Source organism: Candidatus Kuenenbacteria bacterium (assembly GCA_012797775.1).
Taxonomy (GTDB): Bacteria; Patescibacteriota; Patescibacteriia; order UBA2196; family GWA2-42-15; genus JAAZMX01.
In genome coordinates, this window is record JAAZOM010000022.1 from 1 (window position 1) to 57,671 (window position 57,671).

General features: G+C 39.9%; 58 protein-coding genes, 1 tRNA gene and 3 pseudogenes (1 of these 62 running past the window's edge). 47 read left to right on the forward strand and 15 right to left on the reverse strand.

The genetic code is table 11. From position 1 onward, the window contains the following. The 3 genes and pseudogenes from GYA54_02810 to GYA54_02820 form a co-directional block, all read left to right on the forward strand. The coding region (locus tag GYA54_02810; GenBank protein ID NMC51633.1) for a hypothetical protein at positions 1 to 294 on the forward strand (294 nt) is incomplete at its 5' end. Further along, positions 231 to 743, forward strand: a pseudogene (locus tag GYA54_02815) (recombinase family protein). The gene GYA54_02810 and the pseudogene GYA54_02815, both read left to right, overlap by 64 nt. A 411-nt stretch (positions 744 to 1,154) precedes the next feature. Next, positions 1,155 to 1,292 (forward strand): annotated as a pseudogene (locus GYA54_02820) (hypothetical protein). A 515-nt stretch (positions 1,293 to 1,807) separates the two neighbouring features. Here GYA54_02820 and GYA54_02825 read toward each other — a convergent pair. Beyond that, positions 1,808 to 1,897: transfer RNA gene (locus GYA54_02825), tRNA-Ser, on the reverse strand. Positions 1,898 to 2,238: 341 nt separating this feature from the next. Here GYA54_02825 and GYA54_02830 point away from each other — a divergent pair. The 19 genes and pseudogenes from GYA54_02830 (at position 2,239) to GYA54_02920 (ending at position 14,253) form a co-directional block, all read left to right on the forward strand. Beyond that, on the forward strand, positions 2,239 to 2,727 hold the full coding sequence (locus GYA54_02830; GenBank protein NMC51634.1) for a hypothetical protein: 489 nt from the start codon (positions 2,239 to 2,241) through the stop codon (positions 2,725 to 2,727). A gap of 60 nt (positions 2,728 to 2,787) precedes the next feature. Then, a complete protein-coding gene (locus GYA54_02835) occupies positions 2,788 to 3,462 on the forward strand; it encodes a DNA alkylation repair protein (GenBank protein ID NMC51635.1) in 675 nt (224 codons plus the stop codon). A 282-nt stretch (positions 3,463 to 3,744) separates the two neighbouring features. Further along, positions 3,745 to 3,936, forward strand: a complete 192-nt coding sequence (infA, locus tag GYA54_02840) for a translation initiation factor IF-1 (protein ID NMC51636.1) — start codon at positions 3,745 to 3,747, stop codon at positions 3,934 to 3,936. Between the two features lie 12 nt (positions 3,937 to 3,948). Further along, positions 3,949 to 4,062: a 50S ribosomal protein L36 gene (gene rpmJ / locus GYA54_02845; GenBank protein ID NMC51637.1), complete on the forward strand. Its 114-nt coding sequence runs from the start codon at positions 3,949 to 3,951 to the stop codon at positions 4,060 to 4,062. Between the two features lie 17 nt (positions 4,063 to 4,079). Further along, entirely contained in the window at positions 4,080 to 4,469 is a 390-nt protein-coding gene (rpsM, locus tag GYA54_02850) for a 30S ribosomal protein S13 (protein NMC51638.1), read from the forward strand. Positions 4,470 to 4,520: 51 nt separating this feature from the next. Beyond that, positions 4,521 to 4,937 carry a 30S ribosomal protein S11 gene (gene rpsK, locus GYA54_02855; protein NMC51639.1) on the forward strand — a complete coding sequence of 139 codons (417 nt, stop codon included), beginning with the start codon at positions 4,521 to 4,523 and terminating at the stop codon, positions 4,935 to 4,937. 98 nt (positions 4,938 to 5,035) lie between these two features. Then, positions 5,036 to 5,668, forward strand: coding sequence for a 30S ribosomal protein S4 (gene rpsD, locus GYA54_02860; GenBank protein ID NMC51640.1), 633 nt, complete (start codon positions 5,036 to 5,038; stop codon positions 5,666 to 5,668). A gap of 23 nt (positions 5,669 to 5,691) precedes the next feature. After that, positions 5,692 to 6,552, forward strand: a complete 861-nt coding sequence (rpoA, locus tag GYA54_02865) for a DNA-directed RNA polymerase subunit alpha (GenBank protein NMC51641.1) — start codon at positions 5,692 to 5,694, stop codon at positions 6,550 to 6,552. Between the two features lie 3 nt (positions 6,553 to 6,555). Beyond that, complete coding sequence (gene rplQ / locus GYA54_02870) at positions 6,556 to 6,906, forward strand: 50S ribosomal protein L17 (GenBank protein NMC51642.1); 351 nt, start codon at positions 6,556 to 6,558, stop codon at positions 6,904 to 6,906. A gap of 4 nt (positions 6,907 to 6,910) precedes the next feature. Next, positions 6,911 to 7,273 carry a 50S ribosomal protein L13 gene (gene rplM / locus GYA54_02875; protein NMC51643.1) on the forward strand — a complete coding sequence of 121 codons (363 nt, stop codon included), beginning with the start codon at positions 6,911 to 6,913 and terminating at the stop codon, positions 7,271 to 7,273. A 1-nt stretch (position 7,274) separates the two neighbouring features. Beyond that, complete coding sequence (rpsI, locus tag GYA54_02880; protein ID NMC51644.1) at positions 7,275 to 7,718, forward strand: 30S ribosomal protein S9; 444 nt, start codon at positions 7,275 to 7,277, stop codon at positions 7,716 to 7,718. Between the two features lie 157 nt (positions 7,719 to 7,875). Beyond that, positions 7,876 to 8,886: a hypothetical protein gene (locus tag GYA54_02885; GenBank protein NMC51645.1), complete on the forward strand. Its 1,011-nt coding sequence runs from the start codon at positions 7,876 to 7,878 to the stop codon at positions 8,884 to 8,886. Between the two features lie 226 nt (positions 8,887 to 9,112). Next, positions 9,113 to 10,738, forward strand: a complete 1,626-nt coding sequence (locus GYA54_02890; GenBank protein NMC51646.1) for a hypothetical protein — start codon at positions 9,113 to 9,115, stop codon at positions 10,736 to 10,738. A 77-nt stretch (positions 10,739 to 10,815) separates the two neighbouring features. Next, on the forward strand, positions 10,816 to 11,433 hold the full coding sequence (locus GYA54_02895; protein NMC51647.1) for a hypothetical protein: 618 nt from the start codon (positions 10,816 to 10,818) through the stop codon (positions 11,431 to 11,433). A gap of 22 nt (positions 11,434 to 11,455) precedes the next feature. Further along, on the forward strand, positions 11,456 to 11,662 hold the full coding sequence (locus GYA54_02900; GenBank protein NMC51648.1) for a hypothetical protein: 207 nt from the start codon (positions 11,456 to 11,458) through the stop codon (positions 11,660 to 11,662). Then, positions 11,643 to 12,407, forward strand: a complete 765-nt coding sequence (locus GYA54_02905) for a GNAT family N-acetyltransferase (protein ID NMC51649.1) — start codon at positions 11,643 to 11,645, stop codon at positions 12,405 to 12,407. Before GYA54_02900 ends, GYA54_02905 begins: the two co-directional genes overlap by 20 nt. Before the next feature lie 11 nt (positions 12,408 to 12,418). Beyond that, positions 12,419 to 12,901, forward strand: a complete 483-nt coding sequence (locus GYA54_02910) for a spore coat protein (GenBank protein NMC51650.1) — start codon at positions 12,419 to 12,421, stop codon at positions 12,899 to 12,901. A gap of 31 nt (positions 12,902 to 12,932) precedes the next feature. Next, positions 12,933 to 13,832, forward strand: a complete 900-nt coding sequence (locus GYA54_02915) for an EamA family transporter (protein ID NMC51651.1) — start codon at positions 12,933 to 12,935, stop codon at positions 13,830 to 13,832. A gap of 4 nt (positions 13,833 to 13,836) precedes the next feature. Further along, positions 13,837 to 14,253 (forward strand): annotated as a pseudogene (locus GYA54_02920) (hypothetical protein). Positions 14,254 to 14,457: 204 nt separating this feature from the next. Here GYA54_02920 and GYA54_02925 read toward each other — a convergent pair. After that, positions 14,458 to 15,072 carry a class I SAM-dependent methyltransferase gene (locus tag GYA54_02925; GenBank protein ID NMC51652.1) on the reverse strand — a complete coding sequence of 205 codons (615 nt, stop codon included), beginning with the start codon at positions 15,070 to 15,072 and terminating at the stop codon, positions 14,458 to 14,460. A gap of 104 nt (positions 15,073 to 15,176) precedes the next feature. On the opposite strand from GYA54_02925, the gene GYA54_02930 reads away from it, so the two are divergent. From GYA54_02930 to GYA54_03005, 16 genes are all read left to right on the forward strand, one after another. After that, the gene (locus GYA54_02930; GenBank protein NMC51653.1) at positions 15,177 to 16,238 is read left to right on the forward strand and encodes a glycosyltransferase family 4 protein; all 1,062 of its coding nucleotides are present in this window, start codon (positions 15,177 to 15,179) and stop codon (positions 16,236 to 16,238) included. A 94-nt stretch (positions 16,239 to 16,332) separates the two neighbouring features. Beyond that, on the forward strand, positions 16,333 to 17,199 hold the full coding sequence (rfbD, locus tag GYA54_02935) for a dTDP-4-dehydrorhamnose reductase (protein ID NMC51654.1): 867 nt from the start codon (positions 16,333 to 16,335) through the stop codon (positions 17,197 to 17,199). 2 nt (positions 17,200 to 17,201) lie between these two features. After that, a complete protein-coding gene (locus tag GYA54_02940; protein ID NMC51655.1) occupies positions 17,202 to 18,491 on the forward strand; it encodes a glycosyltransferase family 4 protein in 1,290 nt (429 codons plus the stop codon). After that, positions 18,488 to 19,642, forward strand: coding sequence for a glycosyltransferase family 4 protein (locus GYA54_02945; protein ID NMC51656.1), 1,155 nt, complete (start codon positions 18,488 to 18,490; stop codon positions 19,640 to 19,642). Before GYA54_02940 ends, GYA54_02945 begins: the two co-directional genes overlap by 4 nt. A gap of 2 nt (positions 19,643 to 19,644) precedes the next feature. Beyond that, on the forward strand, positions 19,645 to 20,589 hold the full coding sequence (locus GYA54_02950) for a glycosyltransferase family 2 protein (protein NMC51657.1): 945 nt from the start codon (positions 19,645 to 19,647) through the stop codon (positions 20,587 to 20,589). 3 nt (positions 20,590 to 20,592) lie between these two features. Continuing rightward, a complete protein-coding gene (gene asnB / locus GYA54_02955) occupies positions 20,593 to 22,440 on the forward strand; it encodes an asparagine synthase (glutamine-hydrolyzing) (protein ID NMC51658.1) in 1,848 nt (615 codons plus the stop codon). A 62-nt stretch (positions 22,441 to 22,502) separates the two neighbouring features. Then, on the forward strand, positions 22,503 to 22,919 hold the full coding sequence (locus GYA54_02960; GenBank protein NMC51659.1) for a hypothetical protein: 417 nt from the start codon (positions 22,503 to 22,505) through the stop codon (positions 22,917 to 22,919). 129 nt (positions 22,920 to 23,048) lie between these two features. Then, positions 23,049 to 23,732: a methyltransferase domain-containing protein gene (locus tag GYA54_02965; GenBank protein NMC51660.1), complete on the forward strand. Its 684-nt coding sequence runs from the start codon at positions 23,049 to 23,051 to the stop codon at positions 23,730 to 23,732. Between the two features lie 4 nt (positions 23,733 to 23,736). Continuing rightward, entirely contained in the window at positions 23,737 to 25,725 is a 1,989-nt protein-coding gene (locus GYA54_02970; GenBank protein ID NMC51661.1) for a hypothetical protein, read from the forward strand. 50 nt (positions 25,726 to 25,775) lie between these two features. Continuing rightward, positions 25,776 to 26,585 carry a class I SAM-dependent methyltransferase gene (locus GYA54_02975; GenBank protein NMC51662.1) on the forward strand — a complete coding sequence of 270 codons (810 nt, stop codon included), beginning with the start codon at positions 25,776 to 25,778 and terminating at the stop codon, positions 26,583 to 26,585. Positions 26,586 to 26,588: 3 nt separating this feature from the next. Continuing rightward, a complete protein-coding gene (locus tag GYA54_02980; GenBank protein ID NMC51663.1) occupies positions 26,589 to 27,113 on the forward strand; it encodes a hypothetical protein in 525 nt (174 codons plus the stop codon). A gap of 28 nt (positions 27,114 to 27,141) precedes the next feature. Next, positions 27,142 to 28,554 (forward strand): radical SAM protein, encoded by a 1,413-nt coding sequence (locus tag GYA54_02985; protein ID NMC51664.1) that lies wholly within the window; start codon positions 27,142 to 27,144, stop codon positions 28,552 to 28,554. A gap of 141 nt (positions 28,555 to 28,695) precedes the next feature. Further along, positions 28,696 to 30,381 (forward strand): phospholipid carrier-dependent glycosyltransferase, encoded by a 1,686-nt coding sequence (locus GYA54_02990; protein NMC51665.1) that lies wholly within the window; start codon positions 28,696 to 28,698, stop codon positions 30,379 to 30,381. Continuing rightward, positions 30,378 to 31,514, forward strand: a complete 1,137-nt coding sequence (locus GYA54_02995) for a glycosyltransferase family 4 protein (GenBank protein ID NMC51666.1) — start codon at positions 30,378 to 30,380, stop codon at positions 31,512 to 31,514. The genes GYA54_02990 and GYA54_02995 overlap by 4 nt, the downstream gene beginning before the upstream one ends. Before the next feature lie 7 nt (positions 31,515 to 31,521). Beyond that, on the forward strand, positions 31,522 to 32,733 hold the full coding sequence (locus GYA54_03000) for a glycosyltransferase family 4 protein (GenBank protein ID NMC51667.1): 1,212 nt from the start codon (positions 31,522 to 31,524) through the stop codon (positions 32,731 to 32,733). Between the two features lie 57 nt (positions 32,734 to 32,790). Next, positions 32,791 to 33,762, forward strand: a complete 972-nt coding sequence (locus GYA54_03005; GenBank protein NMC51668.1) for a GDP-mannose 4,6-dehydratase — start codon at positions 32,791 to 32,793, stop codon at positions 33,760 to 33,762. Positions 33,763 to 33,767: 5 nt separating this feature from the next. Here the strand turns inward: GYA54_03005 and GYA54_03010 are convergent, their stop codons facing one another. Genes GYA54_03010 through GYA54_03060 form a run of 11 tightly spaced genes read right to left on the reverse strand, consistent with a single transcriptional unit; the run spans position 33,768 to position 46,872 of the window. After that, on the reverse strand, positions 33,768 to 34,397 hold the full coding sequence (locus GYA54_03010; protein NMC51669.1) for a class I SAM-dependent methyltransferase: 630 nt from the start codon (positions 34,395 to 34,397) through the stop codon (positions 33,768 to 33,770). A 3-nt stretch (positions 34,398 to 34,400) separates the two neighbouring features. Further along, positions 34,401 to 35,372 (reverse strand): glycosyltransferase family 2 protein, encoded by a 972-nt coding sequence (locus GYA54_03015; protein NMC51670.1) that lies wholly within the window; start codon positions 35,370 to 35,372, stop codon positions 34,401 to 34,403. A gap of 13 nt (positions 35,373 to 35,385) precedes the next feature. Continuing rightward, entirely contained in the window at positions 35,386 to 36,378 is a 993-nt protein-coding gene (locus GYA54_03020; GenBank protein ID NMC51671.1) for a glycosyltransferase family 2 protein, read from the reverse strand. 12 nt (positions 36,379 to 36,390) lie between these two features. Further along, positions 36,391 to 37,701: a radical SAM protein gene (locus GYA54_03025; GenBank protein ID NMC51672.1), complete on the reverse strand. Its 1,311-nt coding sequence runs from the start codon at positions 37,699 to 37,701 to the stop codon at positions 36,391 to 36,393. Continuing rightward, complete coding sequence (locus GYA54_03030; GenBank protein NMC51673.1) at positions 37,698 to 38,441, reverse strand: DUF2334 domain-containing protein; 744 nt, start codon at positions 38,439 to 38,441, stop codon at positions 37,698 to 37,700. The genes GYA54_03025 and GYA54_03030 overlap by 4 nt, the downstream gene beginning before the upstream one ends. After that, positions 38,438 to 40,099: a methyltransferase domain-containing protein gene (locus GYA54_03035; GenBank protein ID NMC51674.1), complete on the reverse strand. Its 1,662-nt coding sequence runs from the start codon at positions 40,097 to 40,099 to the stop codon at positions 38,438 to 38,440. The genes GYA54_03030 and GYA54_03035 overlap by 4 nt, the downstream gene beginning before the upstream one ends. Then, entirely contained in the window at positions 40,077 to 41,885 is a 1,809-nt protein-coding gene (locus GYA54_03040) for an ABC transporter ATP-binding protein (protein NMC51675.1), read from the reverse strand. Before GYA54_03040 ends, GYA54_03035 begins: the two co-directional genes overlap by 23 nt. Positions 41,886 to 41,887: 2 nt before the next feature. Then, a complete protein-coding gene (locus GYA54_03045) occupies positions 41,888 to 43,588 on the reverse strand; it encodes an FkbM family methyltransferase (protein ID NMC51676.1) in 1,701 nt (566 codons plus the stop codon). Between the two features lie 3 nt (positions 43,589 to 43,591). Further along, positions 43,592 to 44,326: a class I SAM-dependent methyltransferase gene (locus GYA54_03050; protein ID NMC51677.1), complete on the reverse strand. Its 735-nt coding sequence runs from the start codon at positions 44,324 to 44,326 to the stop codon at positions 43,592 to 43,594. Next, positions 44,301 to 45,449, reverse strand: a complete 1,149-nt coding sequence (locus GYA54_03055) for a glycosyltransferase family 4 protein (GenBank protein NMC51678.1) — start codon at positions 45,447 to 45,449, stop codon at positions 44,301 to 44,303. The genes GYA54_03050 and GYA54_03055 overlap by 26 nt, the downstream gene beginning before the upstream one ends. 25 nt (positions 45,450 to 45,474) lie before the next feature. Then, positions 45,475 to 46,872 (reverse strand): sugar transferase, encoded by a 1,398-nt coding sequence (locus tag GYA54_03060; protein ID NMC51679.1) that lies wholly within the window; start codon positions 46,870 to 46,872, stop codon positions 45,475 to 45,477. A 332-nt stretch (positions 46,873 to 47,204) separates the two neighbouring features. Between GYA54_03060 and GYA54_03065 the strand changes: the two genes are divergently transcribed. From GYA54_03065 to GYA54_03090, 6 genes are read left to right on the forward strand one after another with little or no spacing between them, the layout of a single operon-like run. Then, a complete protein-coding gene (locus GYA54_03065) occupies positions 47,205 to 49,202 on the forward strand; it encodes a hypothetical protein (GenBank protein NMC51680.1) in 1,998 nt (665 codons plus the stop codon). A 2-nt stretch (positions 49,203 to 49,204) separates the two neighbouring features. Further along, positions 49,205 to 51,430, forward strand: coding sequence for a S8 family serine peptidase (locus GYA54_03070; GenBank protein ID NMC51681.1), 2,226 nt, complete (start codon positions 49,205 to 49,207; stop codon positions 51,428 to 51,430). A gap of 2 nt (positions 51,431 to 51,432) precedes the next feature. Further along, positions 51,433 to 51,918 (forward strand): GtrA family protein, encoded by a 486-nt coding sequence (locus GYA54_03075; GenBank protein ID NMC51682.1) that lies wholly within the window; start codon positions 51,433 to 51,435, stop codon positions 51,916 to 51,918. A 23-nt stretch (positions 51,919 to 51,941) separates the two neighbouring features. Beyond that, positions 51,942 to 52,964, forward strand: a complete 1,023-nt coding sequence (locus tag GYA54_03080) for an NAD-dependent epimerase/dehydratase family protein (protein NMC51683.1) — start codon at positions 51,942 to 51,944, stop codon at positions 52,962 to 52,964. Positions 52,965 to 52,987: 23 nt separating this feature from the next. Next, the gene (locus tag GYA54_03085; protein NMC51684.1) at positions 52,988 to 54,145 is read left to right on the forward strand and encodes a methionine adenosyltransferase; all 1,158 of its coding nucleotides are present in this window, start codon (positions 52,988 to 52,990) and stop codon (positions 54,143 to 54,145) included. A 3-nt stretch (positions 54,146 to 54,148) separates the two neighbouring features. After that, the gene (locus tag GYA54_03090; protein NMC51685.1) at positions 54,149 to 54,571 is read left to right on the forward strand and encodes a hypothetical protein; all 423 of its coding nucleotides are present in this window, start codon (positions 54,149 to 54,151) and stop codon (positions 54,569 to 54,571) included. 69 nt (positions 54,572 to 54,640) lie between these two features. Here GYA54_03090 and GYA54_03095 read toward each other — a convergent pair whose 3' ends face one another. Continuing rightward, a complete protein-coding gene (locus GYA54_03095; protein ID NMC51686.1) occupies positions 54,641 to 54,916 on the reverse strand; it encodes a hypothetical protein in 276 nt (91 codons plus the stop codon). Positions 54,917 to 55,103: 187 nt separating this feature from the next. On the opposite strand from GYA54_03095, the gene GYA54_03100 reads away from it, so the two are divergent. Further along, positions 55,104 to 56,021, forward strand: a complete 918-nt coding sequence (locus tag GYA54_03100; protein NMC51687.1) for an NAD-dependent epimerase/dehydratase family protein — start codon at positions 55,104 to 55,106, stop codon at positions 56,019 to 56,021. An 18-nt stretch (positions 56,022 to 56,039) separates the two neighbouring features. Next, positions 56,040 to 56,570 carry an adenine phosphoribosyltransferase gene (locus tag GYA54_03105; GenBank protein NMC51688.1) on the forward strand — a complete coding sequence of 177 codons (531 nt, stop codon included), beginning with the start codon at positions 56,040 to 56,042 and terminating at the stop codon, positions 56,568 to 56,570. Here the strand turns inward: GYA54_03105 and GYA54_03110 are convergent. Continuing rightward, entirely contained in the window at positions 56,567 to 57,274 is a 708-nt protein-coding gene (locus GYA54_03110; protein NMC51689.1) for a 5'-methylthioadenosine/adenosylhomocysteine nucleosidase, read from the reverse strand. The genes GYA54_03105 and GYA54_03110 overlap by 4 nt on opposite strands. A gap of 88 nt (positions 57,275 to 57,362) precedes the next feature. On the opposite strand from GYA54_03110, the gene GYA54_03115 reads away from it, so the two are divergent. Next, a protein-coding gene (locus GYA54_03115; GenBank protein ID NMC51690.1) for a glutamate--tRNA ligase crosses the window boundary here: on the forward strand, positions 57,363 to 57,671 show its 5' end (the start). Its footprint extends 1,134 nt past the window's final position; 309 of the gene's 1,443 nt are visible here — the first part of the coding sequence; its start codon is at positions 57,363 to 57,365; its stop codon lies beyond the right edge, outside the window.

Genomic DNA, 57,671 nt, shown 5'->3' on the forward strand with positions numbered 1-57,671 from the left:
CTAGAAGAAAAAATCCGGCGCGCGCAAAAGAAAAGCAGGGAAAACTTTTTTGCTGGCTGGCGAGCGTTAGCGAGCGGTAGCGGGGCGAATCAGTTGCCGTTTCGTTCAAAAAAGGTTCGCGCAAAGTGTAAAATATCACCGCCAATAGAAACTTCAGCGTTTGAAAGCATTGCTCCGCGCGGCCGCGAGGCGGCCGCGCTCCGCAAAATGGTTCCCCGCTTCGCGGCGAAATGGCTGGCTGGGCAAAAATCAAAGACGGCGTATTTGTCTGTTTCGTATCTAAAAACAATATGAATATCAAACCAAAATATTTTCTCTACGCTCGTAAATCAACGGAAGATGATGACCGACAAGTTATGAGTATTGAAGCTCAATTATTTGAGTTACGAGAATATGCTCGTAGAGAAAATTTTGAAATTCTTGAGGAATTTCAAGAGTCGAAAAGCGCAAAGACACCTGGGCGAGAAATTTTTGGCGAAATGATGGCAAAAGTGGAAAAATCTGACGGCGTGGGAATTTTGGCGTGGCATCCTGACCGCCTTGCGCGAAATAGTATTGATGGCGGCAGGATTATTTACGCCGTGGACACGCACAAAATTCTTTCTTTGCGCTTTTCGACATTTTGGTTTGAACCAACCCCGCAGGGGCTCTTTATGTTGCAAGTGGCGTTCGGGCAAAGCAAGTATTATTCAGACAATCTCGCTGAAAATATTAAGCGAGGAATCCGCCAAAAATTGCGAAGAAAAGAATGGTTAGGTCTCGCGCCTTTCGGTTATCAAAACAATCCGATAAAACGCAACATTGAACCGCACCCAACCGAAGCGCGAATCGTAAAATTAGCTTTTGAGGAATACGCGAAAGGCGGATATTCTTTTGTTTCTTTGGCGCAATTTTTGGCGGATCTCGGCGTTGTTTCTAAAAACCGAACGTCACTTGCCAAAGTTTCCATCAAACGGCTTTTAACTAACAAAGCGTATCTTGGCTTTCTAAAACATAAAGGAGAATGGTTTGATGGAAGCTTTGAGCCAATTATTTCTCCCGCATTGTTTGAAGCCGTGCAGAAAATTTTGAAAACGAAAGAGCGGCCACTCCACCGCCGCGCAAAACACGATTTTCCGTTTACCGGATTATTTCGTTGCGCGGAGTGTGGCAGTATGATTTCTGCGCAATGGGCGGTCAATCGCTGGGGCACAAAATATCGCTACTATCGCTGTTCTAAAAAGCGCGGCCGCTGTTCGCAACCATATATACAAGAAGCGGAGTTGGCGCGGCAAATCAAATCACGGCTTCAAACAATCTCGCTTTGCGACGAAATGACCGATTGGATGTTGGAGCGCGTAAAAGAATGGGAATGCGAGGAGAATTCGTCGTCGCAAAGCGAGGTTCAAAATCTTTCCGAAAATATCAAAACGGCAGAAGCGAAAATGGAAAAGTTAGTTTCCACTTATCTTGATGGCAACATTCCAAAACAGACTTATCTCAAAAAGAAAGATGAAATTTTGCTCGCTTCTGCCGTTTTGGAGCAAAAGAAGAAAGATTTTGAAAGCAGGAGAAAAAATTGGGTCGAACCCCTGCGGGAGTGGATTTTAGATACGAAACAGGCCGATTTTTTGGCCAAGTCGGATAATTTCCACCAAATCAAAACATTTGTTCAAAAAATCGGAACGAACCCTCGGGTTCGTAACAAATCCGCCGTCTTTGATTTTTGCCCAGCCAGCCATTTCGCCGCGAAGCGGGGAATCATTTTGCGGAGCGCGGCCGCCTCGCGGCCGCGCGGAGCAATGCTTTCAAACGCTGAAGTTTCTATTGGCGGAGAGGGAGGGATTCGAACCCTCGGACCCCGTGAAGGGTCAACAACTTAGCAGGTTGCTGCTTTCAGCCACTCAGCCACCTCTCCATGTTTAAAAATTAAGGTTATTTATTTTTTTGGTCAATTATCTTCGGACCCCGTGAAGGGTCAACAACTTAGCAGGCGTGAACACGACCCTGGGCAGTGTTCACGGCTTTCAGTCACCGAGCCACCTCTCCATGTTAAAACATATTATAATGGGATAAGTATTAAGTATTATGTATTGTGGGGAGAAACTTGCTCCAGCCTCGCCCAGCTGTAGTATTCCCATAATACTTGATGCATTATACTTAATACTATATTTAATTTTGGCCAAAAAGTCAAAGGTACTTTTGGCATTTTTTGCTATTTTATGATAAAATTAAAAAAGAATAATTAATTTTAAAAATATGACCGAGGATCAACAGAAAACAATGGAACCCCTTTCTTGGTCTTTCCCCGAGCATGAAAAGCATGAACGTAGCCGACGTTGGTATATTATCGCTGGCCTAATTGCCGCTTTTTTGTTTGTCTATGCGCTTTTGACGAGTAATTGGCTATTCGCCCTCATTATTATTATGGTGATTATGGTTATGTTTATCAATCACCACAGTGAGCCACGGCCGATAGAATTTATTATCGACCATGAAGGTATAAAATTGGGGGAGAAACACTATAAGTACAAAGATATCAAAAATTTTTGGATTATTTATGAACCGCCAACAGTCAAAAAGATCTTTTTTGTCTTTATGTCTAATACCAAGCCGATTTTGAGCATCCCGATCGGTGAAGAGAACCCCGTGGATATCCGCGCTTTCCTCCGACAATATTTAGAAGAAGATTTAGATCAAGAGGCCGAGCCCTTCTCTGAGGCCATGGGCCGGATTCTAAAAATTTAAATTTTATTTTTCTTGGGCAAGGCACAAGCCTTGCCTTTTTGATTAATAGATTAATACCTTATGACCTTTGAGCAGATTATAAATGAAATTAAAAAACACGCCAGCCGTAAAAATGTTGAGGGTATGGCCCGCTTTGGTATCAATCCAAAAAATACACTTGGTGTTAGTATGCCTGTTTTGCGTTCACTGGCCAAAATTATTGGCAAGGACCAGAAATTATCAAAAGAGCTCTGGCAAGCCAAAATTCATGAAGCAAGAATTCTAGCTGCTCTTATCGGCGAGCCCCAGCTTGTTGGCGCCAGACAAATGGAAAGTTGGGTTAAAGATTTTGACTCCTGGGATGTTTGCGACCAGGTCTGCCTCAACCTTTTTGGCAAGACGCCCTTTGCTTGGCCCAAGGCTATTGAATGGAGCCAAAGGAGAGGAGAGTTTGTTAAACGCGCCGGCTTTGTCCTCATGGCTGTTTTGGCTGTTCATGATAAAAAAGCTGCTGACAAAGAATTTCTGAAATTTTTTCCCTATCTCAAAAAAGAGGCAATCGACAATCGCAATTTTGTCAAAAAAGCCGTCAATTGGGCCCTGCGTCAGATTGGCAAGAGGAGTCATTATTTAAGCATCAGGGTTATAAAATTATGCGAGGAAATCCAAAAAATAGATTCCCCAACTTCCAAATGGATAGCTGCTGATGCCTTGCGTGAACTGCGGGTAAAATCCTACAAATTAGCCAAAAAATAATTATAATAAGTTATTTGCCTGTCAAAGTTGACATATTTTCAAAACCTTGTATAATAAAAAGGTATATTAAAATAGTTAATTTTAGGCATTTTATCAACATTAGTCTTATTTTTAATACTAATTAGTTGCCAAATGCGTTAGCGTAGCACTAGCTACCTAATTTTGTTTTACCCTTTAGGGCAAAACATCTTAAAAATTAAAATTTATCAAACAAGAGTGTTAAACCAAGATCAAAATACTGCCCCAAGCCAGCTTGGTGTCAACCGCAAAGGTTTTATTGAGATGGAAGGTGAAATAATAGAGCTTTTGCCAGCCGCCAGCTTCAAGATAAAATTGGATAATGGCCAAGAAATATTTGGCCACCTTTCCGGCAAGATGCGCATGAATAACATCATGCTTTTAACTGGCGATCGGGTCAAGGTAGAAGTTTCTCCTTATGACCTCGCCAAGGGCAGGATAGTTTACCGTTATTAAAATAATTCAAATATGAAAGTTCGTGCTTCAGTAAAAAAAATCTGCCGTGATTGCCAGATTATACGACGCAAGAAGAGAGTGCGTGTTATCTGCAAAAACCCCAAGCATAAACAGAGGCAGGGATAATTTTTAAATATTTTTTTATGGCTAGAATCGCTGGTGTAAATTTACCCAATGAAAAAAGGCTCGAGATTGGCTTGACCTATATATTTGGAATTGGCCGCACGACCTCCAAAAAGATTATTGAGCGACTGGGGCTGGATCCCAATATGAAATGCAAAAATCTCTCCGAAGCAGAGTCCAACCAACTCAAAAAAATTATTGAGGCAGATATTAGGACTGAGGGTGAGCTCAAGAGAGAAATTCTCTCGAATATCAAAAGACTAAAAGAAATAAATTGTTATCGTGGAGTCAGGCACTCCAGAAGGTTGCCGGTTCGTGGTCAGCGCACCAAGACCAATTCTCGCACCGTCCGTGGCAATGTCCGTCATACCGCCGGATCTGGTAAAAAACCAGCCGCTCAAAAGACATAAAATTATTTTATTTAATGTATAACTATGGAAAATAATACTGCTGAGGCGACCATGCCAGAGGCGTCAGAGGCCAAGGCTCCGGCCAAGAAAAACAGAAAGAAAAAAGTGGTTCCGCGGCTCCTCAAGGGCCGTGGTCAGGCTCACATACAATCAACTTACAACAATACAATTGTTTCCATTACTGATCAGAACGGTAGTGTTTTGGCCTGGTCTTCTGCTGGTAAGTGCGGTTTTAAGGGTGCCAAAAAGGCTACCCCTTATGCGGCCGGCGTAGTGGTCAAAGAAGTTATAGACAAATGTAAAGATTATGGTATCAAAGAGGTTGATGTTTTGATAAAGGGCATCGGCCCGGCCAGAGAAGGGGCAATACGTGCTTTAGCTACTTATGGTGTGCAGATTGCTAGTATCAAGGACGTCACCCCTGTGCCACACAATGGTTGCCGCCCCAAAAAGCCGAGGCGCATTTAATAATTAATAAGCATTTACTCTGAGCGCAGCGAAGAGTCTCGCACCAAGTCAATTTACGAGACTCTCACTTCGTTCAGGATAAAACAAGTAAAAGATTTATGGGTAGAGATATAGGACCAAAAGATAGACAAAGTCGCCGCATTGGAGAAAAGCTTTTCCTCAAAGGCGATCGGGATTTGACCAGCAAAAGCGGGATTGTCAGACGCAATTATCCGCCGGGTATGCATGGGCCCAAAGGCTACACCCATCGCGGTAGTGAATACGGACGCCAGTTGATTGCCAAACAAAAAATCAAAAAAATGTATCGCTTGAGAGAAAAACAATTTCACAATCTTTTTCTCAAAGCTGGCAAGATGAAAGGCGACGCTAGTAGCAACCTCTTGGTTTTGTTGGAGAGCCGGTTTGATAATGTTATCTATCGACTAGGCCTAGCCACTTCCAGAGATCAGGCTAGACAATTGGTTTCCCATGGACATTTTATGGTCAATGGTAACAAGATCAATATCCCTTCTTATGAGACAAAGACCAAAGATGTTATTACTGTTCGGGAGAAAAGCAAGAACAACGGCCTCCTTGCCCGTTCTTTAAAAGAATCTGCTGGCAAAAATATTCCTGCTTGGTTGTCTTTTGACACCTCCAAACCGGAAGCCGTGGTTGTTGACTCTCCCTCCACTGAAGAGTTGGGTTTATTGGCCGATGCCACTCTCACCATAGAGTTTTATTCAAGATAAAAAATTACTATTAAATTTTTATTATGCAAACTATACCCACGCCTAGTAATATCGAGTTCAAAAAAGAAACCGATTTTCGAGGTGATTTTGTGATTGAACCTCTTTACCCGGGTTATGGTTTGACTATTGGTAACGCCCTGAGGCGCGTTTTACTCTCTTCCATTCCTGGTGCCGCCATCAGCTCTATTAAAATAAAGGGAGTTGACCATGAGTTTTCCACCTTGCCGTATGTCAAAGAAGATATTGTAGATATTATTTTAAATTTGAAGCAGGTAAACCTGAAAATTGAAGGAGAAAATGATAATCCTGATGAGCCACTCAAAATCACTATCAGAAAAACTGGTGAAGGAAAAATTACCGCCGGTGACTTTGACTGCCCTAGCCAGGTTGTTATCGCCAATAAAAATCTTCATCTAGCTACTCTGACAGACAAAGCCGCCAGTTTTGACCTTGAATGTATTGTGGAAAATGGTATGGGTTATCTGCCCACCGAAAATCGCCCAACCGGAGTTTTGGATATTGGTCATATGGCCATTGATTCTATTTTTACCCCCATCAACCATGTCAACGTTAAAACGGAAAATGTGCGCGTCGGCGAGATGACCAACTGGGATAAACTAATTATTTCTTTGGAGACCAACGGCACCGTTACTTGCAAGGAGGCTTTTGAAATGGCCGTTTCTATCCTAAAAAATCAATTTGATTCCCTAGTTGTTGGGGCCAAGCCACCCAAAAAAGAAAAAGTTGAGGTGGCTGTAGAATTAGATAAAACTGAGCCGGCAAAAGGGGACACAATTGAATCAGAGGAGTTATCCGAAGATGAGTCAACTGAGCCACAGGCCAAAAAGAAAAGGGGCCGGCCCAAAAAAGAAGAAAATAAATAATTTATGAGACACCAAAAACAACGCACCAAACTTGGTAGAAACGTCGGTTCAAGAAAAGCCCTCATGCGGAGCATGGCTATTTCTTTAATTGTACACGAGAAAATTACTACTACTTTGTCCAAAGCCAAAGTTTTGAAGCCCATGGTGGAAAAACTGGTAACTCGAGCCAAGAAAAATGACTTGGCCAGCCGTCGTTTGTTGATCAGTGCTTTAGCCAAAGAAAAACCAGTCAAGAAACTCCTAGAAGTCACTGGTCCAAAGTATTTAGAAAGAAAGGGTGGTTATTTACGCATTATAAAACTAGGTGCTCGTCGAGGGGATGGCTCAGAAATGGCTATTATAGAATTTGTATAATTTTATGAAAAAAGAAATCAAAAGACAAGAACACGTTATTGATGCTTCTGGCAAAGTACTCGGTCGTTTGGCCAGTCAGATAGCCGTTCTTTTGCGTGGCAAACACAAACCGGAGTTTGAGCGTCATATAGATTTGGGTGACAAAGTGGTGGTAGAAAATGTTGACAAAATAAAAGTTACTGGTAACAAATTCAATGACAAGATTTATTACAAAGGTTCTACCCGGCCAGGCGGTTTGAAAAAAACCAAAATGAAAGCAGTCGTCGCCGACAAGGGCTGGGCCGAAGTTCTGCGCCGCGCAGTTTATCATATGTTGCCCGGCAACAAACTCCGCCCAGAAATTATGAAGAGATTGATTATAAAATAATATGGTTATCAAAAAAACAGACAAACCAGAAATCAAAAGAGAAACGGCCGCTACTGGCAAATATTATTATGGACTTGGTCGCCGCAAGACCGCCATTGCCAAGGTTAAACTTTTTGAGAATGGTACCGGCAAGCTAGTTGTCAACGGCAAAGAATATAAATCTTTTTACAGATATCCTCTTTATGCTGAAAATTTAGAACTGCCTTTCGAATCGGTTGGTTTGACGGGCAAAATAGATGCTGAGATAAAAGTCGTCGGCGGAGGCATGAAAGCTAGTTCCGAAGCCTGCCGCTTGGGTATTGCCAGAGCTCTAATCAAAATGACTGAAAATTTCAAGCCCGCTCTCCGCGCTGCTGGCTATGTCACCCGCGATCCTAGAGCCAAAGAAAGAAAGAAGCCAGGCTTAAAAAGAGCCAGAAGAGCTCCCCAGTGGGCTAAGAGATAATGCAATATTTTCCGACACCCCCGATGTACATCGGGGGTTTTTATTTGACAACGCCCCCATTTTTTTATAGGGTTACTCAATTCAAACAAAAAGTAAATAACCCTTAAAAAGTGCTATAAAAAAACAGGAGGGTGTAATCATGAAAATGAAATGGATCGTGTTTCTGCTGTTGGTGCTTGCTTTTGGCAGCCCGTCACAGGAAATCGGGGTGACATATTCATACCCACACGCCTTATGGTTATACGATGGCGACGAGACCAAGGCCAAGGCGGTGCTGGAACAAGCAGCACAAGCGGGGATAAAGGACTTACGCCTGATAATCCACTGGAACTGGTGTCAACCAGACTCCAGCGGCCAGTTCGATTTCAGCAGTCTGGAGTGGCAGCTCGAGATCATGGAAAAATACGGGGCCGAAACCGTTATATTATGCCTCGGGCGCAAGGTTCCGAGATGGCCCGAGTACCACATTCCCGAATGGGCTAAGCAGTTGCCAGAGGAGGAATTCCGGCAAAAGCTCATCCGGTACATAGAGGGGGTAATTTCGCATTATTCCGACGACCATCGGATAACCCATTTTCAGGTCGAAAATGAGCCTTTGTCCAGTTTTGGTGAAGGGAAGGAGTTCTGGCAGAAGAGGTTTGATGATCAGCAAAATTTTCTGGCCGCTGAAATTTCCATCGTTGAAAAGTATGATCATCTTTGCCGGCCTATTATCGTCACTGACCCAGGCGATTTTGGAAATTACAATGACGCCGCCGAAAATGCAGATATTTTGGGCGTGAGTTATTATGGGGTAGTTTACAACAGTTGGTTGGGCTATTTCCCCAACCGCTGGCTTTACAAAAAATTCTTTCGTTTTTTTATTGGGAATTTTTTATGTGGCCCATGGTTCCAGGCCGAGACGATCAGCCAGTTCATCGGAGGCAAGTCAGTCTGGATGGTTGAAGGCCAAGGCGAACCCTGGGGTCCAAAGGATAACAGGTCGCTCTCCCCAGAGGAGTCTGCCAAAAGCATGAACCCAGAGAAGCTTCGGCAGAATCTGGAAGCTGTTCGACAAGCTGGCTTCAAAGGGCCAATTTTTCTCTGGGGCATCGAATGGATGGCCTGGATGAGAGATAAAGGCCACCGAGAGATGTGGGAGACCGTGGAGGGTCTAGTCCGAAAATAAATTGTGGTAATATATTGTGGTGGACGCTCAACACTAAGTTGAGCGTTTTTTTATTCTTATTTTACTTACCTCGCTTGCCCAGCTTTCTACTTATCTTGCTTTATCCTCGTTTTTCCGCCATAATTAAAGCATGCTTAACTGGCTCAAAAAATACAAAACAGCCATATTTTTAGGCTTATTTTGCTTGGCCTTTTTTTGTATTTACGCTCATTTCAATCTACTGGTTATGCACCCAGACGGGGCAGGGGACAATCCAAAATTTTCTTCCCCGGACGAGACCGCCAATTATTTTTGGGCCAAAAGACTGGCCCAAGGCCAGCCGCTTTATTATTTTGAAGAGTTAAATGGTCCAGGCAACAACCTTATCCACCCGAGAAGCATCAATGTTATTGATGGCAAAAACGTACCCGGCTCTTTTCTAGGTTTGATTTTTATTTATGGTTCCCTCGCCAAAATCCTCGGCCTCGGAGTCGTTCCCTATTTAACGCCATTTTTTTCCGCGCTCGGGATTTTCTTTTTTTATTTATTACTAAAAAAGATTTTTAATTCTACCCCTGTCGCTCTTATTCCCGCAACGCTCTTGGCTTTTACTCCAGCTTGGTTTTATTATTCCTGCCGAGGTATGTACCATAACGTACTGTTCACCAGTTTGTTGATTATGGGGGTTTATTTTTTATGGAAGGTTCTGGCGGAAGCTCCTAGCCCAAATTCCAAATCCCAAGCCCCAAATCAAAAATCAAAAATCAACAATCCAAAACTAATGTTATATTTCCTCTCCGGTCTTTTGATCAGCTTCGCTCTATTCACTCGCACTTCAGAAATTGTTTGGGCCGCCTTAACTATTTTTTTTATTTTCATTTTTCACTTTAAAAGGATCTATTGGCCCGGTTTTCTTTTATTTTTGGCCGCTGGAACGATCCCCATTATCGCCTTATTCTATCACAATCAGATTCTTTACGGTTCACTTATCTCTGCTGGTTATCGCGCCGTGAGTGATGCTGTATCTATTGGCGGCTTGGCTAGTGCTGGTGTTTTATTCCAGATTTTTGTCACCCCCTTTGGCATTCATCCCGGTTCCATTCTCACCAACGGTTTCAATTATCTTTATCAGCTTTTTCCGATTTGGGGCGCACTTTATTTTCTTGGCGCTTTCCTCTTCGCGATTCTCCCGACTCATATTATTAAAATCAATTATAAAAAAAGAATCGCTTATCTCGCTTATTGCTTACTGCTCACTGCTTATTTATTGATTTTTTATGGTTCTTGGGCGATCACTGATCGCATTGACCGGGAGACTCTCTCGCTTGGTACTTCTTATCTGCGTTATTGGCTGCCGATTTATATTGTTACCTTGCCGTTTGTCGCTACTATTATCTGGCAGCTCGCCAATTTTTTGACTCCGCTCCAAAAAAGAAAAATTTTTTATCAGTCAATTTTTTCTTTTGCCGCTTGCCTTTGCATATTTATGCCCACGATCAATGTGCTTTTGCGCCAGAGTGACGAAAGTTTGTTTCTTTTAAAAAACCTAAACGAAACTCGTGTTAAATCAGCCATTGTTAATAAAATGGTCGGGCCAGAAGATATCGTCCTCGTCTACAAACAGGCGGATAAAATATTTTTCCCCGAACGCACTCTTTTAATTACCGAACTAGCTGTCCCTATTGATTATGAATCAGTCGCCACCTTGTCAAAAATCAGAGATGTCTATTATTATTCCTACGCCAATCCCAGAGACGTTGATTCCATCTCGCGCTTGCAATTTGCTCCATATGGATTGGAAATTGTCGAGGGGCAAAAGGTTTTTGGCAATGATAGACTTTATAAGATTAAAAAAATTAGACAAATACAGTAACTTGTAACTCGCAAAAAGTAAAATTATCCCTTGTGCTAGTTACTAATTACGAGTTACTAGTTACCAAAAGAATTATTATGCCCATCTATAAATACATAAGATTTATCTTAATTGCCGCCCCCATCATCTTTCTGGGCTTTTTAATATACAAAGACCTTGTCCCTAGTGGCCGCTTGATTACTAACTATGATTTTTGTGATTTAAATCCGTTCGCTTCTTCCTGGTCGCCGCATGGCCGGGTTTTGGCTATAGAAAAAATTAAAATGGGCGGCGACAAATATTGCCAACAAAAAATGGTCATTGACCCGGTTTATTTTGACATCCGCCTGCCACAAAGATTTAATGAGGCCAGGCTGACCGTCTGGTATCAAAAAAAATCTGAAACAAAATTGCAAATTGGTCCAGCCATTGATTTATCCGCCTGGCAGTGGCAATTAAAAGATATTAATTATATCCGCACCGAAAACAATTGGCAGGTCGGCGTCGCTGATTATAATATTCAATCTTCCAAGCTAGATAATAATCGTTTGCGCTTTCTAGTTTCTTCGCCAAATATGGACACCTCTAGGCAGGAGATTATTTTTAAAAAAATAGAAATAGAATTTATAAAAAAACCGATTACCGCTTGGCCGGATTTTATCGAAAGAGCAAAAGAATTCATCTTGTTTTCTAGATTAAAAATTATTTTTCAGTAACTCGTAACTAGCTACTAAAGATATGAGAGAATTTTTCAAAAAACTGATCAATGCTCTATTCTATATTTCGCTCCTTATCTGGCTGGTTTATTTTGTGCTAGAATTACTAAAAGAAGGGTTGGTTTCCAATTACTTTGATTTAAACTTATTATTACTCTCGGTGATTGTAATCGGAGTGATAAATATTATGATTAATTATAGCAGCAACCATGATGATACGAGAGGCTGACATTGCTCGCGAAACCAATGTTGATAAGACCGGGCTAGCACTCTCTGTCACCGATTCAGGTGATGTTAATAGCCTTGCGCAATACCTTATATTTGAAACAAGTAATAATTTTAGACGTGAAGATACTAAGGCCCCATTAGAATTAAGGATTAAAAAATTAGCAAGGGAAATAGCCGATAGAAAAAAGGCTGTTGTTTTGATTCGTGACGGTGATAAAATCATAGGGAGCACGACGGTCAGTGATCTTTTGCCAGACAGCAAGGAAGCCTGGGCTGATGGTACTTTGGTGGATCCTAGTTATCGTGGTCGTGGCATAGGTTTGCAATTAGCTCTAGCGCAAGAAAAAATAGCTAGATCTGCCGGTCGGGAATCAATAGCCACCATAGTTGCTGTTGATAATATGCCCAGTATTGCCTTGAGATTAAAAGCCGGTTATATATTAAATGGGATTAATCGCTGGAAAAGCGAGGCCGGTTATAAATTTAGAAAAGATCTGACAGCGTCATCTGGCGAGGCGGCTGTTAACTGGGTAGACAAAGTTTTAACTGGTGGGATTGGTATAATTGAGAAAATAGACCAGCAAAACACCCAAAAAGAAATATTGGTTCCAGCTGACGACCCTGATGTTGTTAATAAAATTATAGCCAAGGGTTATCGGGGGGTTTATTTGTTGATGCCAGAAAATTTTCGGAACGAAAAAGAACAACCAATTAATAAAAATTGTATTGTATTTGTTAAAGATTAATTTATAATAATATGATTGACGGCGTAAAAATAAAAGAATTAAAGATCCACCCAGATGTGCACAAAGAAGGCGAAGAAGTGGTCAAAGAACCGGGTTTTTTGGCCGAGGTTTTACGCGCCGATGAAGGGCTTTTAAAAAAATTCGGCCAAAGCATTTTCACTCTAGCTTATCCAGGTACGATCAAGGCTTTCCATTGGCACAAGCTCCAAGATGATTTATGGTTTTTTGCTACCGGCAAAGTTATTGTGGTCTTGCATGATCTGCGGGACGATTCACCGACCAAGGGTGAGACCCAGGTTATAGGAGCCGGAGCAGGGGATTATAAATTAATTTTAATTCCTGTTGGCGTAGCCCATGGCTACAAAGTGCTTGGTGATGAGTCAGCTATGCTTTTTTATCACGTGACCGAAGTTTATAATAAGGACAATCCTGACGAAGAACGGATTCCCTACGATGATCCCCAGATTGGTTTTGATTGGGGAAAATACCAATAGAATTAAAAATTAGAAATTTAAAATTATTCTTATGAGTTGGTTATTAATCACCCTCATCGCCTATTTTTTGAACGCCATTGCCATGGTCATTGACAAGACCTTGCTCAAGCGCGATATAAAAAATCCTTTTGTTTATACTTTTTATATTGCCGCTCTGGGAGCGGTATTAATGGTTTTTATTCTGCCCTTCGGCTTGAAGTGGCCTGGCTTGAGCCAATTTATTGTCAGCCTCGCCGCCGGCGCTACTTTCGCTCTGGGTTTATTCTTGATGTTTTTTGGGCTTAAGAAAGAGGACGCTTCTCGGCTCACTCCAGTGATCGGCGGGCTGACTCCAGTTTTTGTCTTCCTGCTGGCTTATTTATTTTTGGGGGAGCGATTATTTGGTCGTCAAATTATTGCTTTTATTCTCATCATTGTTGGTACCTTTGTAGTTTCCTTAAGTTTTGGCCGGGGGCATGCCCCTCATCTGCGTCGGGCTTTTTGGCTGGCCCTACCCTCGGCTTTTCTTTTCGGACTTTCCTATGTCTTGACCAAAGATGTTTACAATCATCAGCCATTTATTTCCGGTTTTGTTTGGACCAGACTCGGTGCCTTCATTGTCGCTATTATGCCCATGTTGTGGGCCAAAAATCGCTATGATTTGCTTCATCCACCAAAAGGAGGTGGTATGTCTGGTGCCAAGAGCCGTTTTCTTTTCGGTCAAGCTTGTGGCGGTTCATCTGCTATTTTGATCCAATATGCCGTGTCTCTGGCCTCCGTTTCTTTGGTTCAAGCCCTGCAGGGCACTCAATATGTTTTTATCTTTCTGGCCGTTCTTTATCTGACTTATTATCGCCCCAAAATTTTAAAAGAAACATTCAATCCAGCCATTATCACTCAAAAAATAATTGCTATTATTTTGATTGGTCTAGGTTTATATTTTATAATCTAAAATCATGTCTTTGTTTTGGTTGGCTATTCATATTTTTTTCTTAGCTTTAGTCCAAGCTTTTCTTGAAGTTCAAATCGAAGGCCCTCATGGCTGGGCTGCCAAGTTGCCTGTTTGGCGCCCCAGAGCCGACGGGAAAATTGAACGTTTAAAGAAAATATTAAAAATTAAAAAACCCCTGACCGGCTATCATCTGGGCCTGATTGTTTTTTGGATTTTTATTTTACACTTACCTTTTGCTTTTGGAGTCAGCTGGAGTTGGAAGGCCGAGCTAGTTGTTTTATCTTTTTTAACCTTCTGGATGTTTATCGAAGATTTTCTATGGTTTATTATCAATCCACACTTTGGCTTCAAAAAATTTAAATCCGAATATGTCTGGTGGCATGATCGCTGGGCCATTGGTGTGCCGGTTGATTATTATGTGGCCCTTATTTTTTCTTTCATTTTTTATTTACCTGTTAGATCCACTATAGCTGAAAGCATTATTGAATGGCTGAAAATATTAGCTATTTTTATTGTTTTAACTTTAATCACCATTTTAATCACCGAACTGGTCAGAATGATTAGAAAAAAATAATTTATCAACCAAAAACACCCCCGTTATCTTTCAAGGGTGTTTTTTTATTGGTTATTTAATCAGGAAAACATTATAGCCGCTGGTTTGTTTGGACTTTTGTTTGTGTGCCAATTTATCCAACCATCTGGCCAGTTTATTAAAAATTTTTTTCTTACCCAAGGGACTCAAATATATCCAAGTTTCTAGGGGCCAGCGCACATTTTGTATTTCTATGGAAGAAAAATTTTTGGCCAAATGTTTTAACGAATCTTCGGTGTAGCGCCAAAAATCACCATAGTAACCCTTTTCTGCATGATAGCGATAGAGGAAAGGCACATAAATAAAACAATATCCGCCGGGCTTCAAGACCCGATACATTTCTTCAAAAGCCTTGAACGGATTTTCAATATGTTCCAAAACAGCAATGCAAATTATAGCGTCCACAGATTTATCCCCTAGCGGCAGATCGTGTATATCACCGACAATATCCGGATTATAATCTGGCACCGGGTCTAAAATTTTATAATACACCCTCTCCAGATATTTTTTGATCCAGGCGCGATTGGGGTTATAGCGGTTGCCCTTATTTTCCAAGATCCTAAGTCCGCCCCCAATATCCAAAATTTCTTTTTTCTCCTCGAAAATTTGTTTTATTTTTTGATTAAAAAATTCATCCCACGGAGTCATATTGTTTCGTCGGTTAATTAAGGCTGGTTTGTCTCTTGGCCAGATTTAAGATACAATATAATTACTCCTTAAGTTTATAATTTTCAAGATATTTAAGCAAATTTATGCGGCTTTTAATGCTTACAAGGAAAGTTGACAGTCAAGACAGTCGGGCCAGTTTTGTTTCTGACTGGCTTTTGGAATTAGCCCAAAACCTAGAAAAATTAGTAGTTATTTGCCAAGAAAAAGGCGATACCAGCGGCTTACCGGAAAACATTGAAATCTTTTCATTGGGCAAAGAATTAGGCCATTCAAAAATCAAGCAATTTTTCCGCGCGCAGAAAATATTATTCAAGCTTGTCAAAAAAAGTGACGGCGTCTTGGCCCACCAGATGCCTATTTATGGGGTTCTTGCTGGGCCTGCCAGTTGGCTGTCTCACAAAAAATTAATTCAATGGTATGCTCATGGTACTGTTGACTGGCGCTTAAAGTTGGCGAATTTTTTCGTGACCGAATTTGTCACCTCGTCAGCCGATGGTTTTCGAATGCCAACCAAAAAACCAGTGCGGGTTATTGGGCAGGGTATCAACACTAATAAATTCAAAATTCAAAATTCAAAACTCAAAGCAAATGAAGAATTTAATATTTTGACTATTGGTCGTATTTCACCGAGTAAAGATATTGAATCCATGATCAAGGCTGTTTATGAATTAAAAGAACAGAATGTCGATAATATAAAATTAACTATCATTGGCGCACCAGCTACGGCCGCTGGTTTTCATTATTCCCAAAATCTTCAGTCTATGGTGGAGAACATGAATCTGGGCAACCAAATCAATTTTTTTGGCGGCATTCCTCACGCTGAAACAATAAAGCATTTAGCTCAAGCTGATTTATTTTTAAATTTGAGTGATACAGGTAGTTTGGACAAAACCGTTTTGGAAGCTATGGCTGCTGGTTGCCTAGTCTTGACGAGCAATATTGCTTACAAAAATATTTTGCCGCCTGAATTATTCACCACCAAAGACAACCCCCAAACCTTGACCCAAAAGATTAAAGAATTGATGGGCTTATCAGAACAAAAAAAAGAGGAGTTTAAAAAACAATTACGCGATGAAGTCCTCGCCCATCACAACTTGGCCGACTTTGCCAAAAAAATTGTAGGATTATATAGTAATTTATCCTGAACCCCGATGCGAATCGGGGCGAAGGATCCCACCGTAATCCGCTCTATTTGTGGGATCTTTCGCTAACGCTCAAGATAAACTTCCAAATAAAAATATGAAAATTGCCCTTATTGGCTCCACTGGACAACTCGGTACGGATTTCAAAAAAGTTATTCCTGCTCAATTTTTGGTTAATTTAGATTATCCTAATTTTGACTTAACCAAAAAAGATCTTGTCCGCGAACAATTATTAGCTATTAGACCAGACATAGTTATTAATACTGCTGCTTATAATCTAGTTGACCGGGCCGAAGATTTCCCCGAGGAAGCCCTAGCCGTGAATTATTATGGCGTAAAAAATTTGGTTGATGTTTGTTTAGAATTAGATTGTATTCTGGTTCATTACAGTAGTGATTATATTTTTGGAGGAGAGGACGATCGCCGCACCCCTTACACCGAAGAAGACCACCCCGCGCCAATCAACCAATATGGCCAGTCAAAATTATTGGGCGAACAGGAAATCATTAAACGTTGTCAAAAATATTTTATTATCCGTACTTCTGGCCTTTTTGGCACCGCTGGCTCAGAAGGCAAAGGCGGCAATTTTATTGAATCAATTATTAAAAAAGGTAAAGAAACTGGCGAATTAAAAATTGTTGATGACCAATTTCTTACCCCTACCTATACCTTGGATTTGGCCCGCCAAAGTTGGCAGTTGATGCAAACCGAACATTTTGGTCTCTACCATGCCACCTCGGAGTGGGAGTGTAGTTGGTATGAATTTGGGAGAGAAGTGATGAAATACATTGATCCCAATATCAAAATTATCCCGGTTAAAACTTCTGAATATCAATTGCCCGCCCAAAGACCCAAATATTGTGTTTTGGAAAATAAAAAATTAAAAGAATTAGGTTTAAATATTATGCGCCCTTGGGCCGCCACCATTCCTGACTATCTCCAAGAGAAAGGATATCTCCAATAATTATGAAAATATTAATCGTCGCTTATAAATTTGGTACCGAAAAAGAGCTGGGCGAACACCTGGGCACCTATCATTATTTTATAGAAATCGCCCGCCGTCTTGTTGCTTCGGGACACGAGATTGCTGTGATTGCGCCCTGGCTTTCTTTTTCAAAAAAAGGCAGTGGTGGATTTGATGGCGTCAAAGTAATTCGTTACTATCCGCCGCTCTGGCATAAAATTTGGGCTTTCCCTTTCAACCGCCTCTTGCGCTTTTCGTATATTTGGGCTACCCAGAGGCAAGTCTTGAAATTTAATAAAAAAGAAAAGCCCGACGCTATTTTTGTCTGGCAGGCTAGGGAAACTGGTTATGCCGTTGCCCAGCTAAAAAATAAAATAAAAACACCTTTTATCTTTCGCCAGATCACCACTTGGCACTGGCATTTTGAAAGGGGACCAAAAGAAATTTTTGGCCAGCGCTCTTGGTACAAGGCCATAAAAAATTTAGGGCTCGGGCGTCTGGTTGATTATCTTTTAAATTTTCTACTTGATCAAAAAACTCAAAAAAGATATGCTCGTGAGATTTATCAAAAAGCAGATAAGGTTGTTTTTTTGAGTCAGGTGGCTGCGGCCGAAGGCCTTGATATGGGGCTAGACAATGACAAGGTTGACACCTTGCCGGTCTCCATAGAGACTGATTTGTTTCAGCCATTAAATAAAAAAAATGACTTACGCCAAAAGCTAGGTATCAATGGAGACAAGGTTATTTTATTTATTGGCCGCATAAATTTTGCCGAAAAGGGTATTGGTTATCTGCTCGAAGCTCTGCCGTCAATAATTACCGAGATTCCCGGAGTAAATTTGGTCATTGTCGGCAGTGGCGGGGAAACCCCGCGCATGATGGCCATGATCAAAGATTTGCAGATAGAAAAAAATGTCCAATTGGTTGGCAGTAAATCTTTTTATCAATTGATCGATTATCTCAATGCCGCAGATGTTTTTGCTACCCCGTCGGTCTGGATGGAAGCTTTTGGCCAAGTGACGATCGAAGCTATGGCTTGCGGTTTGCCAGTAGTCACCTCTGACGCCGGCGCTAGCCCAGAGATAAATATTAATAATGAGACTGGTTTTATCGTCCCAGCCAAAAACAAAGAAGCGCTCGCCGAGGCCCTTACCCAAATTTTAAAAGATGACCAACTGGCTGAGAGGTTTGGCCGAGAGGGCCGGCAAAGAGTTTTGGAAAATTATACTTATGAAGTTGTGATTGAAAAACTTTTAGCGATTATTCAATCTATAAAAAATAAAACCCGATGAAACTCATTTATTTTAGCAATTCACGCATCCCCACTGAAAAAGGTTATGGCATACAGATAATGAAAATGTGCCATTTCCTGGCTGCCATTGTTGATCATCTGGAATTGGTTATCCCAACCAAAAAAAACAAGGTCTTTAAAAATGTTGATGCTTTCGGCTATTATCAGGTAGAAAAGAATTTTATCCTCAAAAAAATCAGCTGTTTAGATCCCAGCTGGATTGCCAAAAAAATGCCCCAGGGAATTTATATCAAAGTCCAGGCCGTTTTTTGGCTGGTGAGTTTGTCCGTTTATTTACTTTTCAAACAAAATAAAAATCAGTTTGTTGCTTATACCCGGGACGAATATTCCCTGCCTGTTTTGCAGCTTTTTTTCAAAGCAGTAGTCTGGGAAGCGCATACTTTGCCGCGCAACACCAAGCGCTATTTAAAATATTGGTCTAAGTGCCATAAAATTATTACTATTACTAATGGCCTCAAAGACGAGCTGGCTGGACTTGGCCTTGATGGAAAAAATATTCTCGTCGCTCCTGATGCGGTTGATTTATCTGAATTTGAAAAAGTTAGATTGGGCAAACAGGAATTGCGCCAAAAGCTCGGCCTGCCGCCGGATAAAAATATTATCGCCTACACCGGCCATCTTTACGACTGGAAAGGAGTTCAAGGTCTAGCCGATGCGGCCAAATTTTTGACCGAAAAAGAAATCATAGTTTTCATTGGCGGCTCTGAAGAAAAATTTGACCTAGGTAGATTTAGATCGAGAAATGAAGGCAACAAACGAATTTTAATTTTGGGCTACAAGCCCTATGCTCAGATGCCTCTTTATCTGAAAGCGGCCGACGTTTTGGTTTTGCCAAATTCTGCCGGTGAGCAGAAATCAAAATCTTGGACCTCGCCTTTAAAGCTTTTCATGTATCTGGCTAGCGGTACGCCTATCGTAGCTGCCGATCTACCCAGTTTGACTGAAATTTTAAATAAAGATAATGCCGTCTTGTATCAGCCAGACGACTCGGCCGCTATGGCCACCTCTATCCAAAAAGTGTTGACTGATCCCTCGCTAAGCACTAAGATAAGTGCAAAGGCCAGAAGTGATGTTCAGGCCCACACTTGGCAAAAAAGGGCCGAGAAAATAGTGGCATTTATCCAATCTTAAATATGCAAAAACTATCAATCGTTATTCCCATTTATAATGAAGCGGAAAATCTCCCCGAGCTTTTCCAGGAAATAAAGTCATCACTGGCTTCTCTTGGAGCTGATTATGAAATTATTGCCGTTAATGACGGCTCAACAGACAACAGTTTTAATGTCCTAAAATCTTTGGCTACTGCTGATGCCAAAATAAAAGTCATTAGCTTTAGCCGCAATTTTGGCCAGACGGCCGCCCTTTCTGCCGGCTTTGTCCATGCTTCTGGCGAGGTTATTATCCCCCTTGATGCTGATTTACAAAACGACCCCCATGACATCCCTTTACTTTTGGCCAAATTATCCGAAGGATATGATATCGTTTCTGGCTGGCGCAAAAATCGTCAGGACAAATTGATCAGCCGCAAGATTCCTTCCCGCCTAGCCAATAGCCTGATCGGCAAAATTACCAAAGTCAAACTTCACGACTACGGCTGCACCATGAAAGCTTACAAAAGAGAGAGCCTGGCCCCCGTACGTCTCTACGGAGAAATGCATCGTTTTATTCCGGCTCTGGCCGCTTGGCACGGCGCCAAAATTACCGAAGTCGTCACCAACCACCGGCCACGCAAATTTGGCCAGACCAAATACGGCATTCGTCGGACATTCAAAGTTATTCTTGATCTTTTGACCGTGAAATTCCTGACCGATTATTCTACCAAGCCCATGCATTTTTTTGGCAAAGCTGGATTTTATTCTTTCTCTCTGGCTTTTCTCTCTGGCTTTCTGGCTGTTTATCTGAGACTCTTCCATCACATTTCTCTGATTATCACACCCTTACCCTTGCTGACTGTCTTTTTGATGCTTGTTGGTTTGCAATTTATTCTTATGGGTCTTTTGGCCGAGATGATCACCCGGACCTATTATGAAACGCAAAATAAGCCAACCTATTTTATTAAAGAAAAAATAAATTTCTAATCTATGTGCGGCATCGTCGGTTATTGTGGGGCTGGCAACCAAGACAATTTAAAATCGTTGAGCAAACTACTTCATCATCGCGGGCCTGATGATGAAGGTTTTTATTTTGATGAGTTGGTGGGCTTGGCTCATCGCCGCTTATCAATTATTGATTTGAGTCCGCTCGGTCATCAGCCCATGAGTAGCGAGGACGATTCGCTCCAGATCATCTTCAATGGCGAAATCTACAATTATCAGGCCTTGAAAAATGAATTACTGGCTACCGGCCGCCACCAGTTCAAAAGTCACAGCGATACCGAGGTTATTTTGCATCTCTATGAAGATCTGGGCACCGCTTGTTTTGCCAAGTTAAATGGCATGTTTGCTTTGGCTATTTGGGACAAAAATAAGCAAGAGTTAATTTTGGCCCGCGATCGGGTAGGGGAGAAGCCGCTTTATTATGCCGAGATTAATAATGTTTTTTATTTCTCTTCTGAATTAAAAGTTTTTCCAAGTATCGCAGGCTTTACCAAAAAATTAAACCACCAAGTTTTTTTGAAATATCTGGATCAGGGTTATTGCCCCGGCCCAAACACTATTTTTGAGTCAGTTCAAAAATTGGGAGCTGGTGAATTTTTGGTTTATAAAAATAATCAGATAAAAATTGAAAAATATTGGACCCTGCCAACCTTGGCGGACAAAAGTGCTTTAACTTTTAGCGAAGCGGTTAGCCAGCTTGATAATTTAATTGACGAGGCCGTGAAAATTCGCCTGATGAGCGATGTGCCTTTGGGCGTGTTTCTTTCTGGCGGCTTGGATTCCTCACTCGTGGCTTATTATGCCCAAAATAATTCATCTCAAAAAATCAAGACCTTTACTATTAGTTTTGGCGAAAAGTCATTTGACGAATCACCCCATGCGGCCGAAGTCGCCAAGTTATTAAATACCGATCACCATGTTGCCCAAGTTTCCGCGGCTGAATTATTATCCACTATTGATGGTTTGCCAAGTATTTTAGATGAGCCACTGGCCGACTCCTCGATTATTCCTACCTATTGGCTATCCAAAAAAACGCGTGCCTCTGTGACTGTGGCTCTAGGTGGTGATGCTGGTGATGAATTATTTTTTGGTTACCAAACCTTCAAGGCTTGGCGCTACTGGCAAATTCTAAGGAGTCAGCCAGCCTTTATCCGCCAATCTCTAAAATCATTAGTCAATATTTTGCCTAGTCGTTCTGGTTATTTCAGTGCTGATTTCAAATTCAAACGAGCCATTTTAAATTTTGATGCTGATTTTTATAATCAACATTTCCGTTGGTTTTCACCATTCACCCTCGGGGAATTAGGTGAATTAGTTAAGTCTCCCGACACCCTTGATTACCATCACTCTTGGCCAGCCGAGGATTATTCCAAATCGCTCAACCAGTCCGCCGCCCTTTATCAAAAGTATTATTTGACTGATGATATCTTTACCAAGGTTGATCGGGCTTCTATGGCTGTGTCTCTGGAAACGCGAGCGCCTCTTGTTGATTACCGCTTGATAGAATTTGCCAACAGTCTGCCGCCAGATTTTAAGTTTCACCATGGTCAGGGTAAATATATTCTCAAAAAATTAGCGGAAAAATACTTGCCAGAAAATATTATTTATCGGGAGAAGCACGGCTTTCCTTCGCCCGTTGACGCTTGGCTCCGCGGCCCATTAAAAAGTAGGGCAGAGGAATTATTCTCGGGAGAAAAAATAATCAAGCAGGCCCTGCTCAATCCTGAGTTTGTCCAATTCCTCTGGCAAGATTTTCTCTCCGGTAATCACTATCGCGCTCGCCAGATCTGGCCTCTTTTCATCTGGCAGCTCTGGGCAGAAAAATATTTATAGTGTATAAAATAAGCAAATTTTTTTATTGTCATTTTTATTAAATTATTTTTTATTTAAAAAATATGTATAATATTTTTAGTTATATCTGGGCCATTATTAAAAACATTATTGTTTTGTTTATTATATTTTTGATTTTCAACCAAGCTTACTCGTCTTTTGAAACTATTGTTTTTTGTTTTTTAATATTAATTTACATTAGTATAAGCCAATTTTTTTCAAGCAACGCTTATGCGCAGATGACCCAAACTCTTTTGTTAACGGAAAGAATTATAAACCTAAAAAAATTATTCAATAAATCTGAAAATGAAAATTCTTTAAATCCTGATTATATAGAAAACAACGAGGTTGATTTTGAAAAAGAAGAAATAAAAGAGGCTAAGGACAGAATGAAACCCCATGTTGTCAAATTTTATATCAACTCGGTTTTTAATTTTGTAATTTTTGTGGTTTGCATTTTTTATCTATTTGGAGAATTATAATATAAATTTTTCTCTTCATCAGGGTTTTTATTCACCTTGTCAATTGCCCCCAAAATTGCTAAGCTAAAAGCAGTAAAACAAGCTATTTTCTTGGCTCATTTTCACATTTGAGCCATTATTTATCATATTATGAGCCAAGTAGAAAATTTCAAGGACTGGAATGAAAAAATGGCCATCAAATACAACCCGGACCATTATCACAACAGCCGTAATATTTTTATCCGTCTTTTGAGTCATTTGCGCACTCGGCTGATCATTCGTCTCCTCGACGTCAGGCCGAAAGACGAGGTGATCGACCTTGGCTGTGGCTCTGGCAATATGCTCGCCGCTATTCATAGGGGCCGCCTGACCGGCATTGATCTGTCCGCTTCACTTATTCAGTTGGCCGAAAATAAATTGAAGGGCAGTGGAGCCACTATTATTGAGGGCAGTGTCGAAGACCTACCAGAGGTAATTCGTTCAAAAAAATATGACAAAATATTTTCCAGTGAAGTTATTGAACATCTAGAACACCCAGAAAAAATGATTGACGAGATCGTGGCCATTGCCAAGCCTGAGAGCCTGATAGTCATTTCTTTCCCCAACGAACACCTGATTGGCAAAATAAAATTTGTCCTGCTCAAGCTGGGACTATTCAAAATATTATTCAAGGGCCTGCCGCCCCAAATGGCGGATGAATGGCATTTGCACGAGATAAAACTTGAATATTTCAAACAATTAATCTCCGGCCGCTTGCGCATTATCACCATCAAAAAGATTCCTTCTTGTCTTTTGCCGCTCCATTATGTTTTTCTTTGCCAGATAAATAAATAAAATTATGGCCCTTCTTATTTTTATAAAATTAATCATTTTCTGGGTGATCATCACTTTTTTTGCCTGGCGGCTAATGCTTTTGATATTTAAAGATGAGTCTAAGGAATTTTTGCTGACGCTGGCTTTGATCGCTGGGCCAGTTTTTTATATTTTTACTCTGAATATTTTGGGCCATTTTTTCCCTATAACTTTTTTATTCTTTTATGTTTTGGCCGTTTTTCTGATTATTGGTCTCGTGCTGTTTATTTTTACCCATAAAGATAAAATAAAATCTTTTTGGCTCTTGGACAAAAGATGGAGAAAAATTTTGCTTTTGACCATTATCGTCATTTTTCTCACCACCGGCTTGATCGCCGCTCGGGGCTATTCTGGTGATGAGTTTAATATCTTTAGCACCGTGCCTATGGCCGGCACGATCGCTGAGGGCAACTTCCCAGTGCGCTGGACAGTCGAGCCGCAGGTCATGGCTTATTATCATTATGGCATAGAGCTTTTTTCCGCCGCCATGTACAAAACCACAGACTTGCCTTTTTGGTATGGCGTGGATCTTTGCCGCGCTTTATTTACGATCTTATTTTTGGCTCTTATCTTTCTTGTACTTTTCAAAATTACCAAGCATCCAGCCAAAAGTTATTTAGTTTCTCTTCTGACGCTCTTTGGCGGCGGTTTGGTTTGGATTTATGGTATTACCGGTTTTATTCATAGGAATGCCGCTGCGCCCTGGAAATTTTTGCACCAAGGCACGACTTCGGGCGCGGCCGGACCACTGATCAGAGATATCCATATTCAGTGGGGGGCTATTTCTTTTCTCCTGATTCTGCTTGGTATTTTTCTTTATTTCAAAGCTGTAGAATACAAGAAAGAAAATAAACCCTGGCTCCCTATCGTCCTAATTAATATTATATCGCTAGCGGTTCTGGCCCTAGTCGGAGAGACCTACTTATTGGTTGAACTGTTGGTTTTTCTATTGTATCCCTTTGCCACTCTATTTATTAAAAGCCAGAAAAAATATTTTAAAACCTATTTGCTGATTTCGCTCCTCACTGTGGCCGCCGTCTCTCTTATTGCCGCTTTCCAGGGCGGGGTATTAACAGAATTATTTCACCAGAGTTATGACCGCCATCCGCGTCCGACTGGCAACTGGTTCTTTTTCAATCATGAAAAAATTGGTTTTCTTTGGAGCTCTCAATCACTGATCAATTTTGGTCTGCCCTTATTTCTTATCTTGCCTTGTTTGTATTTGCTATATGTTCGCTTCAGGAAAGGGGAGTATTATCAAGAACTTTTATTTTTGCTTTTGCTTTCTTTCGCCTGTTTTGCCGTGCCCTTTGTAATGGAGCTTGGCCCGCGCTATGACTATGAAATGCTCCGCTATCTTTATCTGGCCCCGCCATTTTGGAGTCTGGCCATTGGACTTGTCTTAGCCGATATTCTCATTGATAATCAACGGGTCAAAAAAATTTGGCATCGCCTCGGCTGGTTAGTCGTATTTTTTATGGTGCTAGTTGGCTTTCTTTTCCAAATTATTTTTATGGTAGTCCCCATCGGCCGTTCCAGTCAGAGATTTACTCCATTTTTTTACAGCTTTCCACCGCCGACCGCCATAGAGTCTCGGGCTTTTGCTTGGATCAAGAAAAATACCACTATCAATGATTATTTTTTTAGCTACAGCCCCAGCCAAGACGATTCCACTATCTATAATAAAAAGATGAATATTTTTGCTGGCCGCATCGCCCCAGTTTACAGTTATATGGCTGACCACAAGATGCTCAACCGCGACCAGCTGGTTCAGGACTTAATCGCCGCTTTTGGCCGAGCCGAAGTCTCTTGCCTGCCGGCGGATTTAAAATTTATGGGCTATAAATATCTCTATGTGAGTGAATATTGGCCAGCCGGCCTTGAAGAGAAGTGCCAGGCCAATAATAAATTAGAATTAAAATATGAGGATTCTAAAAATGGTTCTTTCGCCCGTATTTATAAGATAAATTATTAATTCTCATGTTGTCAGCCAAGATTATTCAAAATTTAAAATGTCCCCATTGTTTGGCCGGCTTAAAACATTCCGAGCATAATTTTTTGTGTGAGCACTGCCAAAAAGAATATGCCATTACCGATGGCGTCGTAAGTTTTGGGCATTTTACTGAGGATAAAGCCAACGCCAGCGCTGACAATCTCATCAGCCGGCTAAAAAACTTTTTTAAAAGATATTCCGCTTTTTACAACTTTCTCTATTACGCTTTCGGCGGGTTCTTCGTCGGTCTTAGCGCTAGGCAAGCTATTTGGAGATTAGATCAAGATAAACTAATACTCAATCTCGGCTCAGGCATCAAACGCATCCGGCCGGAGGTGATTAATATTGATTTTTTGCCATTTAAAAATGTTGATATTGTCGCTGATATTACCCACTTGCCATTTGCTGATAATTCCGTTGACGCGATTATCAATGAATTTGTGCTTGAGCATGTCAAAAATCCAGAGGCTATCATCACTGAAATAAAAAGGGTTTTAAAACCCGGCGGCTTGGTCTATGTCTCCACACCTTTTGTTGAGAGCTTTCATTCTTCACCCCACGATTACCAGCGCTGGACCAAGCCCGGGTTGATTCATCTCATGAAAGATTTTCAATTAGAAAAAGTTGGTATTCGCTCCGGCCCCACCTCAGCGCTCTTGTCAATTTTAAATGAGTGGTTGGCGGTACTCTTGAGTTTTGGCTGGCGACCGCTAGAACAAATTTGGCTGATGTTTTTTACTATTATTACCAGTCCTTTAAAGCTATTGGATTATTTTATGTGGCGCTTGCCCAATGCCGATAATATTTCCTATGCTTTTTATTATTTAGGCAAGAAATCATAATTTATGAAAAACAAATTTTTTATTATAGCCGTTCTCATTGCTCTTGGTTTTGCCAGTCGCCTTTTCAGCTATCCGCCCAACTTTTCACCCTTGGGTGCCATTGCTCTTTTTGCCGGCTTTTATTTTTTAAAACGCACTTCATTGTTGGTACCTATTATTATCCTGGTTGCCTCGGATATTTTTATTGGTTTTTATGATTGGCGTCTGATGGCTTCGGTTTATGCCAGTTTCGTTTTGATTGGGCTCGTTGGTTCTTATCTAAAAAAACACTATCATTGGTGGTCAGTTGGACTCGGGTCAGTCATTGGCTCCTTGTTATTTTTTATTATTACCAATCTGGCCTTTTGGTATTTTGGCGGCTTTTATTCCTTGGATTTAGCCGGCCTAGCTTCTTGTTTTACATTAGCCATTCCATTTTTCAAAAATACTCTGATTGGCGACCTGTTTTTTACTACGATTTTATTTGGGATTTATAGTCTGGCCCCATATTTACAGAAATTAACAGCAAGAAAGATTGTCCAAGGATAATCAGTATTATTTATATATTTGTATTAGTATGAAAATTCTCTTCATTATCCCTCCCTATGATCTCATGGCCAAGGGTTATGGCTCAAAGAAAAAATTGCGCGCTGGTTTTTTCCCACCCTTGGGCGTGGGTTATTTGGCCGCCCCGCTATTGCAATCTGGCCACAATGTAAAAATCATTGATTGTCCGCCGCTGGACTACCAAAACGAAGATGTCGGCCGGATAGTTGACGATTTTCGGCCAGATGTTATTGGTATTTCCTCTCTTTCTGCTTCGGCCGAAGAGGCTTACAGCCTGATAAAATATTTAAAAAATTTATATCCAGCAATTCCTATCATTTTTGGCGGGGCGCATGTTACCTGTTTCCCGGAAAAGATCATCGAGGCAGTGCCCATGGTTGATTGCCTTTCCTATGGGGAAGGGGAGATTACTTTCCAAAAAATTGTTGATTCTTTGATTAAAACAGGTACTATTGATAAAAATATCCCCGGCATCTGGGTCAAAAATGAGGCTGGTCAATTTGTAAAAAATCCGCCTCCGCCAGCCATTATGAATATTGATGAGCTCTTACCGCCGGCTTACGAATTGTATGACTATAGCATCTACATGCCCCTGCCTTTGCAATATAAAAAATTGCCAGCGGCCAACGTCATCACTTCCCGCGGTTGCCCTTGGGGACATTGTACTTTTTGTTTTGAATCTGGCCGCGCTTCTCAAAAGTATCGCCGCCATAGTCCTGAGCGAGTAGTTTCCGAAATAAAAAATCTTTATGAAAATTTTGGTATTCGCGAGATCACTTTTTGGGATGATAATTTTTTGGTTAATGAGCAGTGGATTTTAGAATTTTGCGATTTATTGGACGCCAGTGGCCTAAAAATTCCTTGGTCAGCCTGTGGCCGGGTGAATACCGTCACCAAAACCATGCTCGAACGCGCTAAAGAATCAGGCTTGTGGTGTGTTTTTTATGGTTTTGAGACCGGCAACGAAGATTTATTATTGCGCATCAAAAAAGGAGCGACCCTGGAGCAAGCGCGCCAAGCGGCCCAATGGACTATAGACCTTGGTATTGATATCCGCGGCTCTTTTATGTTGGGGCTACCTGGTGAGACGCCGGGCAAGGCTTTGAAAACAATCCAATTCGCTAAGGACCTAAAAATACCCTTTGCTCAATTTCTCCTGACTTTTCCCGAATGGGGGACAGAGCTCTATGATGATGCCTTGGAAAGCGGTCAGATGGTTTCTTCTTATGGCGGTCGGACAACTGCCACCTATGTGCCCGCCGGTTACAAAAATGCCGAAGAACTACGCGCCATGCAAAAACGCGCTTATCATTCTTTTTATTTCAACCCGGCTTTTATTTGGCTCCATATGAAGCGCCTGACTAGTTGGAGCGAAATAAAACAATACTATCTCGGCCTGAAATATATTTTAGGAGTGAGTTAAACATAAAATTTATCCTGACACTGTCTCGCGAGAGGCAAGGGAAGGATCCCATTTAGGCTCGCACTCACTATAATTTAAGTTTATACTTATCGGGACGGGATCTTTCGTCGCTGGCTCCTCAAGATAAATTATTACATCACAATGATATTATCTTTTATAAAAAAACACTACCTTATCATCTCGATTTTGGCTATCGCTTTTATTTTGCGGCTAGTTGGGATTTTATATGGCCATCCATTAGCCCTGGTCAATGATGAAACACCCACGCTGGCTGCTAGTTTGAAGATGATTGGCACCAGCTCACTGCGCGCCAATGCTTTTCAGTATTATTATCCGGCTGGCCTCGCCTATGTCTTTCTTCCATTTTTAGCTCTTTATCTAGTTTTTGCTAGGATTTTTGGGATATTTGGCAGTATCGCCGAGATCAAGGATATTGTTCTTTTAAATATTGGTTATTTCGCACCGGTCGCCAGGTTTGTCAGCGTTATTCTAGGCACTGCCTCCGTTTTTTTGGTTTACCACATCAGTCAAAGATTATTTAGCCATAAAAAAATCGGCCTTTTGGCCGCTTGGTTTTTGGCTATCAATTTTTTTCATGTGGCTAATTCTCATTATGGTCAGACTTGGACAGCCCAGTCTTTTTTTATTTTATTAGTACTGTTTTGGGCGGTTTATTTTTATCAAAAAGAAAAAATTTCTCGCTATGATTATCCCTTGGCTGGTATTTTTATCGGTTTGGCCTTTAGCATCAACTTTGTTGGTATTATCAGCTATGTTTGGTTTTTATTGGCTCACTGGCTGAAAAATAAGGGCCAAAAGTTTGTAAAAATTTTTATTGCCAATAAGAATTTTTGGCTGGCCAATCTGGTTTTATTATTAATGATTGCTTTGGTTTATTATCTCAATCCTTTTGGCTTGAATAATTATTTTGGCCGAATTTTTAATGACAACCCCGCAACCAATAGTTACTCCTTTTTTAGTTTTACTAGTTTAAAGATTTTATTTTCTTATCTCAAAAATGGCTTTTTAGCGGAGCCGTTATTATTTCTCCTAATTATTCCTGCCGCCCTTATTCTTTGGAGAAAGCATAAAATTGCTTTTTGTTTTTTAATACCTTGGCTGATTATTTATTTGCTTTTTCTGGCCCCATTGACCAACCCGATGGTTAGATATCTGTTGCCGACCATTCCTTTGATGTCTATTGTTGTCGCTTTCTTTATTCACTATCTTTTTGAAAAATTTTCCGCCAAAATAAAAATTTTTATTATCATTATTTTTCTTTTGAGCTTGCCCAATCTTTTTTTTAGTTTGTTGCTTGATTATCGGATGACCAGACAAGATACCCGCCTCTTGGCTTACAGCTGGGTAGTCAATAATATCAAAAGTGGCAGCCATATCAAAAATTTAGATCTAGGCGCGGAAATTCCCTTTGTGGAAAGCAAAGAAATAGTCAGCCTGATAAAAGAAAAATTGCCCGAGCTTTATTCCAGCAAAAGAAAATATTTATCTTCACTAGAGGAGGAAAATTATCCCGATCCCAATTATGCCATTATCAATTATCCTGATCTGGTAGCCGCCGATTATGATTTCGAATATTTGATTGTGAGTGACTTTGATAAAAATAATTTAATAAACAAAACCAAACCAACAGCTGCTTCCCAAAAGCTGATAAAATACTTTTATCCAAGTGAAAATAGCCCCCTGCCAACCAAAAGTGAGCTGGAGTTACCCTTCAATCTTTATTCGTTCGATCCCTGGTTTTTGCTCCGTTTCTATGATTATTATGGCCCCTATATTGAGATTTACGAGCTAAAAAAGACGCCATGAGAGTTATTATCCTTGCCAACCACCTAGAGGCGACTGACGGCTGGAGCCGCTATGCTTATGATCTCGCCAAAAACCTAAAAGCCGCTGGCCACGAGATTCTTTGTTTGGTCAATAAAAAATCCTCTGCTGATATTGGTCAGAGAGTGGTTTTTGGCAGCCCCTTGGGCTACCTAGCCAACCCTTGGCGATCTTTCAAAACTGGCAAAAAAATTCAGTCGATATTTTTTGAATTTCAGCCAGACATTATCCATGTCGTTACCGAACCCTATGCCAGCTGTTTAATATTTTGTCGTTACCCCAAATCCAAGATAATCATGACTATCCATGGCACCTATGCTTATCCACCAGCACTTTTATCCAGTTCCCTTAAACATTTTCTGGCCCGCCTGTTGACCACCAGTGTTTATAAAAAAATAACTACTGTTATTGCTGTTAGTTCTTTTACCAAAAATCACTTGATCAAAAAAATTAATTCTTCAAAACTCAGAGCCAAAACAAAAGTAATTACCAATGGTATAGATTTGGTCTCATTCCCGCTTTTGAATACCGCCCCGGCTAGAGACAACAAAATTAAAAAAATTATGTTTGTCGGTGGCATCAAATCTGGCAAAGGAATTTTAGAAGCTCTGGCTGGTTTGCTTTATTATAAAAATAATTTTTCTGAAGAGTTCCAGTTTATTATTATTGGTCAAGCCGAACCCGAGACATCCTATTTTGGCGCTTTACAAAAATTTATTAATGAGAGCAATTTGATTGACCAGGTAGTTTTTCGCGGTCGCATCAGTCATGAAGAATTATTGGCTGCATACAAAGAAGCCGATTTGTTTCTGATGCCCTCTCTTTGTGTTGATGATAAATGGCTTGAAGGCTTTGGTTTGGTTTATCTGGAGGCCGCGAGCCAAGGTGTGCCCTGCCTTGGCTCCAAAGAATCTGGTGCTATTGATGCTATTGTTGATGGAGAGACCGGTTATCTTGTCGACGCCAGAGATCCCGTTGATATTGCCAAGCATATTGATTTAGTGCTCAACAAAAAAACAATCAATCCGGCTGAGTGTCTTGCCTGGGCCGAAAAGAATGATATCAAAAACAAAATTAAAGAAATAACAGAACTATACCGCTCCGCATTATTATAATATTTTTATGAAAATAGTTATCGTTTCCAACTCTTTTTCTCCCCGCGAGGGCGGCGCTGCTGCTATCGCCTTTGAGCAGGCCAAATTATTATCAGATCTTGGCCATCAGGTTTTTGTTTTTTCCGGTGTTGCCGACAAAAATATTGGCTGGTCCAAAGAATCAGGTTTATCTGTTTATCGTTTGGTCACGCCAGGCTTGCCTTGGTTTTTGCGTTCTTATTTTTGTCTCCGTAATAAAAGGATAGAAGATGAATTTAAGAAATTTTTGGCTGAAGTAAGCCCAGAAGTTATCCACTTTCACAATCTCTATTACCAATTTCCTTTTTCTTTATTTAAAATAGCCAAAAATTTTACACCTCGCACCCTTTTTACTGTTCATGACGTGATGACCTTTAGCTATACCAAGCTTAGCCACTTTATTGATCAGAAATATAATTTAGAAAATATTGATACTATTAATTACCATTTATCTTTGTGGTGGCAGCTCAAGCAAAGCAAAAAAGGTTTTAATCCTTGGCGCAATATTATTATCCGCCATTATTTAAAATATTTAACCAAAATATTCAGTGTTAGCGGTGAACTCAAAAAAGCTCTAGAGCAAAATAAAATAAAAAATATTACAACTATTCACAATGGCATCAATGTTGCCGATTGGGCGGTAGGGGAGAGCGAAGCGCAAAAATTCAAAAAAGAATTAGGTTTGGATAATAAAAAAATTATTCTTTTCGCCGGCCGCTTGAGCGGCTACAAGGGCACCAAACAAATTATGGCCGCCCTGGAAATTATTACCAAGACAATTCCCGAAGCCATGCTTTTGGTTTTAGATAGCCAAAATAATTATCAGAATAGTCAGCCCTATGTTCATTTGGCTGGTTCGGCCAGTCGCGAGCAAATGAAATATTATTACGCCATGAGTGATCTTGTAGTTGTGCCCTCGATTTGTTTTGATTCTTTTCCCACGATCAATCTAGAAGCCATGGCCTGTCACAAGCCAGTCATCGCCACCATTTTCGGGGGGAGCAGAGAATTAGTTGAAGATCAAAAAACAGGCTATTTAGTTAACCCGTTACATATTGATGAATTAGCCGAAAAAATAATTTACCTTTTGCAAAATCCAAAGCTGGCTAGGGAAATGGGGGAGTCTGGTTATCAAAAAGTAAAAAATGAGTTTAATCAAGAAAAATGGATCCAAGAAATTTTAAACTGCTATCATCATTAAAGTTGCTCTATTTTCTGCCCCATGTTATCCTAAAATCAAGAAGTTAAATTATAATTCATGAAAGTTCTCATCACCGGTATTGGCGGATTTGTCGGCCAGTATCTCAATGATTATATTTCCCAAAACCACCCCGAGGTAGAAATACATGGCACGGTATTTAGCAATGTCCACATTGATCGGACAATTTTTGCTGATAATAAATTTATCAATCATGTTTGTGACATAAATGACAAAGAAAAAGTTAGAGAATTAATAAATCTAGTCAAGCCGGATATTATTTTTCATTTAGCGGCCCAAAGTTACGTCAGCTCTTCTTGGGAAAATCCAGAAAATACTCTCCATACCAACATTATTGGCCAAAGCAATTTATTTGAAGCCGTACGCCAATTGCGTGATGAAAAATTTGATCCGGTTATCTTAATCGCCTGTTCTTCTGAAGAATATGGCCCAGCAATAGAAATTGGCCACCCTCCCTTTACCGAGGCAAGCGAGCTCAGGCCCAAATCCCCCTATGCTATTTCCAAAATCGCTCAGGATTTTATGGGTTTTCAATATTTTCAGGCTTACGGCTTGAAAATCATTAGAATCCGGGCTTTTAACCACACTGGCCCGGGCCGTGATCCAGTTTTTGGTGTTTCCAATTTTGCCAAAAAAATTGCCGATATAGAAAAAGGAAACATTGTGCCAGAAATAAAAACCCGCGACCTAGGAGCTCTCCGTGATTTTACTGATGTGCGCGATATTGTGCGCGGCTATTGGCTGGCGATAGAAAAATGCCAACCCGGCCAAGTTTATAATCTGTGTTCTAGCCGCGGTATCACTTTTGAACAAATATTAAATAAACTCTTGGCTCTTTCCGCAGTTAAAAATATTTCTTTGATCAAAGATCCGGAGGGCAAAAGGCCGACTGACGGTGGCCAGATTATTGGTGATAATACCAAATTTAAAAATACCACCGGCTGGCAGGTGGAGATTGATTTCTTGGAGCAAACCGTGCCAGACATGTTAAATTTCTGGCGCAAAAATTAAGATAGTTATTTTTTATTAATTAAATACAAACAAATCCAGTCAGGAGCTTTTGTGCTCTTTTTTTGTTTGGTTAATTTATTATCAGTTACAATTTCAACAGATTTTATTTTGAAGCCAATTTGTTCGGCCATAGTTATAAATTCTTTTTTGCTAAAAAAGCTAAACATTCTTTCTCCGAACAAATCAGTAACCATTTTTTCTCCATTGCCCTTTTTAAGGGAAACAAAAATTATCCCTTCATCCCTGACTATTTTTCTAAATTTAGTTAATACCTTGGAGATATCTATTTTGCGCAGATTGATTAAAGACGCACAGGCCCATATGCCGTCATAGTAATTATCGGGCATTTTTATTTTCCTTAGATCACAGCAATATAATTTTGATTTTGGGAATTTTTTCCTAATCTCGCTGATTGTTTTTTTAGAATAATCCAAACCAGTCATCTCAAACCCCATTTTTATAAAATCTGAAAAATTATCCGATCCGCCGCAGCCAGCATCTAGAATCTTGGCTCCGTCGCTAAGATATTTAGCAAATATTTTTCTCTGCTTTGACCAGTCATAAGAACGACTTTTCTCAAAATGCCACTTTATTCCTTTTTCGTAATTCTGTTTAGTTTTTTTATATGCATCCATATTTTATATGTTCTTTAATATCTTTTTCAGCCAATAGTATGGTCCGGGCAGATAGTGGCGCAGAAAGGATTTGATCTTTTTCTTTAGACCACTATTGATGTCATAGATATACCAAAAAGTATAATTATCCGCTTGGCGATTATTGTATTCTATTCTTGCTGGATGCTGGAGTTGAAATTCCATCGGGTAGCGCGCCATATTGGCATTTTTATCTAGCACATTGACTGTCGAGCCAGCTCCTTCGCCAAAGCCGATATTGGTGATCAAATTTTTTTTCGGAGCGATTACCAGCCCTTCGTGCATCAAGACATTATAAAACCATTGCACATCCCAGGTGCCGTCACGCGCTTTTTTATTATCTTTTATATTATCAAAAAGATTGCTCCAATATTCTCTGACCGCATAATTGGGCAATATCTTTTTGAGTTTATCAGTCTTTCTTATCCCCTCCCAGCTTTCCAGAAAAAATTCATAAGTGTTAAAGGCTCTTTGCCAAGTGGCCCAACCCCAGGTTTGTGCCACCTGAGAAAAATAATAGCTATCAGGACAATTAAATTTTTTATTACCTTGTTGGGTGTTCAGCCCGGCAATTTGCATTATTTTTGGGTTATCCTTGTATTTTTCTAGAAGTTCTTCGCAATAATAAAAAAAACTTTCATCCGGCAGACAGTCGTCCTCGAGAATTATCGCCCGATCCACTTGCCCAAAAACCCACTCCAGCCCCGAGGCGATCCTCGGTCCGCAATTCATATTCACCTCAGAAAAATTCTTTTTTACCTCGCACTCCCAATCTACTTGGTCCACTACCGCCCTAGCCGCGTCGCACTTTATTTTTTCTTCGGCATTTCTCGCTCCGTCAGCGATCACAAAAAGCTGTCTTGGCTTGACTTGTCTGATGGCATTGAGTGTTTTCTCGGTTGTATCGACGCGCCGATAAACTGTTAAAAGTATGGGGACATTAAATTGATTTTTCATATTATTATTAAGTTTATCCTGACCCCGCATTGAGTTCTGCGGGGGAAGGATCCCGTGGTTCATTTTTTAATGCCGCGTAAATTTTGGGCATTTTATTTTTCAAATAACCTTTCACCATTAAGTTCCTTTTTCGGCGGTAAAGCTCTTTGGCCTCTGCCGATTGTTTTGTGTTCAGTTGCTCTTTTTGTAGGAATTTCCTATATATCAGCCCATCAATTTTCAAAGCGCTTATCAAGTTTTTTATTTTTTTTGTTTTTTGGTTGCGCGCCTCATCGCGTTGCACCAATTCATCCCAGCCTATTTTGGCATAACTTTCATTTATTAATTCAAAAATAGATTTTAAATAACAAAGATGTTGCGCCTCGCTATTGTTTCGCCCCAGAGAATTACCGTGGATACGGTGGCTCACCAAAAATTCTGGCACATTTGTTATTTGTTCCTCTTTTAAAAGTTTAACATATAAATTTAAATCTTGGGCGTACTTATATTCCTCATTATAATTGCCTATCTTGGCGATTTTGTCTTTACGGAAAAATATAGAGCTGTGCCAGATGCACGGTTTGCCAAAGATAAAATGAAACTTTATCAATTTTGTTTCTACTGGCGGCTGCCTCTTGGCCAGCATTTGGCCATTTTCGTCAATAATTTTTACCCAACTGCCCGTGAGCGCATATTTGGGGTTGCCTTCCATAAATTCATATTGTCTAGCCAGTCTTTCTGGCGCGGATAGGTCATCGGCATCGAGCCTGACAATATATTCACCTTGTGCCTCCCTGATTCCGACATTGAGAGACTTGGTTAGCCCCAAATTATATGTATTGTGAATTAATCTGATTCTCTTATCTTGTTTAGCGTAATTTTCGATTATTTCCTTAGTTTTATCAGTCGAGGCATCATTAATTATAATAAATTCAAAATCAGTGAAAGTCTGGTTCAAAATACTCTCAATTGCTTCTGGTAAATATTTTTCCGCGTTATAAGCGGACAGCAAGACCGATACTTTCATAAAATTTTTATTTTAGGCCATGGCCTGTAGTTCCTCGTCTTCAGTATACAAAATCTCTAACCCCTCAATTACCGGCGTGTCTTTATATTGTTTATTAAAGCCATCAAAAAATGCTTTTATCATTTCCAGTTTAATCCGGTAATTTTCTTTATTGTCGGTCGCCTTTAGGTGCGCCCGCTGACTGCTTTTACAATAAGCACACAGAGGATTCATCTGGCCGTCTCGTGCATTGACTGTCTGCCGCAGATATTGCAAAACCGGATGTTGCCAGATTTTATCAAATTCAACTTGGCCATATTTTTCAATATGTTTTTGGTAATTGAAGATAAAAGGATTAAAAACATTACAGCAACCCAGATAATATGAGTCCTGATGTGAATAACAAGAGCGTAGTTGTAATCCGACCCAAGGCGCATTGCAGGCGGTTGCCTTTCTGTCTTTATCTTCTCCTGGCTTCCTGTCTTTTTCTTTTTGGAAATATGGCGGCTCTTTGGGCAAAGCGGCAATCACTCCCTGCTCTTTGGCATAATTATAAAGGCGATCTATTTTTTTATTAATCTCATCCACTTCGTCGTCTCGGACGATTATCTCCTTGAGGGCATGATTATAATCATGATAATGGTAAAGGCCAAAGAAATCTATTTTAAATTTTTTTATTAGATCAATCATTTTGACCGCTTCATCTATATTGGCCTTATTCAAAGCATAAACCACGGTAATACGGGGTTTTTTATAATTACCATCCATTTTCTTTTTGGCGAGAGACACCAGATTGCCGATGACTGTTTCAAAGTCACCAGCCTGCAAGATTTTATAAGTTTCCGGCGTCGCCGCATGGATAGAAAAAGTTATGGCGTCAAAACCGATTTTTAGCATGGTATCCTGTATTTTTTCATTTAGCCCCATGCCGTTAGTAGACATGCCCAAATCCAGCTTGTGTTTCAATTTTAAATAACCAATTATTTCCTTGAAATGAGGGTTTAATACGGACTCACCAATAAAACCCATAAAATTTATACTGCCAGCCTTATCAAAGATTTTATCAAACGCCTTTATTTGTTCCGGCGTTATATTATTAGCCACCCTTTCAATATTTTTTTCTCTCAGGTTGTGAACCGAGCAGATCGGGCAGAGTAAATTACAGCAATTGCTCAAGCTCATGGTAATTTTCGTCGGCTGGCCCTTGGGATTTTTTTTGTTTTTTCCCGCCTCTGCCAAGGCCAACATCTTGTTCAATTTTTTCTTTTTACTTGGTAGCACCAAAGAAGCCATCGCGTTTATCGGCTGTGTCGAGACGATCTTCTTGATATTCTTTTTAATCATAATCCGTTTGCTTTAATTTTTTTAATCAGCCATTTCCGGCTCCGCAATTTTAGATCGCGGTCATGCAAACGCACAAAGTCTTCGTCCTGAATAAATTCAATGCCCACCATTTGCTTATTACTATCAAGCATATAGCGGTTCGCTATTACCTTTTTGATATTTGTTTCCTTGAGCGCCTCATAGGTTTTTATACTCCAGACATTGCCCGAGGGTACAAAGATTTCTATGCTTCTCCCAAAATAATTTTCTAATATTTTTTGTGATTCTAAAATATGTTCGCGATGCAAAGAGCTTGGCAAGTCTGGCCAGAACTCGCGGTGCATTTTTCTATTGGAATATCGGGAATAGGGGAGATGATTACCCACAACGCAATGCGTCAATCCGTGGTTAGCAATGGTTATGAGTTCCTTATCGGCGGCCTGTTTCAACATTGCTGCTTCGGCCGGGAATTTCTCAGGAAAAGGTGTTAAATTTGAATTTTCATCTACCCAAGTTGCCGCTATAGAGACAATCGGCACAATGCCATTATCCTCAAAAATTTTTAAATATTTTCTCCAATCTTCTGCTGTTAGCTCTTCATATTTTGCCCAGCCGCGGAAGGGCCAGACTCTTTTTAAAAATCCATAATTAGCCCAAGGAAAATAAAAATAAGTTATCCCGCGCCAGGTAAAACTTTTTTTGCCCCATTGGTTATAATATTTGGTCGATGCGCCGATGTCATCAATGCGCCATTGTTTCATTTGGTCAAAATTATAAATAATCCGCTATAATACTGGTCTTGTTTTTTATCCAGCTTCAACATTCTTATCAGTAAAAGCCAAGGTAGAAAAAAAAGATAATAACCTATCTTGCGTTTTAATACAGAACCGCCCTGGGCCGATTTCCTTTTTGTCATATCCCAGATAGCCGTATGACTGTTGCCAAAGGTTGTTATTTCTACCTTATCAAAACCGCTTTCTTTAAAAACCTTTTCTGCAAATTTTTTTGTCGGCCTTAGGTTGTCATCGTGCTCATTGCTAAAAAAGGGGATACTCAAAAGTGCTGCACCGCCAGGTTTTATTAAACGATACATTTCTCTTGTTGCTTTAGGGAAATCATTTAAGTATTCCACCACCTCCAAGCACAAAATAGAATCAAAATAATTATCAGGGTAATTCAACCCCTTCTCAATATCTCCATATAAAACATTTGCTTCCTTGTTCTCTTCTAGGTCAATAGCTACCATTTCTTCGGCCTTTATTATTTGGTCATAGCGCCTGTTTTTTGAGCCGATATCCAATACTCGCCCTTGGAGCAGCCAGATATTTTTTAAAAGCAATTTTTCTAGAGCATTACGATGCCAGGTAAATTTATAATAGCGGTAAATCATCTTCTTCGCCGCTTTTATTTTTTGGATAAAATTTTTCATTATCAATATTTTATTAAAAACAAACAAAGTTATTTTTGTTCTATAGAGTAAAATTTTATTAATTTTTTTACGCTTACCGTCGGTTAGTCGTTCTATTTTATTAATATATTTATAGGCTATCGTTTGAATGGTTTCATATTTTATGTCCCCGACATAAGCTTGGTATTCCCGACTGATCAATTCTATTTTTTCTATCAGTTCTTTTTCATTGGTAAACAACTCGCCACCTTTTTGTACTATTTCTCCATTACCGCCACTATTTAGTGCTGCTACTGGCAAGCCGCAAGCCAGTGCCTCTATTATCGCGTTGGAGCAAGCGTCGTCTTTAGTCGCTGTAATATAAATATCACGTTCTTTAAGTTTATCAGCCAATTTTTCGCTTGTCAGCGGAGGGATAATTTTTATATTTTTAAAATGAACGGGACAATTTCCCACAAAAGACATTTCATAGCGCGACCAGTCCAGATTTTTGTCCAAGTATTCATAAAACTCAAAGCCTTTTTTTATGTTGCCCGACCAACTGCTGGCGATCAATTTTGTTTTTTGCGAATTATGATTTGGCCTATTATCAGTATTAAAAATTTTTGGGTCAACCGCATTGCCGATAATACTATATCTCTTACTATTAAATCCCAGTTTTTTTGATTCTTCGTACAGCCAGCCTGAAACAAAAATAGCCCAATCAGGTAATTTACTCGCCACCCCATTCATCAGGCGATCTAAAATAGCCCACTCCTTCCCTTTATGATAGCCAAGGATCCCCCCCAGACGGTGAATAAATATTTTATTCGGATATTTTAACTTCAGCTCTACTACCTCCGGCAGTTTTTGATAGCTATAAAATATAATACATTCAGCCTTTTCTGTTTCTTCCTCATATATCCCCAAATTAATAAATTCATCCCTCAAGACTTTTAGGAATTGATTGGCGCCGCCCCAGGGGCCGTCTTTAAAATCGTATAATATTTTAATCTTTAAATTGCTGTTCATAATATTTTTTGTAAAAACCTTTTTTATCCAAAAGCTCCTCATGGGTTCCTTGTTCTAATATTTTACCATCTACTACCACGACGATATTGTCAGCGCTTTTGATGGTTGATAGGCGGTGAGCGATTGCCACCACCGTCTTTCCAGCCAAAACTTTCTCCAGCGAAGCTTGTATGGCCTTTTCTGTTTCTGTATCCAAAGAGCTGGTCGCTTCATCCAAAATCAAAAGTTCCGGATCTCTGATAATTGCCCGAGCAATAGCAATTCTTTGTTTTTGGCCGCCAGAAAGACGTGCTCCTTTTTCTCCAACTATTGTTTCGTATTTTTGGGGCAGGGTCTCTATAAAATCATCTATTTGGGCTACCTTTGCGGCGCGCATAATATCCTCTTTGTTGGCTCCCCAGCAACCATAGGCGATATTGTTGGCAATAGTGTCATTAAATATCACGATGTCTTGAGAAATATAACCCAGATGTTCTCTCCAAGTTTTAGTATTCACTTCTTTCATGTCAGTTTTGTCAACAAAAATTTGACCGCCCGTCGGCATTATTAGCCCGGATATTATATTCGCCAGAGTGGTTTTTCCTGACCCTGTCGGGCCGACTAGGGCAGTGATTTTGCCCTTGGGTATCACCAGATTGATTGATTCTAAAACATTATTCTCTTCCTCATATCTCAAATTAATATCTTTCAAGACAATCTCTTTTTCTAGTTTTGTGATTTTTTGATTTCCATTCCAAGCTTTTTCTTTTTGTGCCTCTCTGATTATGGCCTCATAGGCCTTATAGGGTTCCATCAACTGGAACATCCTTGCTACTGCCCGCAAGCTGGCGTTGGCCTCGTTAAACATTTTTAGAAAGATATAGAAATAAGTTATCAAAACCGGCACATAAAAAGTTATATTTAAACCCCATATTTTTGTTACAAAAGTAAAAATACTGACTAGAGCGGTCATAACGGCAACCTCTGATAGGGGAGCAATTATTGCCTCATAGCTTTCATACTTATAGTCAAGATCGGCCATTGAATTGGATATTTGGTAAAAATTTTTTCTTTCATATTCTTCAGCTGTAAAAATTTTGACAGATTTTATATTACCCAACTTTTCTATCAATTGGCTATGAAGAATCGCTGACTCTTTGGTGGCCTGCATGCTAACCTTCTTGACCTTGGCGAATAAATTTTTTATCGGGATGGTTATGACTGCTTCCAAAATTATTGCCATCAGGGTAAATTTCCAAGAAACAAAAACAAGTAAAATCAAATAAATTATTATTTTACTCACCTTTGAGATCATTTCTAAGAGTGTAAAATAAAAGCTAACTATTGATTTTGTAAAAATAGATATACTTGTCACCAAATTGCCAGCCTTCATCTTATTTGCGAATTGTAAATTAGCCTCCGATGATGCTTCAAACATTTCATATTGCAAATCACGCCTAATACAAGAACTTACCCGGCTGATGGTTATTGTTTTTAGATAAGTAAAAAAACTTTTTAGCACGATCATCCCCAAAGCAAAAAACATTAATTTTAATACAATATCTGTTTTATCTCCGGTAAAGAAATGCCCCCAAAATTTTTCTAGAAATGGTATTGTTGCTTGTGCGCTGGAAGACGGATCGATTATACTCTGAAAAAAAGGAATCATTGTACCCAAGCTAAAACCCTCGAAAATTGATGCCAGTACACTAAAAACAATAGACAAGGCAGTCAATTTTTTGTATTTTTTGAGTTTGCCGTAGGCCTTTTTAAAATATTCCTGCCTTTCTGGTGTAAAATATTTCATATTTAATCCCAATTAAAATAAATATTTTTAATTTTTTCTTTTTTAATTCTGTCTTTTAGCTGGTCCATTTTTACACGCATCTCAGGAATTCTCTTGCCGTGTCCTTCAACCAAAAGCCATTTAATTTTTTTTATTGCCCCACTATCTATCAAGCTTGTTATTATTTCACACTCTACGCCCTCAACATCCATTTTAACCAACTTTATCTCTCGCCCCAGACTATTTATAAACCCTGACAGGTCAATCAACCCCACTACTATATAATCTTTTGGGTTTATATTTCCCTTGTATTCAAGTAAGGAAGAGCCAATAGACCATTTTACCTGATCCTCACTGGCGTTTTTGTGTAGATATAGCGGCATGGTTGTATTTTGGGTATAAACTCCTTTGTTTATACAATGTACCTTGTTGCTGCCGGGGAATTTTTTTGATAATTCTCCAAAGGCGTAGGGGTTTGGCTCAAAAGCATAAACCTCAGCTCCCTTATCCATCATCATTTTTGTATACTTTCCGATATTCGCGCCGCAATCGATTGCCGTATCACCAGGCTTTAATTTATTTAAGTAAAAAAGACCATCGCGTATCTCTCTGCCAATAATAAAATATATTTTGTATTTCCACTTCAAAAAAGTAGGATATTTATTCAACCGGCCGATTAGTGTTGCTAAAATTTTTTTTTGTTTCATTTTGTTGAGCTTACTTATTAAATCTTGATATTTTTTTATATAATTATTTTTATTGAGCATTGCCGCGGCCCTCTCATAATTTTCATTGATATATTCTAAATCCTTGGCTTGCCTATGTTCATTTTTTACCCAATCAATTATTTTATTAATACTTGTCTCATTATAAATTAAATCTTCATGTATAAAATCTTGCGCTAAGCCGACATCGGTCGAAAAAATCATCGTTCTGGTGAGAGCCGCTTGTAAAATCGCCTTTGGCCCCCCCTCGCTTTTTGAACTGACAATACACAAGTCAATCAAATTATACAATAAATTAATGGTTTCTTCTGGCAGATTATTGATCAAAATATCATCCTCTTTATTTTCGATATAGTTATAGTCACCCACAAAAATAAAGGGGATATCGTATTTTTGGCATTCACTGATCACATAATGTCTCCGTGGCCCGGCCAGAACCAGCATTATTTTTTCTTTGGGCAGCAAGCGCAATATTTTTATCAGCAAGTCCGGGTCCTTTTGCCACTTTGGTGCCAATAAATTATTACCCAAGGAATCTCGCTGAAAAGTGCCAATTAAAATACGGTTGGCTATTTTGTTTTTATCTATTTTTAATATTTCGCAAATTTTTTCTTTGCTCTCTTTTAGCGGTTTGTATATCTCCGGCGAGACATAAAAGGGGATTTGGCTATACGAACAGCCCTCGTTTTTTAGGAAGTTAGAAATTTTTTCATTCGGCGAGATCCAATAATCAATTAATTTTTTTGCTTGCTGATAATTCTCCAGATTGTTGGTCACCACCGCCACTGTTTTTCTACCAAGCAGCTTGCGCCAAAAAAATAAGAATATTTTATTAATAGAAACTATTTGGGCATACCAGACAAAAAATAAAATATCCGCCCGACTATATTTTTCTACTAGTTCAACCCCGGGTATTTTTTTTAGGAAATACTCGGCATTTTTTCTGTCCTTATCTATCGACCAGCCGACTCCATCTGTGCCAATTAATTTTATTTTCATATTTTACTCATGTTCAATTACGCCCCACCATTCACCCCAGTTGATTTGGTAATTTTTTATTTTCCAGCCGCTTTCTTTTAGTTCCTTTTCAATTTCCTCAACAGTATATTCTGTTTCATGTGTCGGGTCTAGCCGGTATTCAAAACCCATCAATTTTTTATAAACAGTCAGCCAGTCGCGGCTGATCATGGGTACACGCAAAAGTAATATTGGGGCAATTTTTTTCATATTTTTTAGTAGCTCGCGGCGCTCCCGGATATGTTCTAATACATTTGATAATACTACCTTGTCAAATTTCTCTTGGGGCTCATACTCATTCAGATCAGCCACCAAAAATTTCAAATTATCTTTTTTATATTTATTCCTAGCCTCTTCTATGCTTTTAGAATTAAAATCCACCCCCAGTACATATTTTGCTTTTTGGGCGATTTTCATAGCCACCAAACCCGTGCCCGACCCAGCATCTAGCACCCTATCATTCGGCTCAATGTTGTCCAGAAAAAACTGGTGGTATTTAATTATGCCATGCTTGGGGTGGATTCCCTTATTCAAGCTGACGGCCAGCTCTGATATTTTCTCATAGGCCCTGTTATGCTGGTCTATGTATTTGCCCAAGAGTTTTATTTTTTTCTTTTCCGTCAAAGATCTGGCCTTGATTGCTGACAGAGCCACAGTTAAAGTTTTTTTGAGCCCTCGTTGTTTTAAATTATTTTTAATTTTTACTAATAAGTTTTTCATAAATATTTATTTCCTTATTAATCTGGGTTTTTAGTGAAAAATTATCAACCACAAACCGTCTGGCACTTTCTCCCAGCTTTCTCTGTCGATCATCATCATTGATTATTGATAATATTTTTTTGCGTATATCTTCAAAATTATTTTCTGTGAGTAGCCCCGTCTCTCCATCTTTGATTATTTCTTTTGTGCCTTCCACCCTCGTTCCAATACAGGCGAGACCCATACTCATTGCTTCCAAAAGTGATTTTGGCATCCCTTCATAAAGCGATGGCAAAACATAAATTTTATATTTATTTAATAATTTTGGCAATTCGTCATTCGGTCGCCGGCCAGTGAAGGTTAATTCTACCTTCAGCCCCTCGGCCAACCTTTCTAATTCTTTTTTTAATAATTCACTTTTTTCATCCATTGGGCCGCCGATTATATCTAGGGCGATATCCGTACCCTCGAGTGCCCTTATTAAAGTATTCAGATTTTTTTGTTCTTCAATTTTGCCAGAATAGGTGATTCTTCGGTCGTGTTTATCGCTGGTTTCTGGTGCAAATTTATCCGTATCAATATAATTGGCGATTACTTCTATTTTCTCGGGTTTAATTTTATATTTCTCTAGTAAATATTGCCGATCACCTTCCGAGGTCACCAGCGCCGCATCGGCCAGAGCGTAGGCAATTCTTTCCCACCAGATTATTTTTTTATCCGCCTTGCCCTTTTGCTTCACCTGAAAAAGCGACTGCGTCCAACCAGTTCGGAGTATTAATTTACCCCTTGGTTTTATGATTTTAGCAACTAACGCTGCCCGGGCTTTTAACTGATTTGTTTTCCAGAAATTGCACTCCCTAACTTTTTTCCAATTTAAAAAAGGCAAAAGCCAGCGGTAATCCCTGGCTCTCATGCGCCATTTTTTGTAAACAATTTCAATGTTCGGCGCCAGATACTTGGCATAGTGCAACTCTTCCCGACCATCGTAAGTGAATAAATAAATTTTTTTAAAATATTGCGCCAGAATATTATAAGGCGCTATTTCTCTTGTCAGTATACCCGCCTTATCCCAATTTTTTAGGCTCATCTTTTCTGTCAAAAAAAATCCCAAAATTTTTTCCTTTAGCTTAGCACTATTATTCATAATTCTTTATTCTTAATTCATCGTCCTATTGTCCGCCGCCGGTCAATACTGTTTTTACAGTTTTTAAAATAATAGAAATATCCAAAACTAGCGACCTATTTTTTATATAATAAAGGTCATATTGCAATTTTTCCCAGGCATCTTTTTCCGAAGCCCCGTAGGGGAAATTAATCTGCGCCCAGCCAGTTAGCCCCGGTTTGACCAAGAGGCGCGTCTCGTAAAAGGGGATTACTTCTTTCAGTTTTTCAATAAACTCCGGCCGCTCGGGCCTTGGTCCGATAAAACTCATTTCGCCGCGAAGAATATTTACCAGCTGTGGGATCTCATCGATTCTCGATTTTCTGAGGAAGCGGCCAATTCTTGTTACTCGTGGGTCATTTTTTTGTGCCCATTGCGGTCCGTTTTTTTCTGCCTCCACTACCATTGTTCTAAATTTAACCGCCATAAATTTTTTGCCGTTTTTACCAGTTCGCTGTTGCATAAAGAAACCTGGGCCCTCGCTAGTCGCTCTTATTGTAAAATATATTATTGGCAAAAATGGTATTGAGATAAAAAGCATGATTAAAGACAAAACAAAGTCCGCCACCCTTTTTTGGGTTTCATAAATTCTCTTGTTTGCTTCTTTGATATTTTCCAAAAACCATAGTTGCCCAATGGTATTTATCAATATTTTACCAGTAAATTGTTCTGCAAACTTTGAGAAGTCCCAGATAGTTATTTTTTGTGATAGTAGTTTATAAAGCTGACTGATTACTTCTGGCCGGTATTCTTGACTGTTGGCTATTATAATTATTCTGATCTTATTATCATTGATAAATTTTTCCAGTTTTTCTTCTCCTTCTAAAAATTCAAGTTTCTCTCCATTATCAGAGAGTGGTGTATCAGGGGGTGGCGTGCTATTGTCTTTGGATTTAAATATCGCGGCTACCTTTATGCCCATTTGGGGCTTATTATTTATTTCTCGGGCTAAATTTAAAGATTCTTCCGACAAGCCGATAATCAGAGCCTTCTCTAAAAATTTTTTATTAACAATTATAGTATTAAAAAATCTCCGCCAAGCAATAATCAGTGTGCCAAAGATTATTATATCCAAAACCAAGATTGTTTTCGGGGTAATGCCCGTAGTGGTTATATAAAAGAAAGCGAAACCAATCATGGCGCACCAGATTATATTTTTTATCATCAGGGCATAAAATCTAAAATTATTTCTAGCTGTTTCTAGATCATATAGCTTATTAATAAAAAATATTACAATCCAGAGTAAAAAAACAAGAGAAAAAGGCAGCCAGTGCTTGGCCCAAGTTTCGTTATCCACTGCTTTTTGAAAGCGCAAAAACAGGGTTAACCACAAAGAAAAATAGAGAATAATTATATCTCCGATGAACAAAACCAACCGCTTGATTTTAGAAGCGACACTAATCATATCTTGGGTTATTATATTTGTTTTTATTATAGTAAAAATCAGGCTTTTTTTCAAGCGCTCGGCTATTCTTGTTTTATTAACCTTTATATTATAAAATAAAGTTAATAACTATGATAAACACCAATTTGACCCGCTATTTAAGAAATAGCCTGTGGGTTTGTTTATACTTAATACTTATTACGCCCCTTTTGATCGGGAATAATTTTTTATTTCCTTTTATTTCCCTAAAAACTTTTTATTTTCGTATTTTGGTGGAAATAGCTCTTTTTTTCTATATTCTGCTTGCCTTTTCCCATTCCTCATATCGCCCAAAGATAAACAGACTAACGCTCTTGGTTTCCATTTTCGGTTTGGTAGTTTTGTTGACCGGCCTTTTGGGTGTTAATTCTTATCGGAGCTTTTGGGGCACAATTGAGAGAGGGGAGGGTTTTTTGACTATTTCTCATATTATTATTTTTTTCTTTCTTTTATCCCAAGCCTTTCAGAATAAGCGCCAATGGCTAAATTATTTTTCTGCCTCAATTATTGTTAGTTTTTTTGTTGGTCTTTATGCTTTGGGCCAAGAATTTACACAAATTTCTTGGATAGTTGGAGCTGGCGAGGGCCGACTTTCTTCCACTCTTGGCAATGCCGCTTATTTAGGGGCCTACTCCCTTGGTCATTTGTGGCTCTGCGCTATTATTTTATTTGAAAACAAAAAAATATATTGGCGTATTCTTTTTGGGATTTTTTCCCTCTTCGAGCTTTATATCTTATGGCAGTCGGAAACCAGAGGCGCCCTACTCGGCCTACTTTTCACACTAGTTTTAATTCTAATACTCTTACCATTTTTTTCTCAGAAAAAGAAAACAAGGATAGTTTCAATTCTGGCCATATTAATATTGGTTCTCTCTTTTCTTTTTGTTTGGTCGAATCGGCATTCTGGCTGGATCGCCAAATCTAATACCCTAAATCGTTTGGCCAATATTTCCCTAGAAGATATCACCACTCAGTCGCGCCTACTCGCTTGGGACTCTTCTTGGCAGGGCTGGAAAGACCGATTTTTGCTGGGCTATGGCTGGGAGAACTACAATATCGCTTTTAATAAATATTTTCACCCGGAAATTTTCCGTGATAATGGTTCACAAATTTGGTTCGATCGCGCCCACAATACCTTATTTGACGTCGCTGTCGCCACTGGCATTGGCGGCCTAATTATTTATCTGGCTATTTTTGGGGCAGCCCTGTTTTATCTCTTCCGCTTTTTGAGGAGAGACAGGGAGAATATGGCTATTTATTTAATCACCATTGCTTTTTTAATCGCTCACTTTGTCCAAAACTTTTTTGTTTTTGACTGCCTGGCCACCTATATTATGCTTTTTATGGTTTTGGCGTTCGTATCTTTTATTATCAGCAAGCATCAAAAAAACATTCAACCCCAAATCAAGGAAGAAATAGTCCCCTTTAATTATTTGGTTTGTTGCCTCGGCTTTGTTTTTCTGATTTTATCTGGTTTCTTCTTTAATATCAAACCTGCCAAAGCCAATATTTCCGGCCTTGATGGCCTCAGATATTTTTATCAAGGAAAAATAAACGAAGGTGTTGATAAAATGGTTGCCGCTATTAATATGGGCACCTACCAATCAACAGAAATTCGCCAAAAACTCACTGACAATATTATCAACACAGACAAGAGCGGCTATCCGGGTAATGCCGAACAGCTAAAGCGCAATTTTTCTATTGCCGTACAGGAAACCCAAAAAAATATAGAATTATCACCCAAGGATGTCCAAAATTATCTATATTTGATGATAATTTATAATAATTATTCTTTTATGGACGCCTCTTTGCCCAGTCAAGTATTGCGGCTTGGTGGCGAGGCTCAGAAGCTGGCGCCAAACAGGCCCCATGTTTATTTTGAGATGGGACAGGCGGCTATTAACTCTGGTAGTCCCAAACAAGGTGTTGAATATTTTAAAAAAGGGGTTGGCCTTAATCCGGATAATCTAGATTCGCAATGGATGCTTTTGACAGCCTATATTATTACCGGTGACGAGAAATCCTCAGAATCTCAATATCAGACGATGATCAAATTGGGCTTATCGGAAAATATTCAAAACCTTGAACGCCTGATTCGTCTTTATTATCTGACAAAAAATTATGATCAGATGATATATTTTTATAAAAAAATTATTGACCTCGAACCGCAAAACACTGATCATTGGTCCAAGCTTTCTGGCGTTTTAAAAGAAAAAAATGATCCTATTCTTTTCAACCAAACAATGTCAGAGCTGCTTGAAAAATATCCTGCCATGTCTACCAAGCTATTGCCAGCAGTTATCACGAAATAATTATGTTTGTATTCAAAAAGATAAAATTTTTATATTTACTTGTGGTGATTAATTTTATTTCCATAAATTTTTTGCCTTATAACCCAGTTGGCGCCGCCGGTGTTTCATCGGTTGGGGAAGACTATCTTGGTAGTGAAATGCTTTTAAAGTTAAAAAATAATGATTTTGTTTATGAGATTAAATTGCGAGACGAAACACCCCAAGAATTTATAAATAACAATATAAAAAATGATGCCGTTGATTTTATAGAGCCCAATTATATTTATCGCGCTTCTATTTTAGAGCCCAATGACCAGTATTATTCTCAGCAGGTTTACCTTTCTATTCTAAATACCCCCATGGCCTGGGATTATACTACTGGCAGTGGTGATGTGGTGGTCGCCGTCATTGATAGTGGGGTTGATATAAAAAATCCCGATTTGGTCAATAATATCTGGCACAACACAAAAGAAATTCCCAATAACGGCATTGATGATGACAGCAATGGTTTTGTTGATGACTATTCTGGCTGGGATTTTATTGAAGGCGTACCAGACCCCAGCCCAAAGTTTACGGGTAATTATACCTTTATGGGTATCAATCATGGTACGATTATTGCCGGGGTTATCGCCGCAGAAGGTAATAACAAAATCGGGATAACTGGTCTTAGCTGGCACTCAAAGATAATGCCCCTTAGGGTTTTGAGCGGCGAGGGTACGGGTGATTCATATGATGTGGCTAGGGCTATTGATTATGCTCGCCTCAATGGAGCCAAAATTATAAACTTGAGCTTTATCGGAGATAAAAAATCAGAAACACTCAAGGAGGCCATCCGTCGGGCCTACCAATCTGGTATTTTATTGGTAGCAGCGGCTGGCAATGAAGTCAATCAAGGTGAAGATCTGAAGGATAAACCGCTGTACCCAGTCTGTATGGACGGTGATAGCCCTGGCGACAACTGGGTATTGGGTGTTGCCTCTTTGGATAACTATGATCACTTGGCTAGTTTTTCCAATTACGGTAGTTGTGTGGATATCACGACCCCGGGCGTTGGAATTTTTAGTACTCTAGTGAAAAACGATGCTCGTTTTGAATATCGCAATGAATACGGTGGGCTCTGGACAGGCACTTCCATGTCTGTACCCCAAGTCGCTGGTGCGGCGGCTTTGTTAAGATCCCTAAAGCCAGAATTGTCAGTTTTGGAGTTGCGCGATCTTCTTCTCAAAAATTCTGACAACATAGACCATCTCAACTCTAAATATGCCGGCAGACTGGGTCGGGGCAAGTTAAATATCTTTAGGGTACTATCTGCTGCCAAAAACTCACTTAGCTCTATCGAATATCGTACAGACAAAATAATTGTTGCCCCAGGTGTTGGTGGTGGACCCCAGATTAGAACTTATTATGAGGGCAAGCCCTATTCCCAATTTTTTGGGTTTGATAAAAATAAAAGATTTGGGGCCAATATCGCCAGTCGTGATTTGACCGGTGATGGGCAAGAAGAGTTGATCGTGTCCGCAGAAAAAGGGGAGGAGCCTTGGGTGCAGATTTTTGATATTAATGGCAATTATAAAGCAAAATTTTTGGCTTATGATAAAAATATGAAACAAGGCGTTAAGGCCAGTGCCGGTGATATAAACAATGACGGCCAAGAGGAAATAATCACCGTACCACAGTCTGGTTACAAGCCCTTGGTAAAGATATTCAATCAAACTGGTAATCTCTTGGGTGAGTTTTATGCCTTTAATCAATTTTTTAGAGGTGGTTTAAGTATTAGTATAGGTGACGTAAACAACGATACTTTTGAAGAAATAGTTGTCGGCGCCGGGCCTGGTACGCAGAGCTTTGTAAAAATATTTAATTACCATGGTCAGCTTTCCGGTCAGTTTATTGCCTACAAGGAGAATTTCTTTGGTGGAGTCAATGTTGCTATTGGGGATGTCGACAGTGATAGCCAAAAAGAAATAATTTTAGCCCCCATGGGTAAAATGGCTCCCGAAGTTAAAATTTTTAATTTCCAAGGCCTTTTAAAATCTAGTTTTTTGGCTTATGACAAAAAATTTATAAACGGTGTTAATGTCGCCGCCGGCGATATTAATAATGATGGTTATGATGAGATAATCACCGGCCCGGGCGCTGGCGGCGGTCCGCAGGTCAGGGTTTTTAATATCAAAGGTAAGGCGCTTATGCAGTTTATGGTTTTTAATGATAAATTTAAAGGTGGAGTAAAGGTTTCTTCAGGCAAATAATTATGATAGGCAAAATTTTTTATAACCTTTATAATAAATTGGCGGACAAGATCAGGAATATACCCATAGTTCGCAAGCACCCTACCGCCAAAGAATTAATAAAATATTCGATTGTTGGCAATTTCAGTAATATTTTAGATCTTGTTTTATATGTCATTTTGACTCGCTCTTTTATTTTTTGGCATGAAAATTATCTTTTTGCCAATGTCCTTACGATGGTTGTCGGCAGTCTTAGCCGTTTCTTTCTCCATAAAAAATGGACATTCCGCCACGACACTGGCTCTTTTCATGAGCAATATCTTAGATTTATTGCCGTTATGTTCGTCAGCCTTATCTTGAGCACCGTTCTATTGTTTTTAACTGTAGAATACTTGCTTGTTAATGATATTGTGGGTAAACTTATTGCTACCGCTATTATTACCCTTATTGTCTATTATTTAACCAAAATTTGGGTGTTCAAAAAAGGTATTCCTTGTAATAAATTTTAATAATTAAGTTAATTAACAAAAATATGACTACTATTGATAAAGCTTCTTTGGCCACTGGCCGCCAAAATGTTATTTTGACTGGGGCCGCCGGGTTTATCGGTTCCAATCTCGCTGAGGCGCTAGTCAAAAATTACAATGTTATTGCCATTGATAATTTTATTACCGGTAAAGAAAAAAATATTGACATGCTTTTGCAGCTGCCAAATTTTGAGTTTATTAGACATGATATTTCCCAACCTTTAAAATTGGAAGATTTTCCCGAATTAAAAAAATTCCAGATTGATGTTCAGGGTATAAATAAAATTTTTAATCTAGCTTGCCCGACAGCTCCCAAAGACCACGCCAAATATGCCATGGAAATAATTGCCGCCAATTCTATCGGCATGCAAAACATGCTGAACCTGGCCCTAAAATACAAAGCGACCTTTGTCCATGTCTCCAGCCAACATGTCTATGGCATGCCCAAAGACACCAACCCCATCAAGGAAGACTATTTCGGTTATGTCAATCCGGTGAGCCCGCGCAGCGCCTATGATGAGGGCAAAAGATTTGCCGAGTCTATCGTTAGTGAATATCAAAGGCAGTTCGGGCTGGACGCTAGGGTCGCCCGGGTTTTCACCACCTACGGCCCGCGCATGGCCCTCAAAGAAGGTCGTTCTGTCCCTGATTTTATTATCAACGCCCTCAACGGCGAAGATTTGATTATTTATGGTGATGAGAATACCAAAAATACCTTCTGCCATGTCGACGATATCGTTGACGGCCTTATAAAATTGGCCAACTCACCCCTCAATACGCCAGTCAATTTGGGACATTATGAAAAGTATACTCTCAAAAGCACTGCGGAATTGATCATCAAGCTGACTGAATCAAAATCTAAAATAATTTATCGTGATCCAGAGTGGTATGTTGCTTCCTATAATATCCCCGACATCTCTTTGGCCAAAGAATCCCTTGGCTGGTTCCCCTTGATCGGTCCAGAAGAAGGATTGTCAAAAACCATAGAGTTTACCAAAATCAATCTGAGATTGTATCAGTCTCAATAATAATTAAGAATTAATAGAAGATTATGTCAAAATACATTTTTACTTCCGAGTCGGTCACCGAAGGTCATCCAGACAAAGTTTGTGACCAGCTGTCAGATGGTATTTATGATGAAATGATTAAACAAGATCCAGACGCTCATGCCGGCATTGAATGTTACGCCACCACCGGTCTGGTCGTAGTCGGCGGTGAGGCCCGCACCAAGGCCTATATTGACATTCAGGAGACAGTTAGAAAAATTTTACAACGCATCGGCTATGACAAGCCGGAAATTGGTTTTTGTTTTTCTGATGTTGGAGTTATCTCCACCTTACACGAACAGTCACCAGATATTGCCCAGGGTGTTGACGAGGGCGCCGGTGAATTCAAAGAACAAGGTGCTGGCGACCAGGGCTTGATGTTTGGCTTTGCCACCAATGAAACACCGGAATTGATGCCTATGCCGATTTCTCTGGCTCATAAATTGACTGCCAAATTATCCGAGGTGCGCAAAAGCGGGCAATTACCTTATCTGCGCCCCGATGGTAAAAGCCAAGTGACAGTTGAATATGAAGATGGCAAGCCAGTTCGAGTTAGTACTGTAGTCATCGCCGCTCATCATGCCGACGATGTTTCTTCGGAACAATTACGTGCTGACATAAAAGAGCAAGTTATCCAGCCAGTACTCGGCGATTTAGTTGATGAGAATACGAAATATTTTATCAATTCTACTGGTCGCTTTGTTTTGGGCGGCCCGCCAGCCGATACCGGCCTTACTGGTCGCAAAATCATTGTTGATACTTACGGCGGTTATAGCCGTCATGGTGGTGGCTGTTTTTCCGGCAAATGTATCACCAAAGTTGATCGCTCGGCCGCCTATATGGCGCGCTATGTCGCCAAAAATATCGTCGCCGCTGGGCTGGCTGACAAATGCGAGATCCAGGTCGCTTATTCCATTGGTGTGGCTGAACCAGTCAGTATTTTGGTAGATACTTTTGGTACTGGTAAAATTTCTAATGAGAAAATAGAGCAGGCGGTTAAAGAAACTTTTAGCTTCAAGCCCAAGGATATTATTGACCAGCTAGATCTCAAGCGCCCAATTTATGAAAAGACCGCTGCTTATGGCCACTTTGGCCGCGAACTGCCGGAGTTCACTTGGGAAAAAACCGATAAGGCGGAAATATTAAAAAAATATTTGGTATAATCTATGGAATATATTGACAAGGAAATTGATATTAAACCAAAAGAGGAATTAACAAAAGTTACGGGGATTTTTGAAGGCCTGATTCAGTCAGAAAGATTGATCAATGCCAATATCTTTTGCTGGTTGCCCCATGAGGTTTCTTCTTTGGTTTTGGCCGAATCCGATCCAAATTTTCTTGCCGACCTCAAAGATTATTTGGCTGATACTATTCCTTCAGGCCAATGGGTCAAGCACGATGAACCGAATACGCCGTTTCGTCATAATGCTCATGAGCATATTCGCACTAAAGTTATTGGCCGCCACTCATTGACGCTACTAGTTAAAGATTCAAAAATATGGTGGGGGCAGTACCAAGATCTTTATTTATACAATCCTGTTTATCAACATAAATCAAACAAGCTGCTTATCCGTATAATGAAATTTTAAAATAAAAAGCGGCCCCGCAATTTATATGACGGGGGCCGCCGCTCTGGTGGCTATTGCCGACAATCCCGGTTAAATCACCCGGAATGAAGAACACTGCACCACCACCCGAATTGGACTTGAGATAGTTGCCAAGATGGCGTCTTCATAGGAAAATTTTATGACGCCATTCTGTGCCGCCACCAATAGAATATCCAGCAGTTGTGGCGTCCAGATCCCTCCAAGTAAATTCGGTTCACCTTTAAGGATGTAACTGCAAAGATCCGTAAAAGAGACACTCTCCCCACTGTGCGTTTCAAAAAATTCACGCACCAGTTTGCCCAGAATCTCTCTGGTTTCCACGATCATCACCTCCTTTTATTACACAGGCTTTTATTAGTTCATGTTCAAAAAATGACCATCATCTGATAGTAACAGAGAATCTTCTGTTTGGCAAGAGGCAAAAATATTTCCAAGTCCTCCCAAGGTTCAACCATCACCGCCTAGACCGCGAAGCAGGGCAGACTGGATTGAACCAATGATTCAAAAATTATCTATGACCATCCTTGTCACTGGTGGCGCCGGTTTTATTGGCTCACACCTGGTAGATAAATTAATAAAAGAAAAACACCGCGTTATTGTTGTGGATGATTTGTCAACCGGCAAAAAAATAAACTTAAACAAACGCGCCAAATTTTATCGTCTGGATATTCAGGACAAAAAACTGGAACAAATATTCAAAAAAGAAAAACCACAAGTTGTTTATCATCTGGCCGCCCAGATGAATGTCCGCAAATCTATCGCTGATCCCATTTTTGACGCAAAAACTAATATCGTCGGTGTTTTGAATTTATTGGAAAATTGCGTCAAATACCATGTAAAAAAATTTGTCTTTATTTCCACCGGCGGGGCGATTTATGGTGACGGCGTCAAGATTCCTACGCCTGAAACAGCCACCGAGGCACCGATCTCACCCTATGGCATTGCCAAGCTGGCCACCGAAAAATATTTACATTATTATCGTCATCAATACGGATTAAACTACACCGTGCTCCGTCTGGCCAATATCTATGGCCCGCGCCAAAATTATCTAGGAGAAGCCGGGGTCGTAGCCATTTTTTGCCATCAACTCAAAAATAATCAACCCACATTTATCAATGGTCCTGGCCAACAAACCAGAGATTTTGTTTTTGTCGCCGATGTTGTTGCCGCTGCCTTAAAAGCCCTCAAAGACAAAAAACCAAATATTTACAATATTGCCACCAGCAAAGAAAATAATATCAATCAATTGGCAAGTGCTTTGCAAAAAGTTAGCGGCGTGAAAACCCCCATTGAGCATCGCTCGGCTATCAAAGGTGAGCAGATGAGAAGCTGTCTGAATTACCAGAAGATAAAAAAACACCTTGGTTGGTCGCCAAAGTATGATCTAGAAAAAGGACTAAGGGAAACCTGGCAGTGGTTTCAGAAAAATTAAGTAATTAAAATTGTGATTATGGATCTTGATCCTTTTATCCGCAAAGTTCCCAATTGGCCCAAACCCGGCATTTTGTTTTATGATATTACCACCTTACTCGAAAACAAAGATGTTTTTAGGGACTTGACGGAAGCATTGGCCCGGCCATTTTTGGGTGAAAAAATCGACAAAGTCGTGGGCATAGATGCACGCGGTTTTATTTTAGCCGGGGTTATCGGTTATAAACTAGGAGCCGGCGTATCTCTGGTCCGCAAAAAAGGCAAGCTGCCGTTTAAAACCATTGCCGAGTCATACACCCTAGAATACGCTTCCGAGACAGTCGAGATGCACGAAGACACCATCAAAAAAGGGGAGCGGGTTTTGATTGTTGATGACTTAGTCGCCACTGGCGGTACCCTTGTCGCCGCCACCAAGCTTGTGGAGAGATTGGGCGGCGAAATAGTCGGCATCGCCTGTGTCGTCAATTTGCCGTTTCTCGGTGGATCAGAAAAATTACGCCCATACAGATTTCATTCTCTTATCAACTATCACGACGACCAGGTTGTTTAAAGCTTGCTCAAAATAGTCTGAATTATTTGTACTGAATTTTTAGCCGCTTGACCCAAAAAATTATTAAAGTCAATTCCCGCCTCGCTGTCAGCTTTGTCTGAAATTGTCCGGGCGATAACAAAAGGTATTTGATTTACCGTGCAGACATGGGCGACCGCCGCCCCTTCCATCTCTACCGCGTCGCCCTGAAGTTCATCGGTGAGATAAGAAAATTCTAGAATTTTTGCTCGAGTAATAAACTGATCTCCTGTCAGTATGCGGCCCTCGACCACTTTGTTATTTGGCAACTGTGTTTCTAGGGCAATTTTTTTCAGATTTTCATCAGCCGCAAAAATTTTATAATCAGTATAGGGTATAGCGCCACGTGAATAGCCTAGAGCCTCGGCCTCCATGTCGTGATACATACAATCTCGACTGACGACCACATCGCCGATTTCCAGATTTTTATTCAGGGCGCCAGCCAAGCCAGTAAAAATTATTTTTTGCGGACCATAAGTATTAATTATTTTCTGGCAAACCAAAGCCGCAAAGACCTTGCCGAGTCCAGACTTGGCTATCAAGACATTTTTGCCGGCTATCTGGCCCAGGTAAAATTCAAAACCTTGCCACTTTTCACCGCGCAGATTTTCCGCTAGGGCCAAATATTCGTTTATTTCCTCGTCCATGGCCCCGATAATTCCGATTAAACCCAAATTTTGTTTCATAAGTTTAAATTTTTACACCAGCTTTATTTAATGTTAAGATATTATTTCAGAGCCGTCAAAGTGTATTTACAAGTAAAAACAATAAATTATGCCCCAAAAATTTGCCACTCGTTTTGCCCCCAGCCCCACCGGGGACTTGCATATTGGCGGTTTGCGTACCGCTCTTTTCGCCTATCTTTTTGCCAAAAAAAATCAAGGCAAATTTTTCTTGCGCATTGAGGATACGGACCAGACGCGATACAAGGAGGGGAGTGTTGAGGGCATTATCGCCGGTCTAAAATGGGCTGGGCTTCATTATGATGACGAAATAGTTTATCAATCAAAAAGAACAGAAATTTATCAAAAGCATGCGGCCGAATTGGTAGAAAGTGGGCACGCTTATCATTGTTTTTGCACC

Bases quoted from the DNA above. Each gene is read 5' to 3' on its own strand.
- GYA54_02830 (NMC51634.1), top strand. From the start codon at position 2,239: ATGACCGAGGATCAACAGAAAACAATGGAACCCCTTTCTTGGTCTTTC.
- GYA54_02835 (NMC51635.1), top strand. From the start codon at position 2,788: ATGACCTTTGAGCAGATTATAAATGAAATTAAAAAACACGCCAGCCGT.
- infA (NMC51636.1), top strand. From the start codon at position 3,745: ATGGAAGGTGAAATAATAGAGCTTTTGCCAGCCGCCAGCTTCAAGATA.
- rpmJ (NMC51637.1), top strand. From the start codon at position 3,949: ATGAAAGTTCGTGCTTCAGTAAAAAAAATCTGCCGTGATTGCCAGATT.
- rpsM (NMC51638.1), top strand. From the start codon at position 4,080: ATGGCTAGAATCGCTGGTGTAAATTTACCCAATGAAAAAAGGCTCGAG.
- rpsK (NMC51639.1), top strand. From the start codon at position 4,521: ATGCCAGAGGCGTCAGAGGCCAAGGCTCCGGCCAAGAAAAACAGAAAG.
- rpsD (NMC51640.1), top strand. From the start codon at position 5,036: ATGGGTAGAGATATAGGACCAAAAGATAGACAAAGTCGCCGCATTGGA.
- rpoA (NMC51641.1), top strand. From the start codon at position 5,692: ATGCAAACTATACCCACGCCTAGTAATATCGAGTTCAAAAAAGAAACC.
- rplQ (NMC51642.1), top strand. From the start codon at position 6,556: ATGAGACACCAAAAACAACGCACCAAACTTGGTAGAAACGTCGGTTCA.
- rplM (NMC51643.1), top strand. From the start codon at position 6,911: ATGAAAAAAGAAATCAAAAGACAAGAACACGTTATTGATGCTTCTGGC.
- rpsI (NMC51644.1), top strand. From the start codon at position 7,275: ATGGTTATCAAAAAAACAGACAAACCAGAAATCAAAAGAGAAACGGCC.
- GYA54_02890 (NMC51646.1), top strand. From the start codon at position 9,113: ATGCACCCAGACGGGGCAGGGGACAATCCAAAATTTTCTTCCCCGGAC.
- GYA54_02895 (NMC51647.1), top strand. From the start codon at position 10,816: ATGCCCATCTATAAATACATAAGATTTATCTTAATTGCCGCCCCCATC.
- GYA54_02900 (NMC51648.1), top strand. From the start codon at position 11,456: ATGAGAGAATTTTTCAAAAAACTGATCAATGCTCTATTCTATATTTCG.
- GYA54_02905 (NMC51649.1), top strand. From the start codon at position 11,643: ATGATGATACGAGAGGCTGACATTGCTCGCGAAACCAATGTTGATAAG.
- GYA54_02910 (NMC51650.1), top strand. From the start codon at position 12,419: ATGATTGACGGCGTAAAAATAAAAGAATTAAAGATCCACCCAGATGTG.
- GYA54_02915 (NMC51651.1), top strand. From the start codon at position 12,933: ATGAGTTGGTTATTAATCACCCTCATCGCCTATTTTTTGAACGCCATT.
- GYA54_02925 (NMC51652.1), bottom strand. From the start codon at position 15,072: ATGACTCCGTGGGATGAATTTTTTAATCAAAAAATAAAACAAATTTTC.
- GYA54_02930 (NMC51653.1), top strand. From the start codon at position 15,177: ATGCGGCTTTTAATGCTTACAAGGAAAGTTGACAGTCAAGACAGTCGG.
- rfbD (NMC51654.1), top strand. From the start codon at position 16,333: ATGAAAATTGCCCTTATTGGCTCCACTGGACAACTCGGTACGGATTTC.
- GYA54_02940 (NMC51655.1), top strand. From the start codon at position 17,202: ATGAAAATATTAATCGTCGCTTATAAATTTGGTACCGAAAAAGAGCTG.
- GYA54_02945 (NMC51656.1), top strand. From the start codon at position 18,488: ATGAAACTCATTTATTTTAGCAATTCACGCATCCCCACTGAAAAAGGT.
- GYA54_02950 (NMC51657.1), top strand. From the start codon at position 19,645: ATGCAAAAACTATCAATCGTTATTCCCATTTATAATGAAGCGGAAAAT.
- asnB (NMC51658.1), top strand. From the start codon at position 20,593: ATGTGCGGCATCGTCGGTTATTGTGGGGCTGGCAACCAAGACAATTTA.
- GYA54_02960 (NMC51659.1), top strand. From the start codon at position 22,503: ATGTATAATATTTTTAGTTATATCTGGGCCATTATTAAAAACATTATT.
- GYA54_02965 (NMC51660.1), top strand. From the start codon at position 23,049: ATGAGCCAAGTAGAAAATTTCAAGGACTGGAATGAAAAAATGGCCATC.
- GYA54_02970 (NMC51661.1), top strand. From the start codon at position 23,737: ATGGCCCTTCTTATTTTTATAAAATTAATCATTTTCTGGGTGATCATC.
- GYA54_02980 (NMC51663.1), top strand. From the start codon at position 26,589: ATGAAAAACAAATTTTTTATTATAGCCGTTCTCATTGCTCTTGGTTTT.
- GYA54_02985 (NMC51664.1), top strand. From the start codon at position 27,142: ATGAAAATTCTCTTCATTATCCCTCCCTATGATCTCATGGCCAAGGGT.
- GYA54_02990 (NMC51665.1), top strand. From the start codon at position 28,696: ATGATATTATCTTTTATAAAAAAACACTACCTTATCATCTCGATTTTG.
- GYA54_02995 (NMC51666.1), top strand. From the start codon at position 30,378: ATGAGAGTTATTATCCTTGCCAACCACCTAGAGGCGACTGACGGCTGG.
- GYA54_03000 (NMC51667.1), top strand. From the start codon at position 31,522: ATGAAAATAGTTATCGTTTCCAACTCTTTTTCTCCCCGCGAGGGCGGC.
- GYA54_03005 (NMC51668.1), top strand. From the start codon at position 32,791: ATGAAAGTTCTCATCACCGGTATTGGCGGATTTGTCGGCCAGTATCTC.
- GYA54_03010 (NMC51669.1), bottom strand. From the start codon at position 34,397: ATGGATGCATATAAAAAAACTAAACAGAATTACGAAAAAGGAATAAAG.
- GYA54_03015 (NMC51670.1), bottom strand. From the start codon at position 35,372: ATGAAAAATCAATTTAATGTCCCCATACTTTTAACAGTTTATCGGCGC.
- GYA54_03020 (NMC51671.1), bottom strand. From the start codon at position 36,378: ATGAAAGTATCGGTCTTGCTGTCCGCTTATAACGCGGAAAAATATTTA.
- GYA54_03025 (NMC51672.1), bottom strand. From the start codon at position 37,701: ATGATTAAAAAGAATATCAAGAAGATCGTCTCGACACAGCCGATAAAC.
- GYA54_03030 (NMC51673.1), bottom strand. From the start codon at position 38,441: ATGAAACAATGGCGCATTGATGACATCGGCGCATCGACCAAATATTAT.
- GYA54_03035 (NMC51674.1), bottom strand. From the start codon at position 40,099: ATGAACAGCAATTTAAAGATTAAAATATTATACGATTTTAAAGACGGC.
- GYA54_03040 (NMC51675.1), bottom strand. From the start codon at position 41,885: ATGAAATATTTTACACCAGAAAGGCAGGAATATTTTAAAAAGGCCTAC.
- GYA54_03045 (NMC51676.1), bottom strand. From the start codon at position 43,588: ATGAAAATAAAATTAATTGGCACAGATGGAGTCGGCTGGTCGATAGAT.
- GYA54_03050 (NMC51677.1), bottom strand. From the start codon at position 44,326: ATGAAAAACTTATTAGTAAAAATTAAAAATAATTTAAAACAACGAGGG.
- GYA54_03055 (NMC51678.1), bottom strand. From the start codon at position 45,449: ATGAATAATAGTGCTAAGCTAAAGGAAAAAATTTTGGGATTTTTTTTG.
- GYA54_03060 (NMC51679.1), bottom strand. From the start codon at position 46,872: ATGATTAGTGTCGCTTCTAAAATCAAGCGGTTGGTTTTGTTCATCGGA.
- GYA54_03070 (NMC51681.1), top strand. From the start codon at position 49,205: ATGTTTGTATTCAAAAAGATAAAATTTTTATATTTACTTGTGGTGATT.
- GYA54_03075 (NMC51682.1), top strand. From the start codon at position 51,433: ATGATAGGCAAAATTTTTTATAACCTTTATAATAAATTGGCGGACAAG.
- GYA54_03080 (NMC51683.1), top strand. From the start codon at position 51,942: ATGACTACTATTGATAAAGCTTCTTTGGCCACTGGCCGCCAAAATGTT.
- GYA54_03085 (NMC51684.1), top strand. From the start codon at position 52,988: ATGTCAAAATACATTTTTACTTCCGAGTCGGTCACCGAAGGTCATCCA.
- GYA54_03090 (NMC51685.1), top strand. From the start codon at position 54,149: ATGGAATATATTGACAAGGAAATTGATATTAAACCAAAAGAGGAATTA.
- GYA54_03095 (NMC51686.1), bottom strand. From the start codon at position 54,916: ATGATCGTGGAAACCAGAGAGATTCTGGGCAAACTGGTGCGTGAATTT.
- GYA54_03100 (NMC51687.1), top strand. From the start codon at position 55,104: ATGACCATCCTTGTCACTGGTGGCGCCGGTTTTATTGGCTCACACCTG.
- GYA54_03105 (NMC51688.1), top strand. From the start codon at position 56,040: ATGGATCTTGATCCTTTTATCCGCAAAGTTCCCAATTGGCCCAAACCC.
- GYA54_03110 (NMC51689.1), bottom strand. From the start codon at position 57,274: ATGAAACAAAATTTGGGTTTAATCGGAATTATCGGGGCCATGGACGAG.